The following is a 55040-nucleotide window of genomic DNA, read 5'->3' as shown; positions in this document are numbered from 1 at the left end:
CGCGGCGAACACCTGCTGCTTGAGCTCGTACGACTCGGGCACGACCTCGATGACCAGCTCGGCCTCGGCCGCGGCCTGGAGGTCGGTGAAGGTCCGGAACCGGGCCAGGACGTCGCGCCGCTCCTCCTCGGTGAGGCGCTCACGGGTGACGGCGCGGGCGGTGGACGCCTCCAGCGCGGCCACGGCCCGCCGGGCGGCGCGCTCGCTGACGTCGATGCCGATGACCTCGCGGCCCGCGCGGGTGAGCACTTCGGCGATGCCGGTGCCCATGGTGCCGAGACCGACCACGGCGACGGTGTTCAGGGGGGTGTCCATCACGGGACTCCAGGGTGAGTGACGACTGAGGAGAGGGCGCACGCGGCCGGCCCCGGGGCCCGGGGCCGGGAGCTGCGGGTACGCCAACGGGCGCACGGCGTGCGGGAGTTGTGTGTCGTGGTGCAGAGAGCCTGAGAGCCGACGGACCCTGTCCCGGGATCCGGTCGTGGTACTGCCGAACCGACCAGCACTCGCGGCGGCTGCGTCACCAGGCCGCCCGAGTCGCGGGGGGTACCCGCTCACTTGAGATTAACTCGTGGGTAACGAGCGCGCCAGAGGTCCCGCCGAACCGGTCGATGTGATCTGGCTCGCCCCCGGGCGCGGCCGGGCCATTACGCTGCCCGCATGGACGACGAGCTCCGGTCCCTCGCGGACCGGCTCCGGGACGAGGCGCGGGCCCCGGACGCGCAGCGGGAGTACCGGCGGCTGCTCGCCACCGGGGACCACGACGCACTCGCCGCCGTGCTCATCGAGCGCGAACGGCCGCTGTGGGCACGCGAGATCGCCGCGTTCCGCCTGGGGTGCGCGGGGGACCGGCGCGCCTTCGAGTCGCTGGTGCTGCTGCTCAACCACCGCGACCCGGAGCGCTGCGTCTCGGCCGCGCACGCGCTGGCCCGGCTCGGCGACCCCCGCACGGCGCGGGCCGCCGCCGCCCTCGCCACCAACACCCTGCGCACCGCCTACGCCCTGCATCCGGTGCGCCTGCTCACCGCGCTGCGCGCCCCCGAGTCCGTCCCCGCGCTGATCACCACCCTGCGCCCGCTGCTCGCGCCGGACACGCCCTACTGGCGGGTGGCGCTGGCCTGCGTCGAGGGGCTGGGCGAACTCGGCGACAAGCGCGCGGTGCAGGTGCTGGAGACCGCGCTGTCGCGTCCGAGGCTGGCCTCGGCGGCGGCGGTCGCGCTCAGACGCATCGCATAGCGGATCTCGGGCACGGCGACCCCGTCCACCTCGAAGTCCTCGGCGCCGCCGTCCGGGGCGAAGCCCGCGCGCTCGTAGAACCGGCGGGCGCGGGCGTTGCCCTCCAGCACCCACAGCCGCAGCGCCGGATAGCCGTCGGACTGCGCGCGCGCCACCAGACGGTCCATGAGCAGCCGTCCCGCGCCCGTGGACCAGTGCTCGGGACGCACATAGAGCGCGTACAGCTCGCCGTCCGTCCGGTGGACGCCCCCGCCCTCCCGGTACGGCCCGCAGCAGCCCCAGCCGATGACCTCGCCCGCCCGCTCGGCGACGAGCTGGACGACCGACCCGTCGCCCCGCGCCACGCGCTCGCGCAGCCGCTCGGCGTCGCGCGCCACGCTCATCCCGTCCAGGTGCGCCTGCGGTATCAGCCCGCGGTAGGCGGCCCGCCAGCCCGACACCCGCGCGAGGGCGACCGCCTCGCAGTCGGCCTCGGTCATCTCCCGTACGGACAGCTGTGGATCGGCGGGCATGCTCAGCGGTCCGCCACGACCGCGAACGCCTCGATCTCCATCAGGAGTTCGGGCCGGAACAGGGCGGCGACCTGGACCGCCGAGGTGGCGGGGAGGCGGCCGTTGGTCAGATGGGCGTCGCGCGCCTCGCGTATCGCGGGCAGAAGGGCGATGTCGGTGACGAACACCGTCATCTTGATGACGTCGTCGAAGGTCGCCCCGGCGGCCTCCAGGCAGCGGCGCAGGTTCTCGAAGACCTGGTGCGCCTGGGCGACCGGGTCGCCCTCGCCGACGACGGCGCCCTTCTCGTCCAGGGCGCACTGGCCGGACAGGGCGACGAACCGGCCGGTGCCCCACACCACATGGCTGTAGTTGACACCGGGGGCCACGCCGTCCGGGGTGGCGATGTGCGTGAGCGAAGTCATGCGCCCATCCTGGCCCATGCCACGGACAATCGGGCAGCGAGTTTCGGCCGCGGCGGGCGCGCGCAGCGCGGCGCGCCGGAGCGGGCGGCCCGGGACCGGCCCTCAGAGCAGGGTGAGCTGGGTGGGCCCGGCGGGCAGCGGGCGTTCGCCCGGCGGAATGCGCCGGGCCGCGCCCCGGTGCGCCGGGCCGATGCCGAACTCGGCCGCGAGGTCGTGCACTTGGCGGGTGATCCGGCGCTGGTACCACTTCGGCGCGTAGGCGCCTTCCGCGTACAGCCGCTCGTACCGCCGCACGAGCTGGGGATGGTGCTCGGCCAGCCACGCCATGTACCACTCGCGCGCCCCCGGCCGCAGATGCAGCACCAGCGGGGTCACCGAGGTGGCGCCGGAGGCGGCGATCGCGCGGACGGTGGCGCGCAGCTGGTCGGGGTGGTCGCCGAGGAACGGGACGACCGGAGCCATCAGCACCCCGCAGCCGATGCCCGCGTCCGTGAGGGCGCGCACCACGTCGAGCCGCCGCTCGGGCGCGGGCGTGCCCGGCTCGACCGTGCGCCACAGGGCGTGGTCGGTGAACCCCACCGAGACGCAGACCCCGACGTGGGTCACCTCGGACGCCTGCCGCAGCAGCTCCAGATCGCGCAGGATCAAGGTGCCCTTGGTGAGGATGGAGAACGGGTTGGCGCGGTCGCGCAGCGCCTCGATGATCCCCGGCATCAGCCGGTAGCGGCCCTCGGCGTGTTGCACACCCCCCTAAGCCGTTCTGACCTGCTGAAACGCGAGAGAGCCCCGGTCGGCGCGAGTGAAGCGCGAATCGGGGCAAAACTCACTGATGAGCGTGGGCGCGGGTGCTCTGGTCTCGCAACTCAGCTAGGCGCCGTTGGAATACGGTCCCGGCAACGTGAGCCCCCCGCTCCCTGCTGGGGGTGGCCTGTTCAATCAGGTGATGGGCTGCCGCCTTCAGGTGTGCCGACCACGCCAATACATGCTGTTGAGCGGTCCGCCCGCACTGCTGGGGCTCACCAGGGAGGCACAGCGGAAGATCAGGGCCGATCTTGTTGGCGGCATGCCGGATGTACCGGGCGATGGTGGCCCACTCCTCTTCGGTCCGCTGTACGGCGCTGGTGTTGCCGTCCGTACCCCACGGGCCGAAATCGTCGCCGTGATCGTGCATATGCGTACTCCCTGGTGAGCCTCGGGGTGTTAGGCGGGCGAGCCGATCGTAGCCGTGCTGTCCGCCTCCCTGGGGTCACAGTGACCGACCGAGGGAACGCACGGACCACACGGACCACACATGGGTAGGAATTGCGGCGGAGCACACGCGCTGACTCCTTCCCCATGCACGCTGGTGATCTTGGCCGCTACCTCCGTCATCTGCTTACCGCCCCAGATTTTGGCGAGTGGGGTCTCCCTGATGTTTCCGAGAACCAGGAACCGACCCAAAACGCACGGCCATACGGCTCCGTCCGGGCCGATCGCGCACTTTTCGTGGGCACAGTGTCCGCAAAGATCGTTGATGGCCGGTACAGCCCCCTTGCTTGCCCGTCCGAATGCGCGTGTGCGGTCGCCGCCAACCTGTTCCACCCCAAGGTCTAAGAGGTCTTGAAGTCCTTGGCGGGCCCGTTGTTCCGGCCGCACCGTAACGACTCCGCCGCGCAGCGGGATACCCAGCTCAAGTGCCTTCTTGATGTTCGCGCGGGTCTTCTTGTGCGAGCCTCGAAGTCGGGTTACTTCGTCGTGTTGTTCGGCTGTGTCCGAGTAGTAAGACGTGGCGAGTTTGACCCTGCACTCTATGAACGTCTTCCACAGGTGGGAGCGAATGTGGGTGAGGTTCGAGAAAACTTCTATACCCAGCCCCCGCGCATGGGCGTGCTCAATCAGTTCCGGGAGGTTCGGATGTAACGTGGGCTCTCCACCGATGAACTGGACATCCTCCGCGCCAATGTCTGCCAACTGGTCAATAGTGCTTGCCCAGTTGTGTTTGGTCATCATGCCGTGCGTTCCCTTCGGAGAAGAGTCGGCGTAGCAGTGATCGCAGAACTCATTGCACAGTCCGGTGATCTCTAACCACGCGAACTTCAAAGGGTTTTGGGCAGTGCTCATCGTCTGACTCCTTCAGGCTTTGGCTGTGTGAGTGGCCCGTCCCGGCGGAATGGACCTCAACCACTTACCGGGACGGGCGTCTTGCCCCGACCCCCGGCGGTACGGGGTCCCACTGCCTCTCGCGCGCCGTGCCATCCGTAGCAGGGGCGAGTACTGCGGGCAGTGGGCCGCCAGGGACCGGGAGTCTCAGGGGCGGGCCGCTCGCGCGTGTTCCTCGGCGGTTGCCCGTTCGAGCCGGTTGGCTTGCGCCCGCCGTTCTTGCTCCTGGGCGTTATCAAGCACCACAACCGCCATGTCCCGCACGGTGCGCATGAAGATTGCGTGGCCTGTCTCGGCGGTGTGCTGAAGCATGGCGTCGCTCCCGGCCTTGAGGTCCGCCGTCGCGTGCAGCATCCATTGACAGCGGCCCTCAGTGCGGGACGTGCATCGGGCCGCGAGGGTGAGTTCGCTGTCGGGGTGGCGCTGCACCTTGTAGACGACAGCGCGCAGTGTGCTGCGGATGGTCATGGCCGTTCCTTCGACTCGTTGGCGGGGCGGAATGCGGCGGCTTCCCAGAGGGGCCCGTTGCCGTCCGGCGGCACCAGCGTGACCGTGCGTGTCTCGCCGTCCCATGCGATGGCCTTGCCGAGGCGTCCGCGCGCTGTGTCCTTGACGATCACGCCGGGATCGGGAACCCACGGGGCCCCCATCACTTCGACCGGACCGGCGTGGACCACACGCGCGCCAAGCGCATCTCGTGCATGGTCGGTTCGCGGAGGCGCTCGGGCGGTGCGGCCCATTCGGCACCCCCGCCGGGCGGGACCAGGTACACGCTGGCCTCGTACAGGCGCCGTACCTCTCCGGTCCGGCCGTCCGCTGTGTCGACTGCGTACCGCCCCTGTGTGGGGGCCCAGTTGTGGGCCATCGCTTATCGCCGTCCCCTCGAATCTAGCGAGCCTTGATCGTCCTGCCGCAAAGCGATGCCGACTAGCGGCCCCGTGTAGGCCAGGTGTCGGCCAGACTGACCCCATGGGAACCACGATCGGGGCCAACATCCGGCGCGAACGGGAACGGTTCGGGTGGAGCCAAGCGCGCCTAGCGCGGGAGGTCTGTCGCGTTGCTGGCATCCAGGGCGAACCGGTCGGCCGTCAGGAGATCAGCCGATGGGAGATTGGGAAGCGCACGCCCCGCGAATGGCTGCCATTCCTTGCTGCCGCCCTCGGGGTGGAGCCGGAAGCCCTCACGGGGCCCCAGACGCCCACTGAGCCGCCTTTGCCGACCCTGGCCGACTACTTGCCCGAGGGGGACCCGCTAGCCCCTCTCAGCGCCCGTGAGGGCCGCCGTGTCGGCATTGGTCAGGTAGACGACCTACAGCAGCGGGTGCACGGCCTGCGGCTGGCCGACGACGTATTAGCCGGAGGTGACCTCATCCGCCCTGCGCTGCGGGAACTGCGGTCGGCCGTTCAGTTGTACCGCGAGGGTGCCCACACAGGGGAGGTGGGTCGTCAACTGTTACGGCAAATCGGTGAGTTGTCGCAGATTGCCGGTTGGATTGCGAGTGACGCCGGACAGCACGCCGAGGCGGAACGGATCTACCGGCTAGGACTCAGCGCGGCGACACAAGCCGAGGACAGTACCCTTGCCGGGAATCTCGCGGGTTCGCTTGCCTACCAACTCAGCAATACAGGAAGAGAGTTGGAGGGAGTTGATCTTGCTTGCGCTGCACTCTATGGGGCCGGGCCGGACGCTCCGCCGAAAGCCCGTGCGCTCTACCTTGATCGAGTTGCATGGGCCCACACAAGAGCGGGCGGAACCGAGAATGCGCAGCATGCAATGCGGGCCCTAGGGGAGGCGTCGGAAGCGCTGAACTCAGACAGTGGCGAATTCGAGGAACCCGCCTATCTGTATTGGGTAGACGTCAGGGAACTGCAAATCATGGAATCCAGGGTCTACACCGAAATTCGGCGGCCGCTTCGCGCTGTTCCTCTGCTCCGTGACGTGCTGAGCCGGTACGACGCCACGCATACGCGGGAACTCGCGCTCTACCTCTCATGGCTGGCCGTTGCCTACGCCGACGCGAACGAGCCCGAGGAAGCGGCGGCAACAGCGGAACGGGTGATCTCGCTATCTGTGGACGTGGCCAGCGAGCGGACGGCAGAGCGTGTACGGGTGGTGCTGGCCCGGCTTGCTGAGTACGACGATGTACCCGAGGTGCGAGCGGTTCTTAACGGCGCGGTGTAGGGCAGGGGCCCCCGCAGCCGACATCTACCCGCGATCACGGAAAGTGCCCAGCTTCTCGCCAGCTAGCTCTGAGTGAATCGGACATTTGCCTACATCGAGACCAGTTTGCCGACTGGATGGCAACTGAACGTGACGGAACACCAAAGGCCCCCAACGGCACTTGGCCATCGGGGGTCTTGATCAGCGCGGACGCGCGGGAGGGCTCAGGCTCAACCGCTGAATCGAAGGCCCAAACCGCTTCGACGACTCCAAAACCCGTAGAGACAGCGGGGTGCTATACGGAACCGGTCTGGAAAAGTTCCCAATAGGGGGTTACCCCCGGGGGTATATCCGCCAAAGGCGGGAAGCTGTCCGTCACGACAGGGCGACCGGATCGGCAGCCGTCACGGCCCGTTCGCTGGTCCGGGGACTTGCTTCGGGACACGTTGACGCCACCTTCCGGGGGCTTAACTACCCGTTAAGGGGTGCCTTCTTCGTGGACCCAAACCGGGCCTTGCTCAGCAATGCCAAGGGCCTTGACCTTTGGGGGGCGTGGAAAAAGGTTCACACCCAGCGTGCACGAATCGAGCTTGGGCCGGGATCGCTGGCGGGCATGCCGTCTGAACTTTCGACGCGCCATGCCCCGGACGACGGAAGGACCGCCCACCACCAGGGGCAGACGGTCCCTCAGATCAGTTCGGCTCACTCGTCGTCGGCAAGGGCCCGGTACATGGTGGCGCGAGACACCCCGAGGGCCTTGGCAATGGCCGTCACGCTCTCCCCGCTGGCGTGGCGCGCACGAGCGGCGGCAAGCTTGTCCGGGTCCATGACCGTGGGCCGTCCGCCGTGGCGCCCGTTGCTGGCGGCCGTCTCCAGACCCTCCATGGTCTTTTCCCGGATGCCCTCCCGCTCCACCTCAGCGGCCACGGCCAGGACCGCGAAGACGATGGCCCCGGCGCCGTGCGGATCATGGATGCCCTGAAGGGGACCCGACAGGATCTCAAGCTGAATCCCGTCCGCCTGGAGAGCCGCCCCCAGCGTCATCAACTCCGCAGCGCCCCGGGCAAGCCTCTTCATCTCCGCCACGGTCAAGATCACCGGCTGATGGGGAGAAGCCGCCTTGATGTCCCGGGCCAGCGTCAGCGCCGACTCGAACTCCGGACGCGTCTTCACGCGAGTTGAGATCTTCTCGGAGAACACCTTGGTGCAGTCGGCGCGCGCCAACATGTCCAACTGAGACTGAAGCTCCTGAGCGGCCGTGGAGCAGCGCGCGTAGCCGATCCGGATGGGAGCGCCCGGCGTCGCCTCGGGGGCCGTCACGGGGGCAACCAGGGCCGCCCACGTCTTCCCCGGGGACCGGTCGGCCGGAGTCTTCACCGTCAGTTCCGCCTTGAGCGACGGGACCAGCGCGAAGCGGGCCGTGTGGTAGCTCGCGGCGATCTTGCCCGAACCCGTCCGGCACGGGCTACCGGCGGGGGCGGCGCACTTGGGGCAGTCGTGGCGCTCGGTCAGATCAGCGCGGGAAGTGGCGTTCGTCGTCATGCGCCAATCGTCTCACAAAGGCGTCTCAGAATCCATGGAGTCCCGCAACCTTTTGAGACGAGTATTGAGACGGGCGCAGCGGGCGAAACGGACATGGCGCGGGTCTCGTCGCAGTCGTCTCACAAACCATCGATTGTGAGACGGGTCGGGGTGATCACGGGGCGTGATGCGCTGAGACCCCGAGGCCGCACCCGCCTGTCGCCGCTGACGGGCAATCAGCGGACCGCCCTCAACGCTGAGGGGTGGTGAGCCAGGTCACAAGGGCCCGTCCTTGTGACCCCTTTTCCCGCCCCCAGTGACAGCGGCCATGCAGCGCGAGGGGCAACCGACACTCATCCCACCCCCTCTGACCTGGGGTTATGTTGTGAGTGTTGATTCAGACATACAAAGTAGGCAGTCATAAGAAAACCTATAGCCTGGCTCAAACCGCTCTCAGGAACAGCACTCGACACATCCCGCTGTGCGCGCGGAAGACGCCCGATTATGCGAAAGCCGCTGAGCGCCCGCCTAACGGCCTGCGGGGGCATCCCTGGCGGTTCCCTCCACCGGCGCTGCGGAAGGCGGTTACGCGCCCGCTCGTGGCGTCTGAGGGCATGGGGAAGGGCCCCGCCCGGATCGTTCCGAACGAGGCCCTTGGGTTGTTGCCTAGGCAGTAGTGACCCACTCGGGTTCGTCAAGCCAATTGATCTCCATGCGCGAATCTCCGTCAAACTGGACCCCTCGCTTGGGCGCGCGCCGAACTCGAATTCTCCGGATTGCCAGTCGCAAGAGATCGCGTTTCAGCGGGAGGTCTGCCGCTTCCCACGCTTCGCGCTGTTGTTCCAACTCCAGTAGGAACGTAATATCAACCGGCCCTGTGCCTCGTACGTCATCGAGTGACTTTTGCGCAGTCATAACGGCTGCGTTAGCCTCGGTTAGCTGCGGAGCGAAGAACCGTTCTGACGGGCCGTCGAATAGTCCAGCACGCCGGTCCTGCCATAGGCGGGAGAGAACGCGTTCCGCGTCCGCCAGAGAGGCCCTTGCAGTCTGCTCCTCCTCGGATGTCTGCGGGTCCTTCCTGGCCGCCCAGCGTTCCGCCACGATGACCAACAGTGGGTCGTCCAGGTCGGCCGATTGGAGCCGAGCTGACCATCGCTGAAATACGTATTCCTCGGCGCTGTGTGCGGCGACATTCGCGGGGGCCGGACATACTCCGCCAGCGCGGGAGCGCCAACATGCGTAGGACGTTCCGGCGCTCGGCATGGATGACGAACATCCGCAGCATTCAAGTAGGTCTGTAAGCAGGTGCTTTGCCTTCCAGGATTCAGCGTCTGCCGGGGGGCCATTTCCGCGCGATGCTGCCTGTGCCTCGTTGTATTCCTCTTCTTTGAGCAGTGGCGGGCCGACCATGACGCTGACCTTTTTGCCACTCTCGTTGAGGTAGAGCATCCGGCGAGATCGATTGTCGGAGCGTCCGGTTATTTGCCAACCGGCATAGGCGGGGTTGCCGATCATGTTTGCAACGGTACTGAATGCCCAGTCACCGCCCGTGGGTGACGGAATGCCACGTGCATTCAACCGGCGTGCCATTTCTCGCTTGGTTACTCGCGCTACCGGCCATTGGTACGTGACCAAGCGGGCAATCTCCATCTTCGTTACTTCGGGCTCACCGGGAATACCGGCGGAGGTTTCCGGGTCTCGCTCTAGCTTTCGTTCCTCTATCTCTTCGCCGTCCTCATCAAACGCGGAAATATTGACGACGCGTAGGCCGTAAGGGGCGGCTCCGTTAAGCCACTCGCCGTTTTCGAGTTGGAAAGTCTTGGTGTTCCTGACTCGCTCGCTCAATACCTCGGTTTCCTCGCGGGCATCCTCGGCGCGGCGGATCAATTCAGAGCGGTCACGAGGGTTGACGCTGTCGAGTCCGATTCCAGGATTATCGGCGTCGCCGTTGTCGATGAGCAAACGGCGGGGTCGGCCATCTGCGGGTTCTACAATTGAGAGGATTGCACCGGCGCCCCGGCGGGTCCATCGGTCCAAGCGAAACACCCATAGGGCCCCGATTTCTCCTCGATCCAAAGCCTGTAGGGCGAGATCCTGTTTAGGTACTTTCTTGGACCGGCGAAACCGGGATGCAGACCCAACCTCACGCCAAACATGACGAACCGTCAGGCCAAGTAGTTCGGCTGTCTTGCGGCCTCGGGCTTCTTGCGCGCTGACCGAGATTTCCCGACGGCCGGTCTTGCTTTTAACAGCCTGGCTCTTCCGGCACACCAAGTCGATGAGGTGGCTTGTGTCATCCGTCTGCGGGTTCATGGTGGCCATATTCGCAGGTCAGGGCCACTTAGGGAAGTGTGCAACCCTCCTCGGCCCGCTGGTAGCAGTCGACGTTGGTGCCCATCGCGATGTGCGCGCCCTGCCAGCGGGCCGACGCCAGATGGCGGCGCAGCAGCTCGGGCGCGTTGACCTTGACCACGATCTGCGAGTCGAAGCCGAGCCCGGTGTCCAGGTCGAGGTAGCTGTGCGTCTTGCGGGCGAAGCAGTACACGCACGCGTGCGTACAGCCCCGGTACGGGTTGACGGTCCACTCGAACGGCATCCGGGACACCCCGGGCACCCGGTTGACGATCGAACGCGCGCGGACCTCGTGGAAGGTCACGCCCCGGAACTCGGGGGTGTCGAAGGTGCGCGTGACCACCGCGTCCGCGTCGAACAGCGCGGCCGGGCGGCCCGCTCCCGGCCCGGTCGGGTCGCTACCGGCCAGATGGTCCCAGCGCATGAACGCCTCCTCGGAGCTCCTCGGTCTCTTCCGCACCCTCGACCTCAGAATAGAACAACTGTTCCCATGATCGCCGCAACCCCGATTTTGGGGCCCCGCACCCGAGGTGATTGGCTTTGCACACCCCGAATCCGGGCGCACCCCCCGGATGTCACGAGTGCTGGAGGAAGATCCATGGCGCAGGTCGAGGCCACGACGGAGCGGATCATCGCGGCGGACCCGGAGACGGTGTTCGACACGGTGGCCGACTACAAGGAGAGCCGCCCCAAGCTCCTGCCCGAGCACTTCAGCGAGTACCAGGTCCAGGAGGGCGGCGACGGCGAGGGCACCGTCGTGCACTGGAAGCTCCAGGCGACCAGCAAGCGCGTGCGCGACTGCCTGCTCGACGTGACCGAGCCGACCGACGGACAGCTGGTCGAGAAGGACCGCAACTCCTCCATGGTCACCACCTGGACCGTCACCCCGGCCGGCGAGGGCAGCTCCCGCGTCGTGGTGAGCACCGTGTGGAACGGGGCGGGCGGCATCGGCGGATTCTTCGAGAAGACCTTCGCCCCCAAGGGACTTGCCCGCATCTACGACGCGGCGCTCGCCAACCTGGCGGCGACCGTGGAGAAGTAACCGGTTCGAGTGGTCTTCCCGGCGGTCCGGTGGTGCGCCCGCGTGCCACCGGACCGTGTGAAAGACCCTGATGGGGCGGACGACGGGCGCTCGCCCGGGGCGAGTTGTGCGCCCCCGGCCGCCCCCTCTTCCGCTTGCTCCCCATAAGCGCCCGATGTGCAGTATGTACGCCGCGCAGGCGAACGGGCGGTGCGAGGAGGGGAGCGGACGTGGGCGGGATCACTCTGGTCAAGGACCCGGCGCAGGACGGGCCTTCGGGGGAGCGGTGGACCGGCGGTGATCCGGTCCCGTACCCCGTCGAGGAGGAACGGGCGGGGGAACCGCCGGACGTGCGGACCGGTCCGCTCGTGGAGCTCGGCCCCCGGCAGGTGCGGCTCGTCTTCGTCGGCCTGATGCTCACCATGCTGCTCGCGGCGCTCGACCAGATGATCGTGGCGACCGCGCTGCCGAAGATCGTCGGCGATCTGCACGGCCTCGACAAGGTCTCCTGGGCCGTCACCGCCTATCTGCTGGCCTCCACCATCGGGCTGCCCATCTACGGCAAGCTCGGCGACCTCTTCGGCCGCAAGCCCGTCTTCCAGTTCGCCATCGTCGTCTTCGTGATCGGCTCGGCGCTGGCGGGCTGGTCGCGCACCATGGACCAGCTCATCGCCTTCCGCGCGGTCCAGGGCGTGGGCGGCGGCGGGCTCATGATCGGCGTGCAGGCGATCATCGCGGACATCGTGCCGCCCCGCGAACGGGGCCGCTTCATGGGGCTGATCGGCGCGGTCTACGGCCTGGCCTCGGTGGCGGGCCCGCTGCTCGGCGGCTTCTTCACCGACCACGCCTCGTGGCGCTGGTGCTTCTACATCAACGTCCCCTTCGGCCTGGTCACCCTCGCCGTGATCGCCATGGTCCTCCGGCTGCCCCGGCCCACGGCCCGCCCGCGCCTGGACATCCTCGGCTCGCTGCTGCTGATCGCGGCCTCGACCTGTGTGGTGCTGCTGACCAGTTGGGGCGGTACGGAGTACGCCTGGGGCTCGCGCACCATCGTGGGGCTCGGCGCCGGGGCCGTGGGAACGACCCTGCTGTTCCTGGTGGTCGAGAACTACGCGCGCGAACCCGTCATCCCGCTGCGGCTGTTCCGCGACTCGATCTTCAACGTCTCCGGCCTGGTGGGCGCGGTCATCGGGGTGGCGCTCTTCGGCGCGGCCAGCTATCTGCCGACCTTCCTGCAGATGGTCGACGGCGCGAGCGCGACCGAGTCCGGGCTGCTGGTGCTGCCGATGATGGGCGGCATCGTCGGAGCCTCCATCGTCTCGGGCCAGCTGATCAGCCGCACCGGCCGCTACAAGATCTACCCGGTGCTCGGCAGCGCGGTCTCGGCCGTCGGCATGTGGCTGCTGTCCCGGCTGGCGACGGACACGCCCCGGCTCACCTACAGCATCTGGATGGCGGTCCTCGGCATCGGGATCGGCCTGGTCATGCCGGTGCTGATCCTCGCCGTGCAGAACGCGGCGGACCCCGCCGACCTCGGCACCGCCACCAGCGCCAACAACTACTTCCGGCAGATCGGCGGCAGCGTCGGCGCCGCCGTGTTCGGCACCCTGTTCACCAACCGCCTCGCCCACTCCCTCACCGAGCAGTTCCCGGCGGGCGCGCACCTCCCCGACGCGGAGTCGATCACCCCGCAGCTGGTCCACTCCATGCCGCCCGCGCTGCGCGACGGCTACATCCGGGCGTACGCCGACGCGATGCCGCGGATCTTCCTCTACCTGGTGCCGGTGCTCGTGGTCGGCCTCCTGCTCGCCTTCTTCCTCAAGGAGAAACCGCTGGTGTCCCAGAACGCCCCCGCCGCCGTCGACGCCGCCCCCCTGCCGCAGGCGCGCACCCCCCAGACCGGCTACACCAGCGGCGTCCCGGTCTGCGGCACGGTCCAGCACCACGACGGGACCACCGTGCCGCGCGCCGCGCTCACCCTCGTCGACGTGCGCGGCCGGCAGGTCGGACGCGGCGGCAGCGGCGAGGACGGACGGTACGCGCTGAGCGTGCCGGGCGCCGGTTCGTACGTACTGATCGCCGCGGCCGGCGGCCACCAGCCGCAGGCCGTCTCGGTGACGGTCGGCGAGCGCCCGGTCGAGCTCGACGTGGTCCTCGGCGGCGCCGGGCGGCTCGCCGGGGTGGTCGTGACCGCCGACGGCACCCCCGTACGGGACGCCGCCGTCACCCTCACCGACGTGCGCGGCGAGGTCGTCGCCACCACCCGCAGCGGGCGCGAAGGGTCCTATGTGATCGGCGAGTTGGTGGCCGGGGAGTACACCCTGGCGGCCAGCGCGCCCGCCTTCCGGCCCGCCGCGCTGCCGGTCAGCGTGCAGGCGTCGCGCGAGACCCGGCAGGACATCGAGCTCGCGGGCGGCGCGGTGCTGCGCGGCACGGTCCGGGCCGGCGGCGGACGGCCCGTCGAGGACGCGCGCGTGACGCTGCTGGACGCGGCCGGGAACGTGGTGGACACCCTCACCACGGGCCCCGACGGCACCTTCCGCTTCGTCGACCTCTCCTCGGGCGAGTACACGGTCATCGCGGCCGGATATCCGCCGGTCGCCACCGTCCTCCAGGTCGCGGGCGGCGGGCGCACCGAGCGCGACCTCCAGCTGGGGCACGAGGACTGACCATTATTCAACTGTTTGTCCGGTGCGCGCGGGCGTGCGCCCTATTCGGGCGTTGCCCCGCGCGCGGCCTTCGCATGGCCGTACGGTAGGTGGCACAGCCGCAGATCCTTGCGGCGGGGAAGGAGCCTCCACCCATGGACAGTGGCACTCCGCCGACGCTGCCGCGGCAGTCCGCCGTGGCCGGCCGGATCCCGCTTGCCGTGATCGTCGTGGACGGCGACGGCCTGGTGTCACACTGGTCCACCGGTGCGCGCAGGCTGTTCGGCCCCGCCCGCGAGGAGGCGGTGGGCCGCTCCGCCCTCGATCTGCTGCCGGTCTCCGGCGCCCTGTGCCAGGACGCCCCCGCCGGACCGGAGTTCGACGAGGGGTACGCGGCGTACGAGGGGTACGACGAGTTCGGCCCCGGCCTGGACGCCTCGCTCAACGGCCTCACCTCGTATCCGACGGCGGGCCGGGCCACCCTCTCCGATCCCGGGCGGGCCCGGCTCGACGTGCTGTGGTGGGCCTATCCGCTGGTCGGGCCGGGCCCCGAGCGGCTGCTGGTGCTCGCGGCGAGCGCGGCCCAGCTGCACGCCGAGCACCTCGACCCGGAGCGGGGCGGGGTGGAGCGGATCGCGCCCGGCTTCGCCCTGCACACCGAGTTCCAGGGCGCCGAGGAGCTGGCCGGGCGGCTGCCCGAGATCCTGCCCAGCATGAGCGTCGGCGAGAGCTCGCGGATCGTCTCCCAGGTGCTCGAACTCGGCTACCCCGTACTGGAGTTCAGTCAGCACGACCGGGTACCGGTGACGCCCGACTGGGGTGTGCCGCGGCGCGCCGGGCGCCCGGCCGTCCGGCCCGGCGACGGCCCGGATCCGGTAGCGGCGGAGCGGGCGCCCGCGCCCGGGTTCGAGCAGGACCTCGAATACGCGGCGGTGCGCGAGCGGCTGGAGTTCCTCAACGAGGTCAGCGGCCGGATCGGCTCCTCCCTCGATCTCGCCCGGACCATCCACGAGGTGAGCGCGGCCGTGGTGCCGCGGTTCACCGATGTCGCGGGCACCTATCTGCGCGAACAGGTCATCGCGGGCGAGGGGTTCCCGGACGGGCCGCCCGACGAGACCACCCTGTGGCACCGGGTGGCGGTGGAGCACGTCGACGAGCCGGGGCGCTGGGACGACGTCGTCCCGGTGGGCGAGTCCATGCCGTTCCCCGCGCACACGCCGTTCTTCCAGTGCATGACCAGCGGCGATCCCGTGCTCGTCCCGCGCATCAGCGAGCAGATGGGCACCGCCATCGCCTCGCAGTTCGAGAAGCGCGACATCCGGCCCCTGATCAACGGCCGGTCCATGCTGGTGGTTCCGCTCAAGGCCCGCAACGTGGTGCTCGGCTTCATGATCCTGCTGCGCCACGCCGAGCGGGCGGTCTTCAACGACATGGACCGGGTCACCGGCGCCGAACTCGCCGCCCGCGCCGGTCTCGTCCTCGACAACGCCCGGATGTACACCTACCAGGAGAGCGTCGCCGACACCCTCCAGGACTCGATGCTGCCGCAGGTCACCCCGAGGATGACCGGCTGCGACACGGCGACCCGCTATCTGCCGGGCACCCTGCTCGGCCGGGTCGGCGGCGACTGGTTCGACTCGGTCAAACTGCCCGGCTCCCGGATCGCCCTGGTCGTCGGCGACGTGATGGGCCACGGGCTCAACTCGGCTGCGATGATGGGCCAGTTGCGCACCGCCGTACAGACCATGGCCGGGCTCGACCTGCCGCCCGCCCAGCTCCTGCGCAACCTGGACGACCTGGCCCAGCGGCTCGGCGAGCACTATCTGGCGACCTGCCTGTACGCGGTGTACGACCCGATCGAGGGCGAGCTGCTGCTGGCCAACGCGGGCCATGTGCCGCCGGTGCTGGTCCGCGCGTCCGACGGCCGCAGCGAGCTCCTGGAGCTGCCGACCGGGGCGCCCATCGGGGTCGGCGGAGTGCCCTTCGAGACCGTACGGGTCCGGGTCGAGCCCGGTGACCGGCTGGTCATGTGCACCGACGGACTGGTCGAGGTGCGCGGCGAGGACATCGGCGTCGGGCTCGCCACGCTCTGCGAGTCGGCCGCCCACCCCGCCGCCTCCATGGACGACGCCTGCGACACCATCATCCGCGCCCTCAACACCCGGGGTGGCCGCAAGGACGACGTGGCGCTGCTGATGGCCCGGCTCAACGGCATCGCGCGCGAGGACGTCGCCGAGTGGCGGCTCGCCATCGACGCGCGAGAGGTCTCCCGGGCCCGGCGCCTGGTCGCCGACCAGCTCGGCGAGTGGGAGCTGGCGGAGGTGGCGGAGACGGTCGAGCTGCTGATCAGCGAGGTCGTCACCAATGCCGTACGGCACGCGCACAGCCACCAGGTGCGGCTGCGGATGGTCCGGGCGGAGACCCTGCGCTGCGAGGTGGTGGACGACGACCACACGCTGCCGATGCTGACGCACGCCGGGCCGCTGGACGAGTCCGGGCGCGGGCTGCGGGTGGTGAGCCGGCTGGCCCGGGAGTGGGGCACCAGCCGCACGGCCGAGGGCAAGACCGTGTGGTTCGAGGTGCCGCTGCCGCGCAGGGGGCGCACGAGGCGCTGAACCGGCTCGAACACCGGGTGAATGATTGCGCCCGGTCCTTGTCGGCGTGCGCCCGGAGCGATAGACCGATCATGACACTGTGCGTGCCAGCCTGGGGAGTCGGTCATGAGCGTGACGAATCGGTACAAGGGTGCTTGGGACGGCTTCTGGGGCGAGGCGCCCGACGAGCCGGGCGCGGTGTTCTGGGACGCGGAGCCGGCCCTCACCGCGGGCCCCCACCTCGCGCTCTTCGAGCCCCATCTGGCCGATCTGGCACTGCCGATGGTCGACCTCGGCTGCGGCAACGGCACCCAGACCCGCTTCCTGGCCGACCGCTACGACAGCGTCGTCGGCGTCGACCTCTCGGCCGCCGCCGTGGAGCGCGCCAAGAGCCAGGACCCGGACGGGCGGGCCCGGTTCGAGGAGCTGGACGCGACCGACGAGAAGGCCGTCCAGGAGCTGCACGCGCGGCTGGGCGACGCCAACGTGTATGTGCGCGGGGTGCTGCACCAGTGCGAACCGGCCGACCGCGCGCCGCTGGCCGAAGCCGTCGCCACCCTGGTGGGCGCGCGCGGCCGGGCCCTGCTGGTGGAGCTGGCGGAGGGGGCCAAGCAGGTCCTGGCGGGGCTGGTCCAGGACCCGGCCGGGGCGCCGCCGAAGCTGCGCCCGGTCTTCGCGCACGGGCTGACCCCGGGCGCGGTGCCCGACGCGGCCGTGCCCGCGCTGCTGGAGGCGGCCGGGCTCACGGTCGTGGCCGGGGGCGAACTGCCCCTGACCACGACCGAGTACGGCCCGGACGGCACCCGGATCGTGCTGCCCTCCAAGTGGTGGGTGGTGGGCCGCACCGGGTGAGGCCCGCCTCGGCGCGGGCGCGGGTCAGGAGTCCTTGCGCCGGCGCAGCAGCAGCACCCCGCCGGCCAGGACGCCCGCCACCGAGACGGCGGCGACCGGCTGGGCCATCGAGCCGAGGGCGAACGAGTCGGACGGCGGGGTGCCGCCGCCGTGCCCGTGGTGGCTGACGGTCGACTTCGCGGCTCCGGCGGCGATGGTCCGGTCGCTGGGCGCGGCGGGCTGGGCGGCGGCCGTCGCCTTGCCGTAGACGACGTCGGAGCAGCTGTAGAACGCCTCGGGGCTGTCGTTGCGCTGCCAGATCTTGTAGATGATGTGGCGGCCGGTGCGGGCGGGCAGGTTGCCGGTGAAGTTGTAGTAGCCGTCGGTGGCGGTGCGGGCCGTGGCATAGGTGGCGACCGGCTGGGTGTCCAGGTCCGACCACTTCAGCGGCTTGGTGGGATCGAAGCCCTCCTTGGTGATGTAGACGGTCATGGTGCCCGAATGGGGCGCCGTCACCCGGAACTTGAAGTCGAACGAGCCCGCGCCGACCGTGGTGGCGGGCCAGTCGGTGCGCGCCCAGTCGAGCGCGCGGTACTTCTCGCGGTTGGCCGAGCACAACTTGCCGTCGGGGATGAGCTGTTGGTGGTGGCCGTCGGCGTTGGCGATGTTCACCTCGTTCCAGTCGTAGAGCGGCTGGGTGCCGGAGTCGGCCACCAGGTCCTTGCAGACCTGGGACTTGGGCGTCTCGGGGCCCTCGGCGTAGCAGGCGGCGATCCGGCTCACCGGGTTGAAGACCGCGCCGTGGGCGGCGGCGGGGGAGGCGGCGACGGAGAGCAGGGACGCGGAGGCCGCGCCGAGGACACCGAGGGCGGCTGCTGTGCGACGTACGGGCATGGGGGGCTCCTTCTCACTCTGGTCCGGACCAGAGACTGGCATTGGTATGGACCAATACACAAGAGGTCTGCACCAATTGGGCCGAGGACCCCACCACTCGCGCCACCGCCGCCCGCGCCACCTGGATTGCGCCCTCCCCGACGCGTACCGTGATGCGGCATGAAGATCCTCATCAGCGCCGACATGGAGGGCGCCACCGGTGTGACCTGGCCCGCCGACGTGCTGCCGGGAACCCCGCAGTGGGAGCGCTGCCGGGCCCTGTTCACCTCCGACGTGAACGCGGCGGCGCTGGGCTTCTTCGACGGCGGCGCCGACGCCGTGCTCATCAACGAGGCGCACTGGACCATGCGCAATCTGCTGCTGGAGCGCCTGGACGACCGGGTGGAGATGCTCACCGGGCGGCACAAGGCGCTCTCGATGGTGGAGGGAGTGCAGCACGGCGACGTGGACGGCATCGCCTTCGTCGGCTACCACACCGGCGCGGGCACCGAGGGCGTGCTCGCCCACACGTATCTGGCCAACTCGATCACCGGAGTCTGGCTCGACGGGGTCCGGGCGAGCGAGGGGCTCCTCAACGCACGGGTGGTCGCCGAGTGCGGGGTGCCGGTGGTCCTGGTCACCGGGGACGATCTGACCTGCGCCGACGCCGAGGGCTATGCGCCCGGCGCCCGCAAGGTGGCAGTCAAGGACCATGTCTCGCGGTACGCGGCGGTGTGCCGCACCCCCGCCCGTACCGCCGCCGACATCCGCGCCGCCGCCCGGGAGGCCGCCGCGCTCGCGGTGCGCCACGAGCCGGTGGCGGCCGGGCCGTTCACCGTGGAGCTGGAGTTCGACGCGGAGCACCTGGTGGTGGCGGCCGCCGTGGTGCCGGGGACCGAACGGACCGGGGAGCGCCGGGTCGCCTACACCAGCCCCACCATGTACGAGGGCATCCGCACGTTCAAGGCGGTCACCACATTGGTCTCGGCCGCGATCGAGGAGCAGTATGGCTGAGCAGCACATCGACGGCACGGCGCTGGCCGAGGTGGTCGACTTCACCTCGGAGCTCATCCGGATCGACACCACCAACCGGGGCGGCGGGGACTGCCGGGAGCGGCCCGCCGCCGAGTACGTGGCCGAGCGGCTGGCCGCCGCCGGGCTCGAACCCGCGCTGCTGGAGCGCACCCCGGGGCGCGCCAACGTGGTCGCCCGGATCGAGGGCACCGACCCCTCGGCCCCCGCCCTGCTGGTCCACGGCCATCTCGACGTGGTGCCCGCCGAGCCCGCCGACTGGAGCGTGCACCCCTTCTCCGGCGAGGTCCGCGACGGCGTGGTGTGGGGGCGCGGCGCCGTCGACATGAAGAACATGGACGCGATGGTCCTGACCGTCGTACGGGCCTGGGCGCGCGCCGGGATCCGGCCCCGCCGGGACATCGTCCTCGCCTACACCGCCGACGAGGAGGCCAGCGCCGCCGACGGCTCCGGCTTCCTGGTCGAGCGGCACGCCGGTCTCTTCGAAGGGTGCACCGAAGGCATCAGCGAGTCGGGCGCGTTCACCTTCCACGCGGGTCCCGGCATGGAGCTCTACCCGATCGCGGCCGGGGAGCGCGGCACGGGCTGGCTCAAGCTCACCGCGCGCGGCCGGGCCGGGCACGGCTCCAAGGTCAACCGGGCCAACGCGGTCAGCAGACTGGCCGCGGCGGTCGCCCGCATCGGCGAGTACCGGTGGCCCAGCCGGCTCACCCCCACCGTGCTCGCCGCGCTCACCGAGCTCGCCGCGCTGCACGGCATCGACACCGACCCGGGCGCCCCGGACTTCGACGTGGACGAGCTGCTCGGCAAGCTGGGACCCGCCGCCGCCCTGGTCGAGGCGACCGTGCGCAACAGCGCCAACCCGACGATGCTGGACGCCGGTTACAAGGTCAACGTCATCCCGGGGCACGCCACCGCGTACGTGGACGGCCGGTTCCTGCCCGGCGGCGAGGACGAGTTCCGCGCCACCCTCGACCGGCTCACCGGGCCCGACGTCGACTGGGAGTACCACCACAAGGAGGTGGCCCTCCAGGCGCCGGTCGACTCGCCGACGTACGCCAAACTGCGCGCGGCCATCGAAGAGTTCGCCCCGGGGGCGCACACTGTCCCGTACTGCATGTCGGGCGGGACCGACGCCAAGCAGTTCTCCCGGCTCGGCATCACCGGATACGGCTTCTCGCCGCTGCGGCTGCCGCCCGGATTCGACTACCAGGCCCTGTTCCACGGCGTCGACGAACGGGTCCCGGTGGACGCGCTGCACTTCGGGGTGCGCGTCCTCGACCACTATCTGCGGTCCGCATAGGGGGAGTTGGAGACATGGTGCCCACCGGGGCCTACGGAACCTGGCCGTCACCGATCGACGCGGCGCTCGCCGCCGCCCACGACGGCTCGCCCGAGTACGTCGGCGTGGTCGGCGACGAGGTGTGGTGGACCGAGCCGCGCCCCGCCGAGGGCGGCCGGCGCGCCCTGGTGCGCCGCCGGCCGGACGGCACGGCCGAGCCGGTCCTGCCCGCGCCCTGGAACGTGCGCTCCCGGGTCATCGAGTACGGCGGCAGGCCCTGGGCCGGGACCGCGCGCGGCGAGGGCGGTCCGCTGGTCGTCTTCGTCCACTTCGCCGACCAGCGCCTCTACGCCTTCGAGCCCGACGGCGCCGGGGCGCCCCGGCCGCTCTCCCCGCTCTCGGCGGTCGGCGGCGGACTGCGCTGGGCCGATCCGGTCGTGGTGGCCGCGCGCGATGAGGTGTGGTGCGTGCTGGAGGAGTTCACCGGGGACGCGCCCGGGGACGTCCGGCGCGTGCTCGCGGCCGTACCGCTGGACGGCTCGGCCGCCGAGGACCGCACCCGGGTGCGCGAACTCTCCGACGGGCGCCACCGCTTCGTCACCGGCCCCCGGCCCTCCCCGGACGGACGGCGCGCCGCCTGGCTCGCCTGGGACCACCCCCGGATGCCGTGGGACGGCACGGAGGCGGTCGTCGCGGAGCTCGGCGCCGACGGGACGTTCGGCGGGGCGCGGACGGTGGCGGGCGGGCCCGCGGAGTCCATCGCCCAGGTGGACTGGGCGGCGGACGGCGCGCTGCTGTTCGCCTCCGACCGCACCGGCTGGTGGAACCTCTACCGGATCGCCGCCGTGCCGCCGCTCGCGACCTCCTCCCACCCCGGCGACCGCCCGGCCGGGCCGCCCCGGGAACTCACCGCCGAACCGGTGGCGCTGTGCCCGCGCGAGGAGGAGTTCGGCGGGCCGCTGTGGCAGCTCGGCCGCCGCTGGTTCCACCCGCTGGAGAACGGGCTGATCGCGGTGGTGCACGGCAGGGGCGCCACCGCCCTGGGCATCCTCGACCCGGAGAGCGGCGAAGTCGTCGACGCGGCCGGGCCGTGGACCGCCTGGCAGTGCACGCTGGCCGTGCACGGCAGCCGGGTCGTCGGAGTCGCGGCCAGCCCGCGCAGCGCGTTCGAGGTGGTCGAGCTGGACACCCGCTCGGGCCGCACCCGGGTCGTGGGGTGCGCCCACGACGACCCGGTGGACCCCGCGTACTACCCGGAACCGCAGATCCGCACCTTCACCGGGCCCGGCGGCCGGGAGATCCACGCGCACGTCTACCCGCCCCACCACCCGGGCCGCGCCGCGCCCGGCGACGAGCTGCCGCCGTACGTGATCTGGGCGCACGGCGGCCCCACCAGCCAGGTCCCGCTCGTCCTCGACCTGGAGATCGCCTACTTCACCTCGCGCGGCATCGGCGTCGCCGAGGTCAACTACGGCGGCTCCACGGGTTACGGGCGGGAGTACCGCGAGCGGCTGCGCGAGCAGTGGGGCGTGGTCGACGTCGAGGACTGCGCGGAGGTGGCCGCGGCGCTCGCCGACGAGGGCACCGCCGACCCCGCGCGGCTCGCGATCCGCGGCGGCAGCGCGGGCGGCTGGACCTCGGCGGCCTCGCTCGCCACCACCGACGTGTACGCCTGCGGCACCATCACCTACCCCGTCCTCGACCTCTCCGACTGGTCCTCCGACGAGGGCACGCACGACTTCGAGGCGCGGTACACCGAGTCCCTGATCGGCCCCGCCGACGAGTACCCCGGCCGCTACGCCGAGCGCTCCCCGATCACCCACGCCGACCGCATCCGGGCGCCGTTCCTGCTGCTCCAGGGGCTGGACGACGTGATCTGCCGGCCGGTGCAGTGCGAGCGCTTCCTGGCCAGGACGGCCGGGAGCGGCATACCGTACGCGTACCTCGCCTTCGAGGGCGAGGGCCACGGCTTCCGCCGTGCCGACACCATGATCCGCGCCCTGGAGGCCGAACTGTCGCTGTACGCCCAGACGTTCGGCATCGACCGGCGCGACGTGCCCCTGCTGGAGCTGATGAAGTGACCTCCGCGCACCACCCCCCGGCCCCGCTCGTCCGCCCCGCCCGGCTCCGGCCGGGCGCCCGGGTGGCGGTGGTCGCCACCAGCGGACCGGTGGTCGGGGAGCGGCTCGACGCCGGGCTCGACATCCTGCGCGGCTGGGACCTCGACCCGGTCGTGATGCCGCACGTGCGCGAGCGCCACCCGCGGTTCGGCTATCTCGCGGGCGGCGACGAGGACCGGGCGCGCGACCTCCAGGAGGCGTGGTGCGACCCGTCCGTGGACGCGGTGCTCTGCGCGCGCGGCGGCTACGGCGCCCAGCGCATGGTGGACCTGCTCGACTGGACCGCGCTGCGGGCCGCCCGGCCCAAGCCGTTCGTCGGCTACAGCGACGTGACCGCGCTGCACGAGGCGTTCGCGCTGCGCCTCGGCCTCGCCACGCTGTACGGGCCGATGGTGTCGGCGGGCACGTTCCTCAAGGACGACACCACCCAGCGCTCCCTGCGCACCACCCTGTTCGAGCCGGAGGCGGCGAGGGTGCTCGCCCCCGGCACGGCCCGGCCGCTGGTGCCCGGCCGGGCGCGCGGCACCACCTTCGGCGGCTGTCTCGCCCTGCTCGGCGCCGACGTCGGCACCCCGACGGGCCGGCCCTCGGCGCACGGCGGACTGCTGATGATCGAGGACGTCGGCGAAGAGGACTACCGGATCGACCGGATCCTCACCCAGCTGCTGCGCGCGGGCTCCCTCGACGGCGTCACCGGGGTCGCGCTCGGCTCCTGGGAGGAGTGCGGCCCGTACGAGAGGGTGCGGGCGGTGCTGCACGAGCGGCTGGCCCCGCTGGGCGTGCCCGTGGTCGAGCACTTCGGCTTCGGCCACTGCGAGAGCGCGCTGACCGTGCCGCTCGGGGTGCCCGCCGCCCTGGACGCCGACGCGGGCACCCTCACGTTCGAGGTGCCCGCGCTGGCGTAGCCGGGGGGCGGGGCGCCTCAGAGGGCGGCGTACCCCGGGCGGACCAGCTCGTCGACGATGCGGCGGCGCTCCGGCAGCGGCAGGAACGCGGCCTCCACGGCGGCGACGGTGAGCTGCTCGAACACCTCGGGGCCGTAGCCGAAGGCGTCCGCCATGTGCTGGAACTCCTCGCTCATGGTGGTGCCCGAGACCAGCCGGTTGTCGGTGTTCAGGGTGACCCGGAAGCCCAGGCGGCGCAGCAGGTCGACCGGGTGCGAGGCGTAGTCCTTGGCGGCGCCGGTCTGCAGGTTGGAGGTCGGGCAGACCTCCAGCGCGATCGCGTTGTCCCGCACATAGGCCGCGAGGTGGCCGAGCTCGGCGGTGCCGTCCTCGCGCACCGTGATGTCGTCGGTGATCCGCACGCCGTGGCCGATCCGCTCGGCGCCGCACACCTGCACGGCCTCGTGGATCGACTCCGCGCCGACGGCCTCGCCCGCGTGGATGGTGAAGTGGCAGTTGGCCCGCTTCAGGTGCTGGAAGGCGGGGAGGTGGCGGGCCGGCGGGTTGCCGATCTCGCCGCCCGCGATGTCGAACCCGGCCACCCCGCGGTCGCGGTGGGCCACGGTCAGCTCGGCGATCTCCAGCGAGCGGTCGGTGTGGCGCATGCCGGTGAGCAGGGCGCGGACCGTGATCCGGCCGCCGGTGCGGCGCTCGCCCGCCCGGAAGCCCGCGTTCACCGCGTCGACGACCTCGTCCAGGGTGAGCCCGCGCTCCAGGTGCTGCTCGGGCGCGTACCGCACCTCCGCGTAGACGACCCCGTCCGCCGCCAGGTCCTCGGCGCACTCCGCCGCGATCCGCTCCAGCGCCTCGCGGGTCTGCATGACCGCGCAGGTGTGGGCGAAGGTCTCCAGATAGCGCTCCAGCGAACCGGAGTCCGCCGCGTCACGGAACCAGAGGGCGAGCGCGGCCGGGTCCTCGGTCGGCAGGCCCTGGTAGCCGCAGGCGCGGGCGAGCTCGACGATGGTGGCGGGGCGCAGACCGCCGTCGAGGTGGTCGTGGAGGACGGCCTTCGGCGCGCGGCGTATCCAGTCGGCGACGGGCAGGGCGGCAGGGTTGTCAGACAAGTGCATGACGGGGGAGTGTACAGCCCCGGCGGGCACCGACGTCATACGTATCAGTTGCCCTGCAGCACGGGCAGCGCGGGCGCGCCCGTGGGGAGCATGTGCTTGGCCGCGAGCACCGGGGTCCCGGCCAGCCGCACCACCTGGGTGACCAGCACCGCGGGGGTGTCCGCCGGCCGGTCGAGCTGCTCGCCGCGGCGCCGCCCGAGCAGGGTCGCGGTGACCCCGCTGTGCGCGGTCAGCGCCACCCCGCGCGAGGCCCCGGCCAGCACCGCCAGCATGGACGAGCCGGGCTCCTCGGCGACGGCCGCGCAGAAGGCGGGGTGCAGCCGTCCGAGCACCTCGTCCGGAGCCGCCCACTCGTGGCTCAGCGCCACCGCCAGACCCTCGGCGACCAGGACCGTCTCCCAGAACCTGAGCTCGTGCCCGGCGGCCGGGAGCAGGTGCTGGGTGGTGAAGTCGGTCGGCTCCTCGACGCTGCGCAGCAGCGCCCGCGCCCGCACCGGGCCGCCCGCGCCCAGCAGCTCCTCCAGCGGCTGGAGCTGCTCGAAGCCGCGGCGCGGCGGGTCCGCGTTGACCGTGCGGCCCACCCCGCGGCGCACCGAGACCAGGCCGTCCTCCTGGAGCAGCAGCAGCGCCTCGCGCAGCGCCGGGCGGCTCACCCCCAGCTCGCCCGCGAGGCGGGGTTCGGAGGGGAGGGTGGAGCCCGGCGGGTAGGTGCCGTCGTGGATCGCGTCGGCGATCCGCTCGTAGAGGACGACCACCGGCCTGCGCTGCTGTCCGCTCACTGCCATGGGGTCAGCATGACCGGGGCGCCACTTGTCTGACAAGACGAGGCCGGCCCGTGCGCGCGCGGCCCGGCCACCGGCCACCGGCGGGTGCCGGCTCACCCGTACGGACGCCCCGGGGCGCCACCCGGTCCCGTACCCGCCCATCCTGTACGGAAGAGGCTGGCACCACCCCAGAAAGGGCCCGGTCATGAGCCCCAAGGATGCGTCGGGCGGGAGCAAGGGCGGCGGGCTCGGGGGCGCCCTGACCCCGTCCCGGGTCGCGGTCGTCACCATCGCGGTCCTCGCCCTGGTCTTCATCTTCGAGAACACCCGCCAGGTCAAGATCCGGCTGCTGATCCCCGAGGTCTCCATGCCGCTCTACCTGGCGCTGCTCGCGGTCTTCGTGGTGGGGGTGATCTGCGGCGGCTACTTCATCCGCAGACGCGGCAGATGACCGCCGGAACCGGGTGCGCGGACGAGCGTCAACCCCGGGTATATCGTGGCGAGTCGAGGCGTGCGGTGACACCGGCGCGGCGACGACGAGGAGAGCGCGCATGAAGTTCACGGCCAAGGTCATCCCCTCCGGGAACGCCCTGGGTGTGGAGGTGCCGCAGGAAGTGATCGACGGCCTCGGGCAGGGCAAGCGGCCCCCCGTCGTGGTCGCGGTCAACGGCCACTCCTGGCGCACCCGCATCGCCGCCATGCGCGGCCAGATCCTCATCGGCATCAGCGCCGCCAACCGCGAGGCGAGCGGCATCGAGGCGGGCGAGGAGATCGAGGTCGAGGTGGCGCTCGACGACGAGCCGCAGGTGGTCGAGCCGCCCGCCGACCTCGCCGAGGCGCTGGACGCGGATCCGGCGCTGCGCGCCGCGTACGACCGGATGGCCTTCAGCCTCAAGCGCAAGCAGGTCGGCGAGATCGAGAGCGCCAAGAGCCCGGAGACGCGCCAGCGGCGCATCGACAAGATGGTGGAGTCGCTGCGCGGCAAATAAGGGCGGGCCGCGGCGGGAGGACCGCCAGTAGCCTGACCCGATGCCTGACAAGACCACGTATCTCGCCGAGGGCCCCCGGGTGGGCATCCGCCACTTCACCCTTGAGGACGGGCCGGAGTTCACCGCGCTCGCCCGCGAGAGCCGCGCCCTGCACGCGCCCTGGCTCTTCCCGCCCGGCGACCTCGCGGCGTACGCGGAGTACGCGGGGCGGCTGATCGAGGATCCGACACGGGCGGGCTTCCTCGTCTGCACCCTCGACGACGACCGGATCGCCGGGTTCGTCAACATCAACAACATCGTCCAGGGCGCCTTCCGGAGCGGCGCGCTCGGCTACGGCGCCTTCGCGCACGCGGCCGGGCGCGGGCTGCTGGGCGAGGGCCTGGACCTGGTCCAGCGGTATGCGTTCGGCGCGCTGGGCCTGCACCGCCTGGAGGCGAACATCCAGCCCGCGAACGTGGCCTCCGTCGCGCTGGTGCGCCGCGCCGGTCACCGGCTGGAGGGGTTCTCGCCGGACTTCCTCCTCATCGACGGCGCCTGGCGCGACCACCAACGCTGGGCGATCACCGCCGAGATGGTCCCGCCGCCCCCCTCGGCCGCCTTTGCGCAATCCTGACCCGGAGCTCCCCTGGTCAGTGCGGCGCCCGCCGTGTTCCATGGTCACCGGGCGGCCGTGCGGGGCCGTCCGCGCGAGGGAGTGAGGTTGCCTTGGCCACCAGCGTGCGACGCGCCGTACTGACCCTGCCCGCCGCCCCGTTGGGGCAGCCCAACCCGTTGCCCGCGCTGCGCCCGCTCGACGAGGCGCACACGCTGGACGCGCGGGCGAGAGAGGGCCTGCCGCGCGAGATGGCCCGCCAGATCGGCCACGCGCCGCTGGGCACGGTCCTGCCGGTGCGGATCCTCGACGGCTACGGGCGCGAGCGCGCCCCCGCCGACCTCGACGCCCTCGTCCTGGAGAACGAGCGGCTGCGCGTCACCGTCCTGCCCGGCCTCGGCGGCCGGGTCCACTCCCTGTTCCACAAGCCCACCGGCCGTGAACTCCTCTACCGCAACCCGGTGTTCCAGCCCGCCGACTTCGCGCTCAACGGCGCCTGGTTCTCCGGCGGCATCGAGTGGAACATCGGCGCCACCGGACACACCACCCTGTCCTGCGCACCGGTGCACGCCGCCGCCGTCCCGGCCCCCGACGGCGGCGAGATGCTCCGGCTGTGGGAGTGGGAGCGGCTGCGCGACCTGCCGTTCCAGGTGGACCTGTGGCTGCCCGCGGACTCCGACTTCCTCCGTGTGGGCGTCCGCGTGCGCAATCCGCACGAGCGCGCCGCCCCCGTCTACTGGTGGTCCAACATCGCCGTCCCGGAGGACCGGCGCACCCGGGTGCTCGCCCCGGCCGACGCGGCCTGGCACTTCGGCTACGAGCGCACCCTGCGCCGGGTCCCGGTCCCGCACCGCGACGGCGTCGACCGCACCTACCCGCTGAACAGCGAGTACCCCGCCGACTACTTCTACGACGTGCCCGACGGCGCCCGCCGCTGGATCGCCTCGCTCGACGGCGGGGGCCGCGGCCTGGTCCAGACGTCCACGGACCTGCTGCGGGGCCGCAAGCTGTTCCTGTGGGGCTCGGGTCGGGGCGGGCGCCGCTGGCAGGAGTGGCTGACGGAACCCGGCACCCCCGGCTACGCCGAGATCCAGGCGGGGCTGGCGCGCACCCAGCTGGAGCACGTCCCGCTGGAGGCGGGCGCGGAGTTCTGCTGGCTGGAGGCGTACGGGCCGCTCGCCGCCGACCCGGACACGGTCCACGGCGACGACTGGGCGGCGGCCCGCACCCATGTCGCCGACCGGCTGGAGCGCGTCCTGCCGCGCGGGCACGTCGAGGAGGCGTACGCGGCCTGGCGCCCGTACGCCGACGTCGAGCCGGTGACCGCCCTGGCCACGGGCTCCGGCTGGGGCGCCCTGGAGGTGCTGCGGGCAAACCTGAAGCTGCCGGGCACCCCGTTCCCCGAGAGCACGCTCGGCGCGGAGCAGGCGCCCTGGCTGGAGCTGCTGGGCGCCGGGGTGCTGCCCGAGCCGCGCCGGGTGGTGCCGCCCGGCCCGACCCTGGTCGCCCCGCACTGGCGGGACATGCTGGAGACGGCGCCCGCCTCGCCGCTCACCGAGTACCACCTCGGGGTCGCGCAGTGGCACGCCGGCGACCGCGCCCAGGCCGTACGGAGCTGGGAGCGCGGGCTGCCGCTCGCCCCCTCGCGCTGGCCGCTGCTGCGCTGCCTCGCCGTCGCCGACCGGCTGGCGGGCTACCCGGACCGCTCGGCCGAGCTGTACGCCGAGGCGTTCGACGACCTGTGCGAGGAGCGGCGCGACGGCGAGCACTGGACGGCGGCCGTGGCGGCGCTGGGCCGCGAGGCGATCACGGCGCTGCTCGCCGCGGGCCGCCCCGAGGGGGCGCGGGCGGTGTGGGACCGGCTGCGGCCCGCCGTGCGGCGGCGCGGCGCGTTCCGGCTCCTGGAGGCGCGCATCCTGCTCGCCGAGGGCGACCGGGCCGGAGCCCGGGCGGTCTTCGACGAGGGCTTCGAGGTGGCCGACCTGCGCGAGGGCGCCGAGATCCTGGACGAGGTCTGGGCCCGGCTCACGGACGAGCCGCTGCCGGACCGCTACGCGTACCGGATGCGGCCCGAGGAGTGAGCCGGGGGAGGGCGGCGGCGCCTCAACCGCCCTCCCTCCGCGCCGACTTCGCGCCTCCCGTGCGGGCCGGGCCGTCAGGCCGGCCCGCGGTCCACGTACTCGAAGACCGAGCCGTCCGGGTGCACCGCGATCAGATTGCGGCCCGCAGGGGTCGCCACCGGACCGGCGATCACCCGCGCGCCCGTCCCGGTGAGCGTGCGGTGGGCGTCGTCGACGTCCTTCACGGCGATCGTGGCCGCCACTTTGCGCAGGATCGCCAGCTCCGACTCCGGCCCGCTCATCAGCAGGAAGCAGCCGACCGCGGCGACGGACACGCCGCCCCGGTCGAAGCGCAGGGCCCTGCTTCCGGTGAGGCGTTCGTAGAAGACCACCGAGGTCTCCAGGTCGTCGACGCAGATGCGCAGTGTGGTGCCGAGAATCTCCATGCCCAGAAGCCTAGTTGGGGCCGGTCACACCCGGCAGAGGATCTCGCCGTGCGGCACCATGAACCACCCGTCCTCGTCGGCTCCCCAGGTGCGCCACCCCTCGGCGACCGCCGCCAGCCGCTCCGCCGTGGCGTGGCCGCCCCCGACCGCCAGCGCGGCGTACGAGGACGCCACCGTGCGGTCCGCCCACAGCCCGCTCCACCAGGCGCGCTCGGCGGGCTCGGTGAAGCACCAGGTGGCCGCGGTGGAGGTGATGTCGCTGAACCCGGCGCGGCGCGCCCAGGACCGCAGCCGCCGCCCGGCGTCCGGCTCGCCCCCGTTGGCCCGGGCGACCCGCTGGTACAGCGCGGCCCACTCGTCCAGCGCCGGGACCTCGGGGAACCAGGTGAAGGCGCCGTAGTCGCTGTCGCGGACCGCGACCAGACCGCCCGGCCGGGTGACCCGGCGCATCTCGCGCAGCGCCTGGACCGGGTCGCCCACGTGCTGCAGCACCTGGTGGGCGTGGACGACGTCGAAGGAGGCGTCGGGGTGGTCCAGGGCGTGGACGTCGGCCACCGCGAAGGACATGTTGCGCCGCCCGCGCTCCTCGGCGTGCGCCCGCGCCCGCTCGACGACGCCGGGGGCCGCGTCGACGGCCGTGACGTGGCCGTCGGGGACCAGCGCGGCCAGGTCGGCGGAGATGGTGCCGGGGCCGCAGCCGATGTCCAGGATCCGGGCGGCGGGGGTGAGTTCGCCGATTAGGTACGCGGCGGAGTTGGCCGCGGTGCGCCAGCTGTGCGAGCGCAGTACGGACTCGTGGTGGCCGTGCGTGTAGACGGCGGTCTCCCGGGCTTTCGGCATGGCGGTTCCCTCTCTCGGCGCGTGCTCGACCAGGTGCGGCCACCGTACGCCGCCATGTCGCATGCTGAGACCTGTGTTTCGCCATGTGGACAGCGCCGGTCGGGGCGCCGGGCGTGCTCCGGGGCGGTGCCCACCGGTCGAGTCGGCACTACCGGGGCCGTGGAACAACCCGTAGCGTCAACGGTGTTACCCCTGCCGAGCAAGGAAGATCACTTGGGAGGGCAGCATGGGTGAGATCTCGGTCCGGTACGTCGGCGGGCCGACCGCCGTCCTGGACATCTGCGGGGTGCGGCTGGTCACCGACCCCACCTTCGACGCGCCGGGCGACTACCCGGTCGGCCCCGGCCGCAAGCTGGTCAAGACCGCGGGGCCGGCCGTCGAGCCGGACGAGACGGGAGAGGTGGACGCGGTCCTGCTCTCCCACGACCAGCACCCCGACAACCTGGACGAGTCGGGGCGGGAGTACCTGGCGCGGGTGCCGCTCGTGCTGTCCACGGCCGCCGCCCGCACCCGGCTCGGCGACACGGTCACCGTCCTGCCGAACTGGCAGACGTACGCGCTGGGGGAGCGGCTGCGCATCACCGGCGTTCCGGCCCTGCACGGACCGGACGGCGCCGAGGAGTTCACCGGGGAGGTCACCGGCTTCGTCCTGCACGGCGACGCCGTCCCCACCGTCTATGTGAGCGGCGACAACGCCTCGCTCGGCCATGTCCGCGCGGTGGCCGGACGCTTCGGGCCCGTCGACGTGGCCGTGCTGTTCGCCGGGGCCGCCCGCACCCCGCTGCTCGACGGCGCCCCGCTGACCCTGACCAGCGAAGCCGCCGCCGAGGCCGCCCAGATCCTGGGCGCCCGCCATGTGGTGCCGCTGCACTTCGAGCACTGGGGCCACTTCAGCGAGGGCGCGGACTCGCTGACCGAGGCGTTCGCCGCCGCCGGACTCGGGGAGCGGCTGCGGCTCCTCAAGCCCGGCGGGGTCTTCACGGCATAGCGGCGGCCGTCGCGCCGTGGCGCGGGGGCGGGCCCCGGACACGGCGGGAGCAGGGGGCCTACGCGCGCGACGGCGGGCGGTACACCGTCAGCGCTTCCGGCAGCTTGTCGAGCGTCAACTCACCCCCTATGTGCGCCACTTCACCGTCGAACGCCACCGGGGTGCCCGGCTCCAGGGCGCCGACCCGCAGCCGGCGCATCCGGCCGGCGGCGTGGACGGGGGAGCGGCTGAGCGGTCCCGCCAGCGCGGCGGCGAGCAGCCGCAGACCGGGCAGGCGCCCGCCGTGCACCACCCGCACGTCCAGCAGGCCGTCCGCCAGGTCGTAGCGGTGGGCCGGGGCCGGGCCGAGGCGCTGGTAGAGGCAGTTGCCGGCGAACAGCAGCCACAGCGCGTGCGACGTGCCGTGCAGCTCGGCCCGGAGCGGGTGCTCGCCGCGCAGCACCTCGTAGGCGCCGAGGACCCCGGCCGCCCAGCCGCCGATCCGCGGCGACCAGCGCTCGCGCAGCCGCACCAGCTCCGGGTAGACGCCCAGGCTGAAGGTGTTCACGAAGTAGCCGGCGTCGGCGCCGTCCGGGCCCGGTGCGAACCGGCCCAGGTCCACCTTGACCGCCTCCCCCTCGGCCACCGCCCGCGCGGTGTCCTGCACCTCCTCGATGCCGAGGTCGAAGGCGAAGTGGTTGAGCGTCCCGCCCGGGAACACCGCGAGCGGCACCTGGTGCCGGACCGCCGTCACCGCCGCCAGGTTGACCGTGCCGTCACCGCCGCACACCCCGAGCGCCCGGCCGCGCACGGCCGCCTTCTCCATGGCCGCGGCCAGGTCCTCGGGCGCGCACTCCACCACCTCGGCCAGCGGCAGCGCCTCCCGGACCGCCGCGGCCTTGGCGGCGGCCGAGCCGGACGTCTCGTTCACCACGACGACCAGGTGCTCGCCGTCGGGCAGCGCGGGCGCCTGCGCGTACGGGCGCCCCGGCGCGGGGATCTGACGGCGGGTCGGCACCAGACCCCGTACGGCGAAGGCGGCGCCCACCCCCAGGGCCGCGCCGACCAGGACGTCGCCCGGATAGTGCACGCCCGTGTACACCCGGGAGGCGGCCACCGAGAACGCCACCGGCGCCACCACGGCGCCCCAGCCGCGCGACTCCAGGGCCACCCCCGTCGCGAACGCGGCGGCCGAGGCGGCGTGCCCCGACGGGAACGACGTGGTGATCGGCTGGTGCTTCAACTGCCGCACCAGCGGCACCAGATCGAGTATCGGACGGGTGCGGCGCACCGAGCGCTTGCCGATCGTGTTGACGGTCGCGGAGGCCAGCGCGAGCGAGGCCACCCCGCGCAGCGCCGCCCGGCGCGCCCGGGGCGAGCGGGTCGCGGCCATCGCGGCGGCGGTGCCGAACCACAGCAGCCCGTGGTCGGCGGCCCGGCTCAGCCGGGGCAGCACGGCGCGCGCACCGGGCCAGTCGCGGTCGGCGGCCACCTGGAACAGCGCCCGGTCACGGGCGCCGAGCCGCCGGGGCAGGGCGCCGAGCCGCCGGGGCAGGGCGGCGGGCCAGGAGGAGCGGGCGGGCGCGGCGGACGTGCGCGGCGGGGCCGGGGCGGAAGCGGACGGAAAAGACATGGCCCATGGGTACCCGCCCGCCGCTGCCGCAATCCGTGCTTGAGCCGTACGCCCCGGTCGGCCAGAGTGGCCCCATGGATTCCAGCGCAAGCGCCGACCACGCCCGCCTCCTCGAACGGCACCGCGAGGCCATCGCCCTGTTCGACTCCCGGGTCCGCGCCGTCGGACCCGACCAGTGGGACCTCCCCACCCCCTGCACCGAGTGGACCGTACGGGACCTCGTCAACCATCTGGCGGTCGAGCAGCTGTGGGTGGCGCCGCTGGTCACCGAGGGCCGCACCATCGCCGACGTCGGGGACGCCTACGACGGCGACGTCCTCGGCGCCGATCCGGCCGCGGCCTGGGAGTCGGCGAAGGAGGCGGCGCTCGCCGCGTTCGCCGGGCCGGGCGCGCTGGAGGGCACCGTGGAGCTCTCGTACGGCAAGACGCCGACCGCCGCGTACTGCTCGCAGATGGTCGCGGACGCCGTCGTGCACTCCTGGGACCTGTCCCGGGCGATCGGCGCCGACGAGCGGCTGCCGCGCGACCTCGTCGACGCCGCCGCCGCGGAGTTCGGCGGCTACGCCGACCAGCTGCCCCGCAGCCTCTTCGCCGAGCCGGTCGAGCCCCCGGCGGACGCGGACGCCCAGGTCCGCATGCTGGCGATGCTCGGCCGCGAGGCGTGAGGGGCGACGGCTGACGCACGGCGTACGAGCCACGACGCCCGACACGTGAGGTCCGATGCACGACGGCTGACCCAGGAAGCCTGCCGCGGGCCGCGGGAAGCCCGACACCCGACGTCCGACACTCGGCGTCCGCGACACGCCCCCGAACGCCCGGAACCCGGCGACGGCCTTCGGGGTGCCCCGGCCGCGCGCCGGGGCACCCCCTAGGCCGGTCCCGGTCCTGTCCCCGGGACCGCCCGTCCCAGCTCGGCCAGGGCCGAGCCGGGGTCCTGGTGCACGGCCACGTCGCCCAGGCTCACCACGCCGAGCGGGCGGCCGTCCTCGACCACGGGCAGCCGCCGCACCGCGTGCCGCCGCATCAGCCGCACCGCCGTGGCCACTTCGTCGTCGGGGCCGACGCACACCGGTGAACGGGTGCACACCGACTGCGCGCTGACCGTCAGCGGATCCGCGCCGTCGGCCACCGCGCGCAGGGTGATGTCCCGGTCCGTGAGCACCCCGACCAGCCGGTCGCCATGGGCCACCAGCACGTTCCCGACGTCCTGGGCGCGCATCAGCTGGGCCGCCTCCACCAGCGAGGCGTCGGGGCGCACGGCCGCGACCCCCGCCGTCATGACTTCCCTGACGTACCGTGCCATCGCTCTCCGCCTCGCCTCCGTCTCGGCTCCCGTCCCGCCGCAGTACCCCGTGCCGGAAGGTCCATGCCCGCACGGGGGCGTTTGGTCCCTCCGGGCCGGGGCAAGCGCACCACGTGCTTCGGAACGGAGGCACGTCCGTGGGAGCGGCAGTCCGCTCCGGGCGTGCCCGAGCTCTCGTCCGGGTGCCTCGATCCGGCCTCCTCCCCCGGTGACCCCATCCGACCCCACCGCTCAGGGAGCTGTCCCGCATGCGTACTCACGCACAGGCCACAGCGAAGCACCCGCACGACGACGCCCCCGACACCGCCGCCGCGTTCGCCCGTCTCGCCGCCCTGCCCGCCGGGCCCGAGCGCCACGCGCTGCGCCAGGACCTGGTGCGCGCCTGGCTGCCGATGGCGCAGCGGCTGGCCGGCCGGTTCCGCAACCGGGGCGAGTCCCTGGAGGACCTGCGCCAGGTCGCCGCGCTCGGCCTGGTCAAGGCCGTCGACCGGTACGACCCCGCACGCGGCGCGGCCTTCGAGAGCTTCGCCGTGCCGACCATCACCGGTGAGCTCAAGCGCCACTTCCGCGACCACATGTGGACGCTGCACGTGCCGCGCCGGGTCCAGGACCTGCGCGGCCGGGTCCGGGCCGCCCGCCAGGAGCTGATGCAGACCAATGGCGGCCACCACCCCTCGGTGGCCGACCTGGCCGCCCGCACCGGGCTGAGCGAGGACGAGGCCAAGGCCGGGCTCGAAGCCCTCGACAGTTTCTCCGCCCTCTCGCTGGACGCCGAACTCCCGGGCGCCGAGGACGGCTACAGCCTCGCCGACTCGCTGGGCTCGCCCGATCCCGCCCTGGACGTCGTGGTGGACCGCGAGGCCGTCCGGCCGGGGCTGCGCGGGCTGCCGGCGCGCGAGCGGCAGATCCTGTACATGCGGTTCTTCCGGGACATGACGCAGAGCCGGATCGCGGAGGACCTGGGCATCTCGCAGATGCACGTGTCCCGGCTGATCACTCGCTGCTGCACCCGTCTGCGGGACCAGGCCCTGCGGGAGCAGGCTCCGGCGCCGCACCGCCCAGCGCGTCCGCACGCCGCATAGCCAGCGCCAGGTGCCGCGACATCGTGTCCAGCGCCCGGCCCTCGGCCATCGAGAACGGCCGCGCCGACCCCGTACGGAACAGGGTGAGCACCCCTTCCACGGGGCCCGGCGCGCCCAGGGGCACACAGAGCAGGGAGGTCACCCCGGCCCGGGCCAGCACCTCGGCCCCCTGCCCGTCGTGCCCGAAGCCGTCGGTCTCCTCGGGCTGCACCTGGAGCGCGCTCGCCCCGGCCCGGGCGGCCTCCGCGACCAGCGGACAGCCGGCCGGGTCCTGCCCGGCGATGGCGTGCCGCAGCGCGGCGGCCTCCTCGGCGGCCGGGCCGAGCACCCGTACCCGCCGCAGCCCCTCGTCCACCAGGTCCGCGACCACCCACTGGGCGAACCGCCCGCACAGCACCGGGGCCGCTTCGGCGAGCACCTCGGCGCGGTCGGCGGAGGGCAGCCGCAGCAGCACCGCCGCCATCGTGTCGACCAGGTCCATCAGTTCGGCGTGCCGGGTCGACTCGGCGAGGTCGGGCAGCTCGGGCTGCGGGGCGGTGCCGGTGGCCCGGGGTATGCCCGGCTGGAAGACGACCAGGACGGCCGGATACGGCTCGTCGGGCGGGCGCAGCGCGGTCAGGGTGGCCAGCAGCGGCTCCTCGGGGCGCTGCTGGAGGCGTACGGTCAGGCCCCGGTCGCCCTCGCCGCGCGCCACCGCCGCGGCCTGCGAGCGAAAGGCCGCCCGGTCGCCCGGCATCAGCAGTCCGGCCAGCGGCCGTCCGGTGGCGTAGCCGGCCCGCACCCCGGTCAGGCCGGAGGCCGCGAAGTTCAGCCTGCGCACCACCGTCTCCCGGTCGACCAGGGCCACCGGCAGCGGCAGCCGCTGGAACAGCGCCTTGAGCAGCTGCCGTTCCTGCCGGTCGGCGGGGGAGCCGGCCGCGCCGGCCGTGAACTGCTCGTAGCGCGGCCACAGCTCGTCGGCGACGTGCTGGAGCTCGAAGAGCGCGGCGTCCAGCACGGTCCGATGCTCCCCGTCGGAGCGCGAGCGCGCGGTGCGCAGTTCGGCCACCCGCCGGACGAAGTCCGCCAGTTCCTCGCCGAAGTCGTCCGCCGTCTGCGTCATACCAGCAAGTTAGCCCGTCCGGCCGTTTCCCGGACCGGGCGCAGGGAACCCGCTCCGCAGGAGGTTCTTCCCATGCGCTGCGAGCCGGAACGTCAACGACCGCACTCCGCCTCGGCCGTCCGCAGGCTCTCCCGCCTCGCCGAGCAGTCGGTGCGCTGCACCCCCGCTTCGTGCGGGGCCGTGGCGACCGTCGCCGTCAGCGGACCCGAGCGCCGGGTGACCGCCACCCACCCGGACCTCGCGCCGCTCGCCGCCGTCCAGCTGGCCTGCGGCGACGGGCCCATCCCGACCGCGCTGGACCTCGGCGCCGCGGTGGACTCCGGGGACCTGCTCGCCGAACACCGCTGGCCCGGCTACCGCGCCCTGGCCCTGGAATCCGGCGTACGCTCCTGCCTCACCCTCCCCTTCCGCCGCGCCGACATCGACATCACCCTCAGCCTCTACAGCTTCCGCCCCGGCGCCCTGGACGCGACGGTGTGCGCCCCGGTGAGCATCCTCGGCGAGGAGGCGACCGCCGCCATCGTGCGGGACCGCCGCTACCGGGCGGCCCTCGCCGAGGTGGAGCAGCTGGAGTCCGCGCTGCGCACCCGCCCGGTGATCGACCAGGCGAGCGGCATCGTCATGCACGTCCTGGGGTGCGGCGCCGAGGACGCGTTCACCGTGCTGCGCACCCTGTCCCAGCACGCCAACCGCAAGCTCTCCGAGGTGGCCGAGGGCGTGGTGCGCACCAAGGGACGCGGCCTGGAGCGCGAACTGTCGGCCGTGGCCCGCCCCGTCTGAACCGGCTTCCCCGCAGCCCCCGTGCCCCCTTCCGTACGCATACGGGGCGGCGCCGCCGAGCAAACCTCCGTATAAAGGGCTCAAGAGGCCGAAACGGCGGACCGCAGGGTGCGAAGGAGGCGGCGCGCATGCACCGGACGGTGGCGGAGGGCCGCGGGCCCGTGCGCTACGGGCCGCCCGCACCCGGCCCCGGCCTGCCCGTCCTGCCCGAACTGGCCGCCGTCCTGGCCGCCGCCGTCACCCGCACCGACCCCGAGCCGCCCGGCGGCGGCCCCGCGCTGCGCGAGGCCGCCTGCGGCTACTGGCGGCGGCGCGGGCTGCGCGGCGGGCCCGGGCTCGCGGTCGCCGCCCCCGGCGCCCAGCCGCTGCTCTTCGCCCTGCTCGCCTCGTACGGGGGCGATGTGCTGCTGCCCCGCCCCTGCCCGGCCTGGTGGACCCCGCAGGCCCGCCTCCTGGGGCGGCCCGCCTACCACGTGCCGACCCCGGCGGAGTGCGGCGGAGTGCCCGACCCCTACGCCCTCCTGGAGACCGTGCGCCGGGTGCGCACCGAGGGCGGGGTGCCCCGGATCCTGGTGCTCTCCGTCGCCGACGACCCGACCGCCACGGTCGCGCCGCCGGAGACCGTGCGCGAGGCGTGCGAGGCGGCGGTGGCCGAGGGGCTGCACATCATCAGCGACGAGACCTGGCGCGACACCCTGCACCGGCCGCGCGAGACCGTCCTGTTCGGGCCCGCCGAGATGTGCCCCGACGACGTGACGGTCCTCGCGGACCTGGCGGGCGCCTTCACCCCGGCGGGCTGGCCCGCCGCCGTCGCCCGCTTCCCCGACACCGAGCGCGGCGCCCAGCGCCGGGCCCGCACCCTCGACGTGCTCACCGCCCTGGGCGCGGTGGTCGCGGGCCCGGTCGCCGAGGCCGCCGCGTACGCGCTGGGGGAGCCCGAGCCGGTCGCCGCCCGGACCCGCCGGGCCGCCGCGCTGCACGGCACCCTCGCCGCCGCCGCGCACCGGGCGGTCCTCGCGGCTGGGGCCTTCGCCCGGCCCCCGCAGGCGGGCCGCCACCTCTACGCCGACCTCGGCCCGCTGCGGGCCCGGCTGGCCGCCCGGGGGGTCACCGACTCGATGGAGCTGGAGGAGTACCTGACCGGACGGCTCGGGGCGCCCGTGCCCGGCGGCCACCGCTTCGGCGACGAACTGGGCGCCCTGCGCGTCCGGTTCGCCACCGGCCCGCTCCTCGGGGCGACCCCGGCCGAGCGCGCCGGGGCGCTGGCGGCGGCGGACCCGCTGGAACTGCCGCAGGTGGCGGGGGCGTTGGCCGACTTCTCGGCGGCGCTCGACGAACTGAGATGACGGCGATGCACGGCGACGAGGAGCCGCCCCGATGACGGACCAGACCGAGCGCACGGACCCCACCGGCCAGGCGGAGCGCACGGCGCGCGCGGAGCACCCGGCGGGGCCGGGCCGCACCGGGCCGCCGCAGCACCCGGCCGCGGCGCGGCCGGACGCGCGCCCCCACGCACGGCACGGGGCGCCCCCGCGCCCCCTCGGTGAACTCCGGCGCTGGCCGCGGTCGTTCGCGGACCGGCTCTCCGCCCCGCTGCCCGGCCTGCGGGCCCTGGCCCGGCTCGCCCGGGAGGGGGCGCTGCGCCCGCCACCGGAGGGTCTGCACGGGATCGTGGACCTGCCGTTCGCGCCCGGCCCGCTGCCCGTCGTGGACCGCGCCACCGTCGCGGTGACCTGGGCGGGCCACGCCAGCTGGGTGGTGCGGATCGGCGGGCTCACCGTGCTGACCGACCCCGTCTGGTCCCGCCGCATCCTCGGCACCCCGGCCCGGCTCACCCCCGTCGGGGTGCGCTGGGAGGACCTGCCGCCCGTCGACGCCGTCGTCATCAGCCACAACCACTACGACCACCTGGACGCCCCCACCCTGCGCCGACTGCCGCGCCACACCCCGCTGTTCGTCCCGGCGGGCCTGGCCCGCTGGTGCCGGCGCCGGGGGTTCACCCGGGTCACCGAGCTCGACTGGTGGGAGTCGGCGGAGCTGGCGCTGCCGGGCCGGGAGCCGGTGCGGTTCGACTTCGTACCGGCCCACCACTGGTCCAAGCGCTCCCTCACCGACACCTGCCGCTCGCTGTGGGGCGGCTGGGTCATCGGCGACAGCCGGGGGCGGCGCGTGTACTTCGCCGGGGACACCGGATACGGCCACTGGTTCAAGGAGATCGGCCGCCGCCACCCCGCCCTCGACCTGGCCCTGCTGCCGATCGGGGCGTACGCGCCGCGCTGGTGGCTGCGCGATGTGCACGCCGACCCGGAGGAGGCCGTGCAGGCGTGCGAGGACCTCGGCGCCCGGCGGATGGCGCCGATGCACTGGGGCACCTTCGTGCTCTCGGCCGAGCCGGTCCTGGAGCCGCTGGCCCGGGTGCGGGCGGCCTGGCAGCGCACCGGACGCCCGCGCACCCATCTGTGGGACCTGCCGGTCGGCTCCTCCCGGCTGCTGCCCGCCTGAGCCGCCCGCGCTACTCGGGTGTCCGCGCGCCCTCCCGGGCCGCCGGGGTCCGGCGCCGGAGCCTGCGCCACACCGAGGGGGCCCCGCTGATCAGCACCGTCAGGACCACCGCGGCCACCACGCCCTGCCACGGCTCGGGGAAGAGCGAGCCGCCCAGGATGCCGATCAGTCCGTACGCCCCCGCCCAGGCCACGCAGGCCGGCACGTCGCCCCGGACGAAGGTGCGCAGCGGCATCCCGCCGAGCAGGCACGCCAGCATCACCGGGATCCGGCCGGCCGGGACGAGCCGGGACAGCACGAGCACCGCCGCCCCGTGCCGGTTCAGCTTGTCCTGGGCCTGCTCCAGGTGGTCCGGCGCCGCCCGGTCCCGCAGCGCCGCCAGCCACCGCGACCCGCTCTGCGAGCGCACCCCGCGCTGCCCCAGCCAGTACAGGCCGACGTCGCCGAGGAACGCGGCGAGCGCGCCCACCGCGAAGACCAGGAGCAGCGAGAACCAGGCCGTCTGGTGGAAGGCCACCACGGCCGCGGTCGACACCAGCGCCCCCGTGGGCACCACCGGCACCAGCGAGCCCAGCACCACCAGGATGAACAGGGACGGATAGCCGAGCGCCTGCTGGGTGGACTCCGGCGGCACCTGGCTCGCCGCCCGTACGACCAGCGCGGCGATCACCGGGCGCCCTCGGGCCGTACGCTCTCGCCGTGCCCCAGCCGGTGCACCCGCACCCCGGGCGCCAGCCGGGCCGCGTGCCGCACGAAGTCGTCGCCCGGCGCGTGGAACTCGTGCGGGCGCACCCCGTCGAGCCCGATCGGCCAGTACGTGCCGTAGTGCACCGGCACCGCCGCGCGCGGGGCGAGGGCGGCCAGCGCCTCGGCCGCCCGGCCCGCGTCCAGATGGCCCGGCCCGAGGTGGGGCCCCCAGCCGCCGACCGGCAGCAGGGCCACGTCGACGGGGCCGACCTCCTCGGCCATCTCGTCGAAGAGCCCGGTGTCCCCGGCGAAGTAGGTGCGGGCGCGGCCCTCCACCACATAGCCGAGCGCGGGCGAGCGGTGCGGCCCGAACGGCAGCCGCCGCCCGTCGTGCCGGGCGCTCACCACCCGTATCCGCAGCTCGCCGACGTCCAGCCGCTCCCCGGCGCGCACCTCGGTCAGCCGCAGGTCCAGCTTGCGCAGGCCGGGCACGGCCCGCACCGCGCCGTGCGGCAGCACCAGCCGGGTGCCGGGTGCCAGCCGGGCCAGGGAGGGCAGGTGCAGATGGTCGGAGTGCAGGTGCGAGACGAGGACGACGTCCGCGACGGCCGCCGCCGGCGGGGGCACCGCGCCCCGGCGGCGGCGCAGGTGCGCCAGCCTGCGGGCGAAGAGCGGGTCGGTCAGGACCCGCACCCCGGAGTCCTCGACCGTGCAGGTGGCGTGCCCCCACCACGTGATCTCCACCGGCACCCGAAATCCCTCCGCTCCAAAGCCACCGCGCGCGCTGTTGTGTACGAGCCTAAGTGTCGTGGAGCGCGGGCGACGGGGCCCGGGGTAGGCATGCGTCCACGAAGGGAAGGCCCGGCATGATCATGCACTCGGAGCAGTGCCCGCGCTGCGGCGGGATCCTCGCGGTCACCCAGGACGGCTGGAAGATCTGCCACTCCTGCGGCTACTCCTCGCCGCCCTGAACCAGGAGTAGGGTCTACGCCACGACGTGAGGCATGGGGGACGGTCATGGGTGACGTACGAGTGGCGGCGATCGCCAGTCTGACCCCACTGGAGGAACTCGACCTGGACCCCTTCCTGGTGGACACCCGAAGCCAGCACGAGATGTGCGCGCGCTGGGCCGCCGACAAGGGGTACGTGGTCACGCGGCAGCTGCTCTTCTACGGGCTGCGCCCCGACCACGCGGGGCTGTGGGCGGACGTGGACGCCGGACAGGTGGACCTCTTCGTGGCGCCCAACGAGCGCGTCCTCGAACGGGCGTTGACCTCGGTGCCCGACTTCTCCGCCGAGTGCGAGCGGCGCGGGGTGCGCCTGGAGACGGCCGGGCTGGACGAACCCGCCTACGACGCCGCCAAGAAGGCCCACATCCACCGCCGCCTCTCCATGCCGACCGCCGGGTACGACGGCTGCTGACCCCGCTCCACCGCCGCGCGCACCATCGCGTCGGCCGGATTCCGCCCCTGTGACACGCTGGGAGGGAACGGCGAAGGCGGAGAGGCAGTGACGAGCGGCGTGAGTACCGGGCGATGGCGGACGGCGGGCAGCGCCCTGATGCGGGTGGTCGTGGTGTGGGCGGTCTCCACCCTCACCATGATGGTCCTGGCGGGCATCCTGCCCGACTTCCAGCTCAAATCCGCGGGCGGCGACAGCGTCACCCGCGTCGCCCTGACCGCCGCCTGGGGCGCGGGCGCCTTCGGACTGCTCTCGGCCCTGGTGTGGCCCCTGGTCGTGCGGGCCTTCCTGCTGGTCCCGGCGCTGGTCCTGGGCCTGCTGGTGTTCTTCCTCAACGGCTCGCTGCTGCTGATCGCGCTCAGCCTGATCCCCAGCGGGCGCGGCGCCGCCCAGCCGGAGACCGCGGTGGTGGTGGCCGCCGTCATGTCGGCGGTCGCCTCGGCCACCTCGACGGCGCTGGCGGTCCGGGACGACAACGCCTACCGGCGCAGGCTCTCCCGGCTCGCCGACCGGCGCCGCCGCCGGCGCGGCGACGACGACCGCGGCGCGGAGCCGCCCGGCACGGTCTTCCTCCAGCTCGACGGCGTCGGCCACGACGTGCTGCGCCGGGCGGTGGCGGACGGGCTGATGCCGACGGTGGCGGGCTGGCTGGCGGACACCCACCGGCTCACCCCGTGGCGCACCGACTGGTCCAGCCAGACCGGCGCCAGCCAGCTCGGCATCCTGCACGGCTGCACCTTCGACGTGCCCGCGTTCCGCTGGTACGAGAAGGAGACCGGCGAGCTGATGGTCTCCAACCGGCCCGCCTCCGCCGTCGAGCTCCAGCGCCGGGCCGTCGAGCGGACCGGCGACGGGGGGCTGCTCACCGTCGACGGCGCCAGCCGCGGCAACCTCTTCTCCGGCGGCGCCGACCAGCTCGCCCTGGTGCTGTCGATGGCCGCCCGGCGGGGCCGCCGCAACCGCTCGCGCGCCGGGTACTTCGCGTACTTCTCGGACCCGGCCAACTCGGTCCGCACCGCGCTCTCCTTCGTCGCCGAGGTCGGCCGGGAGATCGGCCAGTCCACCCGCGCCCGGCTGCGCGGCGAGACGCCCCGGGTGCGGCGCGGCGGGCTGTACCCGTTCATCCGGGCGTTCGCGACCGTCGTCGAGCGCGACGTGGTGGTCGCGGCGGTCCTCGGCGACATGCTCGCCGGGCGCACCGCCGTCTACGCGGACCTGGTGGCGTACGACGAGGTGGCCCACCACTCGGGGCCGCACGGGCGCGACGCCCGGCAGGTCCTGGAGCGGCTCGACCGGTCGATCGCGCTGCTCGCCAAGGTGGCCGAGCACGCCCCGCGCGCCTACCGGATCGTGCTCCTCTCCGACCACGGCCAGAGCCCCGGCGAGACGTTCGCGGGCGCCTACGGGCTGACCCTGAAGGACCTGGTGCGGGCCGGGTGCGGGCTGCCCGTGCCGCGCAGCGCCGGGCGGACCAAGAGCGGCGCGGAGGCCCGTGCCGCGGTCCGGGTGGCGCTGCACCGGCCGGAGCGGGCGGGGCAGGAGCGGCGCCCCGGGCCCGCGAGCGACCCCGTGGTGCTCGCCTCCGGCAACCTGGGCCTGGTCTCGTTCCCGGACACGGTGGGCCGCCTCAGCCGCGAGGAGATCGACGCCCGCCACCCCGCGCTGCTGCGCACGCTCGCCTCGCACCCGGGCATCGGCTTCCTGCTGGTGCGCAGCGAGGAGCACGGGGCGGTGGTCATCGGGGGCGGCCCGGAGGCGGGCGGGACCGTGGAGGTGCCGATCGCGGAACTGGCCGACGGGGAGGGGCCGTTGGCCGGGTTCGCGCCGGGCGCGGCCGACGCGGTGCGGCGCACCGACACCTTCCCGCACGCCGCGGACGTCATGGTGAACTCGATGTACGACCCGGCGACCGGCGCCGTGCACGCCTTCGAGGAGCAGATCGGCTCGCACGGCGGCCTCGGCGGCGAGCAGGGCCGCCCGTTCCTGCTCTCGCCCCTGGACCTGTCGGCGCCGGTGGCGGACGGGGCGGAACTGGTCGGCGCGGAGCAGGTGCACCGGGTGCTGCGGCGCTGGCTGCGGGAGTGTTCGGGCCCGCAGGTGCCGGTGGAGATTTCGCTGTCCCGGATGGAAGCGGAAGGACCATTTCCGGTTGACCGGGAGGAGTTGCGGGACAAATCCGCGTGATTTTGAGCACGGCTCTCCGTATCCGACCATGAACGGGTTTTGGCACGGAGAGAGGCGCACCACCCCATGACCACGCAAGAACCCCAGAGCAAGCACGCCCGGCAATTCGGACTGCCGGTGGCGACCGCTCTGGTCATGGGCAACATCATCGGCGGCGGGATCTTCCTCCTGCCGGCGTCGGTCGCGCCCTTCGGCACCATCAGCCTGCTGGCCTTCGCGGTGCTGACCGTCGGCGCGATCGCGCTGGCACTGGTCTTCGGCCGGCTGGCCGCACGGCTGCCGAAGACCGGCGGGCCCTACGTCTACGCCCGCGAGGCGTTCGGCGACTTCGCCGGATTCCTCGCCGCCTGGTCGTACTGGATCACCACCTGGGTCTCCAACGCGGCCCTGGCCGTGGCGGCCGTCGGCTACCTCGACGTGCTCGTACCGCTGCACGAGTCCAAGGCGGCCACCATCGCGGCGGCCCTGGCCCTGCAGTGGCTCCCGGCGCTCGCCAACTTCGCGGGCACCCGGTACGTGGGCGCGGTCCAGCTGGTCTCCACGGTGCTGAAGTTCGCGCCGCTGCTGCTGGTCGCGGTCGGCGGGCTCTTCTTCTTCGACCCCGCCAACCTCGGGCCGTTCCGGGCGGACGGCCAGAGCCCGATGGGCGCGGTCTCCGCCTCCGCCGCGATCCTGCTCTTCAGCTACCTCGGCGTGGAGTCGGCCGCGGTCAGCGCCGGTGAGGTGCGCGACCCGCGCCGCAACGTCGGCCGCGCCACCGTCCTCGGCACCATCGGCGCCGCCCTGATCTACCTGCTGGGCACGCTCTCCGTCTTCGGCACCGTCCCGCACGACCGGCTGGTCGACTCCACCGCGCCCTTCACGGACGCCGTCGACACCATGTTCGGCGGCGGCTGGGGCGGCACCGCGGTCGCCGTCGCCGCCCTGGTCTCCATGGTCGGCGCCCTCAACGGCTGGACCCTGCTGAGCGCCCAGACCCCGTACGCGGCGGCCCGCGACGGACTGTTCCCGCAGGTCTTCGCCCGCAAGAACCGCGGCGTCCCGACCGCCGGAGTCCTCGTCACGGTCGTCCTCGCCTCGTCGCTGACCGTCTACAACTACACGGTGGGCTCCAAGGGCGTCTTCGAGATGCTGGTCCTGGTGACCACCTTCACGGCGACCGTCCCCTACCTCCTGTCCACCGCCGCCCAGCTCTACTTCCTCTTCTCCGGCCGCGCCCACCGCGTCCACGGCGCCCGCTTCACCCGCGACGCGGTCCTGGCCGCGCTCGCCGCCGGCTTCTCGCTGTGGCTGGTCGCCGGATCCGGCTACGAGGCGGTCTACCAGGGCGTGCTGTTCCTCTTCGCGGGCGTGCTGGTGTACGCGCTGCTCGCGGCCCGCAAGCAGGCCCGGGCCGAGGACGCGGACGGCCCGGCGCCGCAGCTGCCCGCGCCGCGCGAGCGCGAGGACGCGCGCGCCTGACCACCGCGTGACCCCCAAGGGGGAACGGCCCCGGGTGCGCTGACGGATGTTCACCCGGGAGAGCGGTTCTCGCCGCGATCCGGGCAGGTCACGGCCGTTCCCGGGCACGATGACCGCATGCCGCCCGCTCTGCTCGCCGCCCTGCGCCGCGCCCTGGTCGCGCTGCTCGTGGTGGGCGCGCTCCTCGGGGCGGTCCCGGCCGAGGCCGCCGGGGCCCCGGCCGCGGAGCACGGGTCGCTCTCCTCGGTCGTGTCGTCGGCCGCGCCCGCGCCCCTGGGCGAGGAGCAGCCGGACGCGACCGCCGCGGCCCCGCTGCCGCCGCGCGGGGCCGCCCGTGCGAACCGCCCCGCCCCCGCCCCCCGGCGGGCGCCCCGGACGCCGCGTCCGGCCCGGCCCGGCCGCGCCCCCGCCCGGCCCGACGCCCCCGCGCCCCCGCGCTGTGTGGTGCTGCGCTGCTGACCGTTCCGAGCGGAACGAGCCAGCGGTACGTCAACTCACCAGCACAGCGAGGTGGTTCAGCCATGCCCATCGATCCCTTCGCGGCGCTCAACGCGATGCTGCGCGCCGAAGCCGCCCGGATCAGCCCGGCCCCCGCGCCGACCGAGCGCACCGAGCCCGAACCGGAGGAGGAGCAGGGCGAGCCGTCGCCCGACCGCCGAGGCCGCTGATCCGGTCTCCCGTCGAGGGGCGGCGGCCCTCCTCGGCCGCCGCCCCGCTGACCTGCTGTCATCGCACTAAGTGACGACAGCGGGCGGGCCGTCGTGCGGTACTCCGTTCGGCGGCTTACGTTTGCTGCGGGGGCCTCCCCGAGCGAAGGGGCCGTCATGGCCGCACGCACGACCGCGGGCGCCGCCGCTGCCGCGCTGGCGCTGCTCGCCCTCGCGGTCCCGGCACGGGCCGACGGCGGCCCGCCCGATCTGACCCGCTTCTACGGCCAGCGCCTCTCCTGGGGCGGCTGCGACGTGAAGGACGCGCCACCCGAGATGCGGTGCGCCCGGCTGACCGTGCCCATCGACTACGCGCGGCCCGCCGACGGCACCATCGAGCTGGCGGTGGCCCGGGTGCGGGCGACCGGGACCGGGGCCGAGGGGGCCGCCCCCAAGGGCTCGCTGGTCTTCAACTTCGGCGGCCCCGGCGCCTCCGGCCTCACGGGGCTCGGCGGCTTCCTCGCCGACACGGCCGCGCTGGCCCGCGCGTACGACCGGGTGAGCTTCGACCCCCGGGGCGTCGGCCGCAGCGCCCCCGTGCGGTGCGGGCCCGAGGCGGAACGGGACGGCGGGGACTCCTCCGACGACCCTCCGGCCGATGCCGCCGAGGCGCGGAAGGAGCTGGTGGCGCAGGCGCGCAGGACCGCCGAGGAGTGCCGGGCGGCCACCGGCAAGGTGCTCCCGTACGTCGGCACCATCAACGCCTCCCGCGATCTCGACGTGCTGCGCCAGGCCCTGGGCGACCGGAAGCTGAACTACTTCGGGATCTCCTACGGCACCCGGCTGGGCGCGGTCTACGCCGCCCAGTTCCCCGGGCGCGCCGGGCGGCTGGTGCTCGACGCCGTCGACTCGCTGACGGCCGACGCCGCGCAGTCCGCGCTCGCCCAGGCCACCGCGTTCCAGAAGGGCCTGGACGCCTTCCTCGCCGACTGCGCCGCGCAGGGCGCCACCTGCCCGCTGGGCGCCACGGTCGCCGCCGTCACCGGGGCGCTGGACGACACCGTCGCCCGGCTCGACCGCACCCCGGCCAAGACCGCGTCCGGGGCCGACTTCACCGCCGCCGACCTGCGCACCTCGATCACCGACTCGCTCTACGCCGAGCAGCTCTGGCCGCTGCTCGCCCAAGGCATCGCCGATCTGCGCGCCACCGGCGACCCGGCCGCCCTCGACCGGATCAACAAGGAGTTCGCGGGCGAGGACGAGAACGGCGAGCGGGCCGCCGACGACAACAGCAGGGAGGCGCTGCTGGCGGTCAACTGCGCCGACGATCCCACGCGCGCCAAGGACCCGGCCGCCGAACTCGCCTCGCTGGAGGACAGGTTCACCAAGGCGTCACCGATGTTCGGCCCGGACCAGGTGGCCGCGGCGGTCTCCTGCACGGGCTGGCCCGCGGGCACCGACTACATCCGGCGCATCAACCGGACCGGCGCCCCGCCCGTCCTGCTCGTCGGCACCCGGGGCGACCCCGCCACCCCCTACCAGTGGGCCGGGGAGACCGCCCGCCGCCTGGGCCGGGGGGTCGTCCTGACGTACGAGGGGGAGGGGCACGGCGGCTATGCGGCGTCGCAGTGCGTCCGGGCTGCGGCCGACGCGTTCCTGCTGGCCGGGACCCTGCCCGCCGAGGGGGCGTCCTGCGCCCGCGAGACGCCCCCGGAGCACTGAGACCCCGCTCTGTCCGGGCCCCGCCCATGCCGGGTGCCCGGCCCGCGCCCGGCGCCCCGCCCGGCGCCCGGTGCGCGCCGGGCGCCTGCCCCCGCGAACACGTTCGGGGGCGTCGGGCGGGGGCCGGGTCAGTTGCTCAGCGCGGCCGTCGCCGGGGCCGCGGCGCGCCAGCGGCCGATCGCGGTCTCGGCCGTGATGCCGGGCCCGAACCCGGCGATCAGCCCGCCCGCCCCGTCCGCCGCGCCGCCCTCGTCGAAGAGCCTGGCCAGCGCGTCGAAGACCACCGAGCTGGCGATGTTGCCGCGCTCGGTGAGGGTGGCCCGGCTGAAGCGGAACATCTCCGGCGGCAGCTCCAGGAAGTGGCACAGGTCGTCCAGGATGCGCGGCCCGCCCGCGTGGACGATGAAGAAGTCCATCTGCGGGATCTCCCAACTGTGCTGGGCGACCAGCGACTTGAGCGCCGGGGCCAGCATCTCCATGGTGCCGGGGACGCGCTTGTCCAGCAGGAAGTGGAACCCGGTCTCCCGCACCGCGTACGAGATCCAGTCCTCGGTGTCGGGGACCAGGTGCGAGCCGTTGCGTTCGATGCGCATGCCGGTGCCGCCCTCGCCGCGCACCACGGCCGCCGAGATGGCGTCCCCGAAGAGACCGTTGGAGAGCAGCGAGCCCACTCCCAGGTCCGTCGGCTGGTAGCAGAGCGAGCAGAACTCGCAGGAGACGATCAGCACGTTGGAGCGCGGGTAGGCCGTGCAGAAGTCGTGCGCGCGGTTGATCGCCGCGCCCCCGGCGGCGCAGCCGAGCTGGGCGATGGGCAGCTGGCGGGTCTCGGTGCGGAACCCCATCTTGTTGATCAGCCAGGCGGTCAGCGACGGCATCATGAAGCCGGTGCAGGAGACGTAGACGATCAGGTCGATGTCGACCGGGTCCACCTCGGCGTGGTCCAGCGCCCGGCGCACCACCTCGGGCACCCGGGCCTTGGCCTCCGCCTGGTAGAGCAGATTGCGCTCCTCGAAGCCGGGGTGGCGCAGGGTCTCCTCGATGGGCTGCACCAGGTGGCGGGTCCGGACGCCGGTGTTCTTGATGAGCCGTAGGACGAGGTCCCGCTGGGGGTGGTCGGCGTGCGTCTGGCGGGCGAGCGCGAGCGTCTCCTCCTGAGTGATCACATGGTCGGGTACGGCTACTGCGGGTCGGCACAGGGTGGCCATGGGACTTCCTTGTCTCCTGCCGGGCAGACGCCTGCGGTCCACGCGGGTGCTCCAGGGGAGTGCGGTCGTGTGCCTGTCACGTATCCCCGAGTGCCGCCGGGGGAATGTCCCCGAAAGGGGCAATTAACCGATTAGGGGGATATTCCGGAACGGGCCGTGCATCCGGGTGACGCGGGCCCCGCGGCGATCGGCCCGCGAGGGGCGGGGGCGGCCATTACCCCGCGCGTAATCGACCCCCGCCACCCCTCCCGGGCAAGGTGGAGCCATCGGGTCCCGGGCGGCGCACTCCGGCCGGGGCCCGGCTCCCACCACCGCGATCCACTCTCCACGGAGGCTGATTCCCCATGTCCGAGAACCGCTACGAGACCGCCGTCGCCCGCTACTTCGAGGCGTGGAACGCCACCGGCCCGGCCGAGGACGCGGTCAAGGCCGTCGGGGCCGCGCTCACCGAGGACGGCACCTACACCGACCCGGTGGCCGACGTCACCGGTCACACGGCGCTGGCCGAGGTCATCGCCGGGGCCCACGCCCTCTTCCCCGGCCATGAGTTCCGACTCGAAGGCGCCGTCGACGGGCACCACGACACCGCCCGGTTCCGCTGGGAGCTGGTCTCCCTCGCGGACGGCTCCGCGCCGGTCGCCGGGTCCGACGTCATCACCCTCGCCGCCGACGGCCGCATCGCGACCGTCCTCGGCTTCCTGGACCGCGTACCGCCTACGGCGTGAGCGAGCGCAGGTGGGCGAACGTCTCCGGGTCGGCCGGCAGGAACGTCTCGATGGCCAGCTCGGAGACGGTCACGTCCAGCGGCGTGTTGAACGTGGCGATCGTCGATATGAACGACAGGACCGTGCCCCGGTGTTCGATGCGCAGCGGCAGCGCGAAGGGGCAGACGGCGGGGGAGGGGAGGTCGTCCCCTTCGTCCGGTCCGGGCACCGGGTGGGCCGCGACCTCCTCGTACAGCTCGCGCAGCGAGTCCGAGCGCAGCAGGGCGATCTGACGCTCCATCTGGTCCAGCAGATGGCCGCGCCACTGGCGCAGATTGCGGATGCGCGGCGCCAGGCCCTGCGGGTGCAGGGTCAGCCGCATCGCGTTGAGCGGCGGGGCCAGCAGCCGCTCGGGCACGCCCTCCAGGAGCATCGCGATGCCCCGGTTGGCCGCCAGGACCGTGTACGTGCCGTCGACGATCAGCGCGGGGAACGGCTCGTAGCTCCGCAGCAGCTGCTCCATGCCCTCGCGCAGGGCGCCCATCGACGGGTCCTGGAGGGACGTCTCGGTGAACCGCGGCGCGTAACCCGCCGCCAGCAGCAGCGCGTTGCGCTCGCGGACCGGCACCTCCAGGTGCTCCGCGAGGCGCAGCACCATCTCCTGGCTGGGCCGCGACCGGCCGGTCTCGATGAAGCTGATGTGCCGCGCGGAGGAGTCGGCGCGCAGCGCGAGTTCCAGCTGGCTGAGCCTGCGCTGCTCGCGCCAGCCGCGCAGCATCGGCCCCACCCGCGTCTCGATCACGGCAGTTGCGGTCATGCCTCAGACAGTAACCCGGGCCTGTGACAGTGCCCGGCGCCGCACGGCCCACCCGGCCGCCGCGACCGCCGCCGCCACCGCGTACGCACTCGTCCTGACCACGTCGAAGGAGTGCGGCACCGCCCACGCGGTGACGTAGCAGACGGCCCCGGCCGCCGCGACCGCCAGCCACTCCCAGCGGCCGTCCAGCGCCACCAGGGCGACGAGCAGCAGCGCGTACCACGAGTAGCCGGGCGTCAGCAGGCAGAACGCCCAGCCCAGCACCAACAGCGCCCCGCTCCAGGGCCGTTCCGGGTCGCCCCGGCGCAGCACGTACAGCACCACGAGCGCGATCAGGAGCAGCGCGGCGGGCAGCGCCCAGGCGTCCGGCAGCAACAGCCGCAGCAGCCCGTACCGGCTGCGCGCGGAGGCGTCGTCGTACCCCTCCTCCTTCGCGTACCCGCCGAGGTAGCCGAAGACGGACGCGTGCGAGAGGAGGACGTAGGGGAGGTAGGCCAGGGCCACGCAGGCGGCGGCCGGGAGGAGCACCGCCGCCGCCCGCCGCCAGTCGGGGCGGCGGCCCGCCAGCACACCCGCGAGGGCGCCCGGCAGCACCACCGCCGGCAGCATCTTCGCCGCGATCCCCGCGCCGATCAGCACGCCGCCGGCCGCCCGGCGGCGCACCGCGACCGCGCCGAGCCCCGCCACCGCGAACAGCACGGCCAGCCCGTCCACGTGCGCGTTGTTCACCGCCTCGATGGGCACCGCCGGGCACCACGCCCAGTACGCGGCCCGCCCCGGGTCCGCGCCGCGCCGCCGCAGCACCAGCAGCAGCACGCCCGTGGTGGCCACCGCCAGCACCGCGCCCCCCACCTGGAACGGCTTGTGGCGGGCCCCCTCGGGCGAGAGCGCGTGCACCCCGAGGAAGTACGCCTCGGCCACCGGCGGGTAAATGGTGTGCACCCGGGGCCGGTTGAGGCGGGTGCAGCGGCCCGGCTCGCCGAGGGAGGCCCGGTCCGGGCCCGCGCAGGCGGCGCCGTCCGGGAACAGCCAGCCGTCGCGCAGCCGCGCCAGCGCCGGATCGGCCGGTACGTGGTCGTACGGCGAGATCCCGGCCGCCTGCACCCGCCCGTCCCAGGCGTAGCGGAACATGTCCGTGCTGGTGGTCGGCGGCGCCGCGAGGCCGGTCGCCGCGACCAGCACCCCGCCCGCCAGGACCAGGCCCGCGCGGTGGCGGGCCGGGACCCGCCGCAGCGACCACGCCGCCGTCGCGAACAGGAGCCAGCAGCCCAGGTACCACCAGGAGAGCGCGCCCGGGTGGACGTAGTAGCCGTCGGCCACGAACGTCAGGACGAGCACGGCGGCGAGCGCGGCCAGCAGGGCGGCGGTCAGCGCCGTGCGCCGGGCGGTCCCGGGCGCGGGCGGCGCGGCCGGGCCGGGCGGCGGGGCGGTGGCGGTACGGGGAGCGATCACCCGTCCACATTCGCAGCCGAAGGGGCGTCCGGACGGCCCAGCGCACCACGCGTCCGTGAACCGTAAGGTGTCGGACACCCTGTTCAGGGCCGTTCCGGGGATGTCATGGAGGCATGAGGCCACGACTCCCGCTCCCCCCGCCACCGCCGCTGCCGTCCTTCCGGGGCGCGCTGCACGACCGGCGCACCACGACGGCGATCGGCCGGCTGCTCGGGGTGGCCGTCCTGGTCTGCATGGCCACGGGGGTACTCAGCCACTACCTCCAGCACCCGCCGGGATGGCTGGCGAACGACTTGCCCGCCAGTCCGTCCTGGGGGTACCGGCTGACCCAGGGGCTGCACGTGGGCGTGGGCATCGCCGCGATCCCGCTGCTCTTCGGCAAGCTGTGGGCCGTCTACCCGAAGCTGTTCGTGTGGCCCGCCTTCCGCGGCGTGCGGCACGCCGCCGAGCGCCTGTCGGTGGCGGTGCTGGTCGCGGGCGCGGTCTTCGAACTGCTGACCGGGCTGCTCAACACCGTCCAGTGGTACCCGTGGCCGTTCAGCTTCGTGCCCGTGCACTTCGCCGTCGGCTGGCTGCTCACCGGCGCGCTGCTGCTGCACCTGGCCGTCAAGTGGCCGGACATCAGGGCGTACTGGTTCCGGCGCTCGGCCGCCACGCGCGCGCTGCCCGGCGAGGCCGAGCACGCGCCCGACCGGCGCTCGCTGCTCACCGGGCTCGCGGTGGCGGTCGGCGCGGTCACCGTGACGACGGTCGGTCAGTCCCTCACCCCGCTCAAGGACCTCGACCTGCTGGCGCCGCGCCACCCCGACCACGGCCCGCTCGGCCTGCCCGTCAACCGCACGGCGGCAGCCGCCGGGACGACCCGGGTGGACACCGCCGCCTGGCGGCTGACGGTGCTGGGGCCGCGCCCGTACGCGCTGACGCTCGACGAGCTGAACGCGCTGCCCCAGTACGAGGTGGAGCTGCCCATCGCCTGCGTCGAGGGGTGGAGCAAGAACGCGCACTGGAGCGGCGTGCGCATCAAGGACCTCACCGAGCGGGCCGGGGCGCCCGGGGCCGCGCTGCGGGTCGTCTCCCTCGAACAGCGCGGCGCCTACCGGGTGATGGACATGGGCCGCACCTACGCGCGCGATCCCCGCACCCTGCTCGCGCTGCGGCTCAACGGGCAGGTCCTGACGCCCGACCACGGCTACCCCGCCCGGATCATCGCGCCCAACCGGCCCGGCGTGCTCCAGACCAAGTGGGTCGCGCGCCTGGAGGTGCGGTGATGGCGGGGCGGTACGCGGTGGGCGTGCTCGGCGCCGCGCTGATGGGGCTCGGCGTGTCGCTGGTGTGGGCGCAGACGCCGTACGACGTCGTGGTGTGGCTGGTGGGGGCGGTGCTGCTGCACGACGGGCTGATCGCGCCGCTGGTGCTGCTCGTCGGGTTGGGCGTGGCGGCGGCCCGGCCCTGGGCGCGCGGCCCGCTGCGCGCGGCGCTGGTGAGCGCCGGCTGCCTCACGGCGGTCGCGCTCCCGGCCGTGCTGCGGCCCGGCCCCCGCAACAACGCCACCGTGCTGCCGCTGGACTACGTGCGCAACTGGCTGGTGCTGCTGGCGGTGGTGGCCGTCGCGGGAGCACTGGCACTGGTGGCCGCCCGCGGGCGGGCGCGGGTGCGGGCGCGGCGGGCCGGGGCGCGCAGGGGCGCGGATTAGCGCGGTCGCGGCGGCGGTGGTTCCGCGCCCTGCCACACCGTGTGGAACGCGAGCCGCAGACAGGCCGCCAGGGCCGGGTGCTCGATGTAGAGGGCCGTCGTGGACCCGGTGCCCGCCACCGGGTCCGGCATGTCGCAGAGCACGAGCGACGCGTCGGCGATGACCAGTTTGAGCGGCAGCTCGTCGGTGAAGCGGGCCTCCTCGCCCGCCTCGCCGAAGCGCGCGAGGTTCTCCAGGACGCCCTCGTCGGCGAGCGCGTCGTAGGTGTACAGCGCCCGCACCGTGCCCCCGCCGCGCCGCAGCCGCCGGGCCGCCCTGAGACCGGGCAGGTTGGCGGCCGGGGCGACGAACGGCGGGCGCACGAAGGTGAGGAGCTCCTTGGCCGCCTGGTCCTGGATGTCCGCGAACCGCTCGGCGATGGTCTTGGGGTCGCGCAGCACCTCGATGTAGTCGAGCGGGTCGGTGTGGGAGCGGCCCGCCTCCCACAGCGGCAGCAGTGCCGAGGTGAGTCCCGTCGAGAGGTGTTCCAGCCGTTCCAGCGCCTCGCGCTGACGGGCCATCAGCCGGGCGAGCGCGAGCTCCGGCGCGACCGCCCCGAAGGTGGCGACCCGGCCCCCGTGGGCGACCGCCAGCTGGGCCCTGACCAGCCCGTCCAGGACGTCGTAGATCCGCTGGCGCGGCACCTCGGCCTCCCGGGCCACCTGTGCGGCGGTGTAGGAGTCGCGCCGCACCAGGGCGAGGTAGACCCGGGCCTCGTAGCGTGAAAGGCCAAGGGAGACAAGGCTGTTGACCGACTCGGGCTCCGGCTCCATGGTCAACCACGTTATACGCGATCAGCGCGGTGTGATCCAGCCGAAACCGAGGAGAATCCTTGCCTTTCGCTTTGCCCGTACGGGAGTTGTCGGTGCGGGGCCGCTGTCCTACGTTCAACCGTGCCACCACTCAGCCGGGTGGCACTTTCTCCGAGGCGATCTTGTCATGCACTCGCCATTGAAGATCTGTTGACGGTCGCCTTCCGCCCGCCCCTCATCCCGGTGGGCCGACCCCCCATGGAGGGCAGTTCCATGTACCTGAAGAGACCTTTGGGCCCAGGAAAACCGACCGGCAGAGCCGCCGCCGCACTGGTGTCCCTGGTGGCGTTCGCCACCGGCGGGCTCCTGGCCGCCGCCCCGTCCGTCTCCGCCGCACCCGCGCAGCCGTCCCCCCGC

The 55040-nt window shown here is 73.4% G+C and carries 51 protein-coding genes and 3 pseudogenes (2 of these 54 only partly in view); 30 read left to right on the top strand and 24 right to left on the bottom strand.

Annotated elements, in window-relative coordinates:
• On the bottom strand, positions 1-315 hold the 5' portion of the coding sequence (locus AB5J87_RS07065) for a 3-hydroxyacyl-CoA dehydrogenase family protein (RefSeq protein ID WP_369375165.1). It extends 1467 nt beyond the left edge of the window; 315 of the gene's 1782 nt are visible here — the first part of the coding sequence; its start codon is at positions 313-315; its stop codon lies off the left edge, out of view.
• A 345-nt stretch (positions 316-660) separates the two neighbouring features.
• On the opposite strand from AB5J87_RS07065, the gene AB5J87_RS07060 reads away from it, so the two are divergent.
• Positions 661-1236 (top strand): HEAT repeat domain-containing protein, encoded by a 576-nt coding sequence (locus tag AB5J87_RS07060; RefSeq protein ID WP_369375163.1) that lies wholly within the window; start codon positions 661-663, stop codon positions 1234-1236.
• A gap of 26 nt (positions 1237-1262) precedes the next feature.
• On the opposite strand, the pseudogene AB5J87_RS07055 reads toward AB5J87_RS07060, so the two are convergent.
• The 6 genes and pseudogenes from AB5J87_RS07055 to AB5J87_RS07030 form a co-directional block, all read right to left on the bottom strand.
• Positions 1263-1619 (bottom strand): annotated as a pseudogene (locus tag AB5J87_RS07055) (N-acetyltransferase family protein); the annotation flags it as partial.
• 131 nt (positions 1620-1750) lie between these two features.
• Entirely contained in the window at positions 1751-2152 is a 402-nt protein-coding gene (locus AB5J87_RS07050) for a RidA family protein (RefSeq protein ID WP_369375161.1), read from the bottom strand.
• Positions 2153-2254: 102 nt separating this feature from the next.
• Positions 2255-2887: pseudogene (locus tag AB5J87_RS07045) on the bottom strand (radical SAM protein); the annotation flags it as partial.
• 465 nt (positions 2888-3352) lie between these two features.
• A complete protein-coding gene (locus AB5J87_RS07040; protein WP_369375159.1) occupies positions 3353-4252 on the bottom strand; it encodes a radical SAM protein in 900 nt (299 codons plus the stop codon).
• Between the two features lie 186 nt (positions 4253-4438).
• A complete protein-coding gene (locus AB5J87_RS07035; protein ID WP_369375157.1) occupies positions 4439-4759 on the bottom strand; it encodes a hypothetical protein in 321 nt (106 codons plus the stop codon).
• The gene (locus tag AB5J87_RS07030) at positions 4756-4911 is read right to left on the bottom strand and encodes a hypothetical protein (protein ID WP_369375155.1); all 156 of its coding nucleotides are present in this window, start codon (positions 4909-4911) and stop codon (positions 4756-4758) included. The genes AB5J87_RS07035 and AB5J87_RS07030 overlap by 4 nt, the downstream gene beginning before the upstream one ends.
• 349 nt (positions 4912-5260) lie before the next feature.
• On the opposite strand from AB5J87_RS07030, the gene AB5J87_RS07025 reads away from it, so the two are divergent.
• On the top strand, positions 5261-6472 hold the full coding sequence (locus tag AB5J87_RS07025; protein ID WP_369375153.1) for a helix-turn-helix transcriptional regulator: 1212 nt from the start codon (positions 5261-5263) through the stop codon (positions 6470-6472).
• Positions 6473-7153: 681 nt separating this feature from the next.
• Here the strand turns inward: AB5J87_RS07025 and AB5J87_RS07020 are convergent.
• The 3 genes and pseudogenes from AB5J87_RS07020 to AB5J87_RS07010 all read right to left on the bottom strand — a co-directional run.
• On the bottom strand, positions 7154-7993 hold the full coding sequence (locus AB5J87_RS07020; protein WP_369375151.1) for a recombinase family protein: 840 nt from the start codon (positions 7991-7993) through the stop codon (positions 7154-7156).
• Between the two features lie 645 nt (positions 7994-8638).
• On the bottom strand, positions 8639-10285 hold the full coding sequence (locus AB5J87_RS07015; RefSeq protein ID WP_369375149.1) for a recombinase family protein: 1647 nt from the start codon (positions 10283-10285) through the stop codon (positions 8639-8641).
• A 49-nt stretch (positions 10286-10334) separates the two neighbouring features.
• A pseudogene (locus AB5J87_RS07010) lies at positions 10335-10748 on the bottom strand (radical SAM protein); the annotation flags it as partial.
• 174 nt (positions 10749-10922) lie between these two features.
• On the opposite strand from AB5J87_RS07010, the gene AB5J87_RS07005 reads away from it, so the two are divergent.
• The 4 genes from AB5J87_RS07005 (at position 10923) to AB5J87_RS06990 (ending at position 17439) form a co-directional block, all read left to right on the top strand.
• Positions 10923-11366 carry an SRPBCC family protein gene (locus AB5J87_RS07005; RefSeq protein WP_369375147.1) on the top strand — a complete coding sequence of 148 codons (444 nt, stop codon included), beginning with the start codon at positions 10923-10925 and terminating at the stop codon, positions 11364-11366.
• A 329-nt stretch (positions 11367-11695) separates the two neighbouring features.
• Entirely contained in the window at positions 11696-14014 is a 2319-nt protein-coding gene (locus AB5J87_RS07000; protein WP_369383387.1) for an MFS transporter, read from the top strand.
• A gap of 134 nt (positions 14015-14148) precedes the next feature.
• The gene (locus AB5J87_RS06995; protein WP_369375145.1) at positions 14149-16608 is read left to right on the top strand and encodes a SpoIIE family protein phosphatase; all 2460 of its coding nucleotides are present in this window, start codon (positions 14149-14151) and stop codon (positions 16606-16608) included.
• Between the two features lie 105 nt (positions 16609-16713).
• A complete protein-coding gene (locus AB5J87_RS06990) occupies positions 16714-17439 on the top strand; it encodes a class I SAM-dependent methyltransferase (RefSeq protein WP_369375143.1) in 726 nt (241 codons plus the stop codon).
• Positions 17440-17463: 24 nt separating this feature from the next.
• Here AB5J87_RS06990 and AB5J87_RS06985 read toward each other — a convergent pair whose 3' ends face one another.
• The gene (locus tag AB5J87_RS06985) at positions 17464-18312 is read right to left on the bottom strand and encodes a lytic polysaccharide monooxygenase (protein WP_369375141.1); all 849 of its coding nucleotides are present in this window, start codon (positions 18310-18312) and stop codon (positions 17464-17466) included.
• Positions 18313-18471: 159 nt separating this feature from the next.
• Here AB5J87_RS06985 and AB5J87_RS06980 point away from each other — a divergent pair, with 159 nt between their 5' ends.
• From AB5J87_RS06980 to AB5J87_RS06965, 4 genes are read left to right on the top strand one after another with little or no spacing between them, the layout of a single operon-like run.
• Entirely contained in the window at positions 18472-19305 is an 834-nt protein-coding gene (locus AB5J87_RS06980) for a M55 family metallopeptidase (RefSeq protein WP_369375139.1), read from the top strand.
• Positions 19298-20626, top strand: a complete 1329-nt coding sequence (locus AB5J87_RS06975; protein ID WP_369375137.1) for a M20/M25/M40 family metallo-hydrolase — start codon at positions 19298-19300, stop codon at positions 20624-20626. The genes AB5J87_RS06980 and AB5J87_RS06975 overlap by 8 nt, the downstream gene beginning before the upstream one ends.
• 14 nt (positions 20627-20640) lie before the next feature.
• Positions 20641-22686: a prolyl oligopeptidase family serine peptidase gene (locus tag AB5J87_RS06970; RefSeq protein ID WP_369375135.1), complete on the top strand. Its 2046-nt coding sequence runs from the start codon at positions 20641-20643 to the stop codon at positions 22684-22686.
• Positions 22683-23630, top strand: a complete 948-nt coding sequence (locus AB5J87_RS06965; protein WP_369375133.1) for an LD-carboxypeptidase — start codon at positions 22683-22685, stop codon at positions 23628-23630. Before AB5J87_RS06970 ends, AB5J87_RS06965 begins: the two co-directional genes overlap by 4 nt.
• A 17-nt stretch (positions 23631-23647) precedes the next feature.
• Here AB5J87_RS06965 and AB5J87_RS06960 read toward each other — a convergent pair whose 3' ends face one another.
• Positions 23648-24739 (bottom strand): adenosine deaminase, encoded by a 1092-nt coding sequence (locus AB5J87_RS06960; protein WP_369375131.1) that lies wholly within the window; start codon positions 24737-24739, stop codon positions 23648-23650.
• A gap of 44 nt (positions 24740-24783) precedes the next feature.
• Positions 24784-25524: a GntR family transcriptional regulator gene (locus AB5J87_RS06955; RefSeq protein ID WP_369375129.1), complete on the bottom strand. Its 741-nt coding sequence runs from the start codon at positions 25522-25524 to the stop codon at positions 24784-24786.
• 184 nt (positions 25525-25708) lie between these two features.
• Here AB5J87_RS06955 and AB5J87_RS06950 point away from each other — a divergent pair, with 184 nt between their 5' ends.
• The 4 genes from AB5J87_RS06950 to AB5J87_RS06935 all read left to right on the top strand — a co-directional run bounded on the left by AB5J87_RS06950 (position 25709) and on the right by AB5J87_RS06935 (position 29165).
• Positions 25709-25954 (top strand): lipopolysaccharide assembly protein LapA domain-containing protein, encoded by a 246-nt coding sequence (locus AB5J87_RS06950; RefSeq protein WP_369375127.1) that lies wholly within the window; start codon positions 25709-25711, stop codon positions 25952-25954.
• Positions 25955-26054: 100 nt separating this feature from the next.
• Positions 26055-26492 (top strand): YdeI/OmpD-associated family protein, encoded by a 438-nt coding sequence (locus AB5J87_RS06945; RefSeq protein WP_369375125.1) that lies wholly within the window; start codon positions 26055-26057, stop codon positions 26490-26492.
• 40 nt (positions 26493-26532) lie between these two features.
• Positions 26533-27105: a GNAT family N-acetyltransferase gene (locus AB5J87_RS06940; protein ID WP_369375123.1), complete on the top strand. Its 573-nt coding sequence runs from the start codon at positions 26533-26535 to the stop codon at positions 27103-27105.
• Between the two features lie 92 nt (positions 27106-27197).
• On the top strand, positions 27198-29165 hold the full coding sequence (locus AB5J87_RS06935) for a DUF5107 domain-containing protein (RefSeq protein WP_369375121.1): 1968 nt from the start codon (positions 27198-27200) through the stop codon (positions 29163-29165).
• 74 nt (positions 29166-29239) lie between these two features.
• Here the strand turns inward: AB5J87_RS06935 and AB5J87_RS06930 are convergent, their stop codons facing one another.
• Both AB5J87_RS06930 and AB5J87_RS06925 read right to left on the bottom strand, forming a co-directional pair.
• Entirely contained in the window at positions 29240-29590 is a 351-nt protein-coding gene (locus AB5J87_RS06930) for a VOC family protein (protein ID WP_369375119.1), read from the bottom strand.
• Positions 29591-29614: 24 nt separating this feature from the next.
• Complete coding sequence (locus AB5J87_RS06925; protein ID WP_369375117.1) at positions 29615-30430, bottom strand: methyltransferase domain-containing protein; 816 nt, start codon at positions 30428-30430, stop codon at positions 29615-29617.
• Between the two features lie 226 nt (positions 30431-30656).
• On the opposite strand from AB5J87_RS06925, the gene AB5J87_RS06920 reads away from it, so the two are divergent.
• Entirely contained in the window at positions 30657-31418 is a 762-nt protein-coding gene (locus AB5J87_RS06920) for an MBL fold metallo-hydrolase (protein WP_369375115.1), read from the top strand.
• A gap of 58 nt (positions 31419-31476) precedes the next feature.
• Here AB5J87_RS06920 and AB5J87_RS06915 read toward each other — a convergent pair whose 3' ends face one another.
• Positions 31477-33030, bottom strand: a complete 1554-nt coding sequence (locus AB5J87_RS06915) for a bifunctional phosphatase PAP2/diacylglycerol kinase family protein (RefSeq protein ID WP_369375113.1) — start codon at positions 33028-33030, stop codon at positions 31477-31479.
• 74 nt (positions 33031-33104) lie between these two features.
• Here AB5J87_RS06915 and AB5J87_RS06910 point away from each other — a divergent pair, with 74 nt between their 5' ends.
• Positions 33105-33695 carry a TIGR03086 family metal-binding protein gene (locus AB5J87_RS06910; RefSeq protein ID WP_369375111.1) on the top strand — a complete coding sequence of 197 codons (591 nt, stop codon included), beginning with the start codon at positions 33105-33107 and terminating at the stop codon, positions 33693-33695.
• Between the two features lie 203 nt (positions 33696-33898).
• Here the strand turns inward: AB5J87_RS06910 and AB5J87_RS06905 are convergent, their stop codons facing one another.
• Entirely contained in the window at positions 33899-34333 is a 435-nt protein-coding gene (locus AB5J87_RS06905) for a CBS domain-containing protein (protein ID WP_369375109.1), read from the bottom strand.
• A gap of 248 nt (positions 34334-34581) precedes the next feature.
• Between AB5J87_RS06905 and AB5J87_RS06900 the strand changes: the two genes are divergently transcribed.
• Positions 34582-35415 (top strand): SigB/SigF/SigG family RNA polymerase sigma factor, encoded by an 834-nt coding sequence (locus AB5J87_RS06900; protein WP_369375107.1) that lies wholly within the window; start codon positions 34582-34584, stop codon positions 35413-35415.
• On the opposite strand, the gene AB5J87_RS06895 is transcribed toward AB5J87_RS06900, so the two are convergent.
• The gene (locus tag AB5J87_RS06895; protein WP_369375105.1) at positions 35327-36517 is read right to left on the bottom strand and encodes a PAS domain-containing protein; all 1191 of its coding nucleotides are present in this window, start codon (positions 36515-36517) and stop codon (positions 35327-35329) included. The genes AB5J87_RS06900 and AB5J87_RS06895 overlap by 89 nt on opposite strands.
• Positions 36518-36589: 72 nt before the next feature.
• On the opposite strand from AB5J87_RS06895, the gene AB5J87_RS06890 reads away from it, so the two are divergent.
• From AB5J87_RS06890 to AB5J87_RS06880, 3 genes are all read left to right on the top strand, one after another.
• On the top strand, positions 36590-37297 hold the full coding sequence (locus tag AB5J87_RS06890) for an ANTAR domain-containing response regulator (protein WP_369375103.1): 708 nt from the start codon (positions 36590-36592) through the stop codon (positions 37295-37297).
• Between the two features lie 128 nt (positions 37298-37425).
• Positions 37426-38643 carry an aminotransferase class I/II-fold pyridoxal phosphate-dependent enzyme gene (locus AB5J87_RS06885; protein ID WP_369375100.1) on the top strand — a complete coding sequence of 406 codons (1218 nt, stop codon included), beginning with the start codon at positions 37426-37428 and terminating at the stop codon, positions 38641-38643.
• 31 nt (positions 38644-38674) lie between these two features.
• The gene (locus AB5J87_RS06880; protein WP_369375088.1) at positions 38675-39799 is read left to right on the top strand and encodes an MBL fold metallo-hydrolase; all 1125 of its coding nucleotides are present in this window, start codon (positions 38675-38677) and stop codon (positions 39797-39799) included.
• A gap of 10 nt (positions 39800-39809) precedes the next feature.
• Here AB5J87_RS06880 and AB5J87_RS06875 read toward each other — a convergent pair whose 3' ends face one another.
• Positions 39810-40466: a DedA family protein gene (locus AB5J87_RS06875; protein WP_369383386.1), complete on the bottom strand. Its 657-nt coding sequence runs from the start codon at positions 40464-40466 to the stop codon at positions 39810-39812.
• Positions 40466-41236, bottom strand: a complete 771-nt coding sequence (locus AB5J87_RS06870) for an MBL fold metallo-hydrolase (protein ID WP_369375079.1) — start codon at positions 41234-41236, stop codon at positions 40466-40468. Before AB5J87_RS06870 ends, AB5J87_RS06875 begins: the two co-directional genes overlap by 1 nt.
• A 267-nt stretch (positions 41237-41503) precedes the next feature.
• Here AB5J87_RS06870 and AB5J87_RS06865 point away from each other — a divergent pair, with 267 nt between their 5' ends.
• The 6 genes from AB5J87_RS06865 (at position 41504) to AB5J87_RS06840 (ending at position 47961) form a co-directional block, all read left to right on the top strand.
• Positions 41504-41908: a hypothetical protein gene (locus AB5J87_RS06865; RefSeq protein ID WP_369375076.1), complete on the top strand. Its 405-nt coding sequence runs from the start codon at positions 41504-41506 to the stop codon at positions 41906-41908.
• Positions 41909-42007: 99 nt separating this feature from the next.
• Entirely contained in the window at positions 42008-44131 is a 2124-nt protein-coding gene (locus AB5J87_RS06860; RefSeq protein ID WP_369375074.1) for a phage holin family protein, read from the top strand.
• A gap of 66 nt (positions 44132-44197) precedes the next feature.
• Positions 44198-45592, top strand: a complete 1395-nt coding sequence (locus AB5J87_RS06855; protein WP_369375072.1) for an amino acid permease — start codon at positions 44198-44200, stop codon at positions 45590-45592.
• Between the two features lie 117 nt (positions 45593-45709).
• Positions 45710-46051: a hypothetical protein gene (locus AB5J87_RS06850; RefSeq protein WP_369375070.1), complete on the top strand. Its 342-nt coding sequence runs from the start codon at positions 45710-45712 to the stop codon at positions 46049-46051.
• A 62-nt stretch (positions 46052-46113) separates the two neighbouring features.
• Positions 46114-46260 (top strand): hypothetical protein, encoded by a 147-nt coding sequence (locus tag AB5J87_RS06845; protein ID WP_369375068.1) that lies wholly within the window; start codon positions 46114-46116, stop codon positions 46258-46260.
• Positions 46261-46416: 156 nt separating this feature from the next.
• The gene (locus AB5J87_RS06840; protein WP_369375066.1) at positions 46417-47961 is read left to right on the top strand and encodes an alpha/beta hydrolase; all 1545 of its coding nucleotides are present in this window, start codon (positions 46417-46419) and stop codon (positions 47959-47961) included.
• A gap of 128 nt (positions 47962-48089) precedes the next feature.
• Here AB5J87_RS06840 and AB5J87_RS06835 read toward each other — a convergent pair whose 3' ends face one another.
• Positions 48090-49166 carry a type III polyketide synthase gene (locus AB5J87_RS06835; RefSeq protein WP_369375064.1) on the bottom strand — a complete coding sequence of 359 codons (1077 nt, stop codon included), beginning with the start codon at positions 49164-49166 and terminating at the stop codon, positions 48090-48092.
• Positions 49167-49510: 344 nt separating this feature from the next.
• Between AB5J87_RS06835 and AB5J87_RS06830 the strand changes: the two genes are divergently transcribed.
• Entirely contained in the window at positions 49511-49891 is a 381-nt protein-coding gene (locus tag AB5J87_RS06830; protein ID WP_369375062.1) for a nuclear transport factor 2 family protein, read from the top strand.
• Here the strand turns inward: AB5J87_RS06830 and AB5J87_RS06825 are convergent.
• Both AB5J87_RS06825 and AB5J87_RS06820 read right to left on the bottom strand, forming a co-directional pair.
• Entirely contained in the window at positions 49881-50687 is an 807-nt protein-coding gene (locus AB5J87_RS06825) for a helix-turn-helix domain-containing protein (protein ID WP_369375060.1), read from the bottom strand. The two genes, AB5J87_RS06830 and AB5J87_RS06825, sit on opposite strands and share 11 nt — an antisense overlap.
• Before the next feature lie 3 nt (positions 50688-50690).
• Positions 50691-52007 (bottom strand): glycosyltransferase 87 family protein, encoded by a 1317-nt coding sequence (locus AB5J87_RS06820; RefSeq protein WP_369383385.1) that lies wholly within the window; start codon positions 52005-52007, stop codon positions 50691-50693.
• A 245-nt stretch (positions 52008-52252) separates the two neighbouring features.
• Between AB5J87_RS06820 and AB5J87_RS06815 the strand changes: the two genes are divergently transcribed.
• Both AB5J87_RS06815 and AB5J87_RS06810 read left to right on the top strand, forming a co-directional pair.
• Positions 52253-53407, top strand: a complete 1155-nt coding sequence (locus AB5J87_RS06815; RefSeq protein ID WP_369375058.1) for a molybdopterin-dependent oxidoreductase — start codon at positions 52253-52255, stop codon at positions 53405-53407.
• Positions 53407-53832 (top strand): hypothetical protein, encoded by a 426-nt coding sequence (locus AB5J87_RS06810; protein WP_369375056.1) that lies wholly within the window; start codon positions 53407-53409, stop codon positions 53830-53832. Before AB5J87_RS06815 ends, AB5J87_RS06810 begins: the two co-directional genes overlap by 1 nt.
• On the opposite strand, the gene AB5J87_RS06805 is transcribed toward AB5J87_RS06810, so the two are convergent.
• A complete protein-coding gene (locus AB5J87_RS06805) occupies positions 53829-54644 on the bottom strand; it encodes a TrmB family transcriptional regulator (RefSeq protein ID WP_369375054.1) in 816 nt (271 codons plus the stop codon). The genes AB5J87_RS06810 and AB5J87_RS06805 overlap by 4 nt on opposite strands.
• Positions 54645-54896: 252 nt before the next feature.
• On the opposite strand from AB5J87_RS06805, the gene AB5J87_RS06800 reads away from it, so the two are divergent.
• Positions 54897-55040, top strand: partial view of a putative Ig domain-containing protein gene (locus AB5J87_RS06800; protein ID WP_369375052.1) — the 5' end (the start) only. It continues 1854 nt past the right edge of the window; the window shows 144 of its 1998 coding nt (coding positions 1-144); it begins with the start codon at positions 54897-54899; its stop codon lies off the right edge, out of view.

This window comes from Streptomyces sp. cg36 (assembly GCF_041080675.1).
GTDB lineage: Bacteria > Actinomycetota > Actinomycetes > Streptomycetales > Streptomycetaceae > Streptomyces.
This window is presented reverse-complemented; position numbering and strand designations above follow the sequence as displayed.

What these genes read in the sequence shown, in the direction of transcription:
- AB5J87_RS06855 (WP_369375072.1), top strand. Translation starts at nt 44,198, where the DNA reads ATGACCACGCAAGAACCCCAGAGCAAGCACGCCCGGCAATTCGGACTG.
- AB5J87_RS06980 (WP_369375139.1), top strand. Translation starts at nt 18,472, where the DNA reads ATGAAGATCCTCATCAGCGCCGACATGGAGGGCGCCACCGGTGTGACC.
- AB5J87_RS07015 (WP_369375149.1), bottom strand. Translation starts at nt 10,285, where the DNA reads ATGAACCCGCAGACGGATGACACAAGCCACCTCATCGACTTGGTGTGC.
- AB5J87_RS06835 (WP_369375064.1), bottom strand. Translation starts at nt 49,166, where the DNA reads ATGGCCACCCTGTGCCGACCCGCAGTAGCCGTACCCGACCATGTGATC.
- AB5J87_RS06915 (WP_369375113.1), bottom strand. Translation starts at nt 33,030, where the DNA reads ATGTCTTTTCCGTCCGCTTCCGCCCCGGCCCCGCCGCGCACGTCCGCC.
- AB5J87_RS06960 (WP_369375131.1), bottom strand. Translation starts at nt 24,739, where the DNA reads ATGCACTTGTCTGACAACCCTGCCGCCCTGCCCGTCGCCGACTGGATA.
- AB5J87_RS06810 (WP_369375056.1), top strand. Translation starts at nt 53,407, where the DNA reads ATGGCGGGGCGGTACGCGGTGGGCGTGCTCGGCGCCGCGCTGATGGGG.
- AB5J87_RS06970 (WP_369375135.1), top strand. Translation starts at nt 20,641, where the DNA reads ATGGTGCCCACCGGGGCCTACGGAACCTGGCCGTCACCGATCGACGCG.
- AB5J87_RS06840 (WP_369375066.1), top strand. Translation starts at nt 46,417, where the DNA reads ATGGCCGCACGCACGACCGCGGGCGCCGCCGCTGCCGCGCTGGCGCTG.
- AB5J87_RS06920 (WP_369375115.1), top strand. Translation starts at nt 30,657, where the DNA reads ATGGGTGAGATCTCGGTCCGGTACGTCGGCGGGCCGACCGCCGTCCTG.
- AB5J87_RS06865 (WP_369375076.1), top strand. Translation starts at nt 41,504, where the DNA reads ATGGGTGACGTACGAGTGGCGGCGATCGCCAGTCTGACCCCACTGGAG.
- AB5J87_RS06830 (WP_369375062.1), top strand. Translation starts at nt 49,511, where the DNA reads ATGTCCGAGAACCGCTACGAGACCGCCGTCGCCCGCTACTTCGAGGCG.
- AB5J87_RS06880 (WP_369375088.1), top strand. Translation starts at nt 38,675, where the DNA reads ATGACGGACCAGACCGAGCGCACGGACCCCACCGGCCAGGCGGAGCGC.
- AB5J87_RS07025 (WP_369375153.1), top strand. Translation starts at nt 5,261, where the DNA reads ATGGGAACCACGATCGGGGCCAACATCCGGCGCGAACGGGAACGGTTC.
- AB5J87_RS06805 (WP_369375054.1), bottom strand. Translation starts at nt 54,644, where the DNA reads ATGGAGCCGGAGCCCGAGTCGGTCAACAGCCTTGTCTCCCTTGGCCTT.
- AB5J87_RS06845 (WP_369375068.1), top strand. Translation starts at nt 46,114, where the DNA reads ATGCCCATCGATCCCTTCGCGGCGCTCAACGCGATGCTGCGCGCCGAA.
- AB5J87_RS06910 (WP_369375111.1), top strand. Translation starts at nt 33,105, where the DNA reads ATGGATTCCAGCGCAAGCGCCGACCACGCCCGCCTCCTCGAACGGCAC.
- AB5J87_RS06925 (WP_369375117.1), bottom strand. Translation starts at nt 30,430, where the DNA reads ATGCCGAAAGCCCGGGAGACCGCCGTCTACACGCACGGCCACCACGAG.
- AB5J87_RS06985 (WP_369375141.1), bottom strand. Translation starts at nt 18,312, where the DNA reads ATGCCCGTACGTCGCACAGCAGCCGCCCTCGGTGTCCTCGGCGCGGCC.
- AB5J87_RS06990 (WP_369375143.1), top strand. Translation starts at nt 16,714, where the DNA reads ATGAGCGTGACGAATCGGTACAAGGGTGCTTGGGACGGCTTCTGGGGC.
- AB5J87_RS06940 (WP_369375123.1), top strand. Translation starts at nt 26,533, where the DNA reads ATGCCTGACAAGACCACGTATCTCGCCGAGGGCCCCCGGGTGGGCATC.
- AB5J87_RS06995 (WP_369375145.1), top strand. Translation starts at nt 14,149, where the DNA reads ATGGACAGTGGCACTCCGCCGACGCTGCCGCGGCAGTCCGCCGTGGCC.
- AB5J87_RS07035 (WP_369375157.1), bottom strand. Translation starts at nt 4,759, where the DNA reads ATGACCATCCGCAGCACACTGCGCGCTGTCGTCTACAAGGTGCAGCGC.
- AB5J87_RS06900 (WP_369375107.1), top strand. Translation starts at nt 34,582, where the DNA reads ATGCGTACTCACGCACAGGCCACAGCGAAGCACCCGCACGACGACGCC.
- AB5J87_RS06975 (WP_369375137.1), top strand. Translation starts at nt 19,298, where the DNA reads ATGGCTGAGCAGCACATCGACGGCACGGCGCTGGCCGAGGTGGTCGAC.
- AB5J87_RS07060 (WP_369375163.1), top strand. Translation starts at nt 661, where the DNA reads ATGGACGACGAGCTCCGGTCCCTCGCGGACCGGCTCCGGGACGAGGCG.
- AB5J87_RS06825 (WP_369375060.1), bottom strand. Translation starts at nt 50,687, where the DNA reads ATGACCGCAACTGCCGTGATCGAGACGCGGGTGGGGCCGATGCTGCGC.
- AB5J87_RS06895 (WP_369375105.1), bottom strand. Translation starts at nt 36,517, where the DNA reads ATGACGCAGACGGCGGACGACTTCGGCGAGGAACTGGCGGACTTCGTC.
- AB5J87_RS06945 (WP_369375125.1), top strand. Translation starts at nt 26,055, where the DNA reads ATGAAGTTCACGGCCAAGGTCATCCCCTCCGGGAACGCCCTGGGTGTG.
- AB5J87_RS06905 (WP_369375109.1), bottom strand. Translation starts at nt 34,333, where the DNA reads ATGGCACGGTACGTCAGGGAAGTCATGACGGCGGGGGTCGCGGCCGTG.
- AB5J87_RS06850 (WP_369375070.1), top strand. Translation starts at nt 45,710, where the DNA reads ATGCCGCCCGCTCTGCTCGCCGCCCTGCGCCGCGCCCTGGTCGCGCTG.
- AB5J87_RS06950 (WP_369375127.1), top strand. Translation starts at nt 25,709, where the DNA reads ATGAGCCCCAAGGATGCGTCGGGCGGGAGCAAGGGCGGCGGGCTCGGG.
- AB5J87_RS07020 (WP_369375151.1), bottom strand. Translation starts at nt 7,993, where the DNA reads ATGACGACGAACGCCACTTCCCGCGCTGATCTGACCGAGCGCCACGAC.
- AB5J87_RS06890 (WP_369375103.1), top strand. Translation starts at nt 36,590, where the DNA reads ATGCGCTGCGAGCCGGAACGTCAACGACCGCACTCCGCCTCGGCCGTC.
- AB5J87_RS07005 (WP_369375147.1), top strand. Translation starts at nt 10,923, where the DNA reads ATGGCGCAGGTCGAGGCCACGACGGAGCGGATCATCGCGGCGGACCCG.
- AB5J87_RS07050 (WP_369375161.1), bottom strand. Translation starts at nt 2,152, where the DNA reads ATGACTTCGCTCACGCACATCGCCACCCCGGACGGCGTGGCCCCCGGT.
- AB5J87_RS07040 (WP_369375159.1), bottom strand. Translation starts at nt 4,252, where the DNA reads ATGAGCACTGCCCAAAACCCTTTGAAGTTCGCGTGGTTAGAGATCACC.
- AB5J87_RS06815 (WP_369375058.1), top strand. Translation starts at nt 52,253, where the DNA reads ATGAGGCCACGACTCCCGCTCCCCCCGCCACCGCCGCTGCCGTCCTTC.
- AB5J87_RS06955 (WP_369375129.1), bottom strand. Translation starts at nt 25,524, where the DNA reads ATGGCAGTGAGCGGACAGCAGCGCAGGCCGGTGGTCGTCCTCTACGAG.
- AB5J87_RS06930 (WP_369375119.1), bottom strand. Translation starts at nt 29,590, where the DNA reads ATGGAGATTCTCGGCACCACACTGCGCATCTGCGTCGACGACCTGGAG.
- AB5J87_RS06885 (WP_369375100.1), top strand. Translation starts at nt 37,426, where the DNA reads ATGCACCGGACGGTGGCGGAGGGCCGCGGGCCCGTGCGCTACGGGCCG.